The organism is Aurantiacibacter hainanensis, assembly GCF_036321025.1.
Classification (GTDB): Bacteria; Pseudomonadota; Alphaproteobacteria; order Sphingomonadales; family Sphingomonadaceae; genus Alteraurantiacibacter; species Alteraurantiacibacter hainanensis.
Genome location: NZ_JAZAPB010000002.1, coordinates 280424 through 334404, shown reverse-complemented (window position 1 = coordinate 334404; position 53981 = coordinate 280424). Strand labels below are relative to the sequence as shown.

The 53981-nt window shown below is 65.6% G+C and carries 60 protein-coding genes and 1 tRNA gene (2 of these 61 running past the window's edge); 26 read left to right on the top strand and 35 right to left on the bottom strand.

Features of this window, described 5'->3' with window-relative positions; all coding sequences use genetic code 11:
- A protein-coding gene (locus AAA989_RS09150) for a TonB-dependent receptor plug domain-containing protein (protein WP_338242845.1) crosses the window boundary here: on the bottom strand, positions 1–1043 show its 5' portion. It extends 940 nt beyond the left edge of the window; the window shows 1043 of its 1983 coding nt (coding positions 1–1043); its start codon is at positions 1041–1043; the stop codon falls past the left edge of the window.
- A 98-nt stretch (positions 1044–1141) separates the two neighbouring features.
- Between AAA989_RS09150 and AAA989_RS09145 the strand changes: the two genes are divergently transcribed.
- The 4 genes from AAA989_RS09145 to AAA989_RS09130 all read left to right on the top strand — a co-directional run bounded on the left by AAA989_RS09145 (position 1142) and on the right by AAA989_RS09130 (position 4951).
- Positions 1142–3325, top strand: a complete 2184-nt coding sequence (locus tag AAA989_RS09145) for an outer membrane protein assembly factor BamB family protein (RefSeq protein WP_338242843.1) — start codon at positions 1142–1144, stop codon at positions 3323–3325.
- 10 nt (positions 3326–3335) lie between these two features.
- Positions 3336–3791: a nuclear transport factor 2 family protein gene (locus AAA989_RS09140; protein WP_338242840.1), complete on the top strand. Its 456-nt coding sequence runs from the start codon at positions 3336–3338 to the stop codon at positions 3789–3791.
- A gap of 361 nt (positions 3792–4152) precedes the next feature.
- Positions 4153–4653: an energy transducer TonB gene (locus AAA989_RS09135; RefSeq protein ID WP_338242838.1), complete on the top strand. Its 501-nt coding sequence runs from the start codon at positions 4153–4155 to the stop codon at positions 4651–4653.
- A 103-nt stretch (positions 4654–4756) separates the two neighbouring features.
- On the top strand, positions 4757–4951 hold the full coding sequence (locus AAA989_RS09130; RefSeq protein WP_338242835.1) for a hypothetical protein: 195 nt from the start codon (positions 4757–4759) through the stop codon (positions 4949–4951).
- A 20-nt stretch (positions 4952–4971) separates the two neighbouring features.
- Here AAA989_RS09130 and AAA989_RS09125 read toward each other — a convergent pair whose 3' ends face one another.
- Genes AAA989_RS09125 through AAA989_RS09115 form a run of 3 tightly spaced genes read right to left on the bottom strand, consistent with a single transcriptional unit; the run spans position 4972 to position 9579 of the window.
- Positions 4972–6441 carry an aldehyde dehydrogenase gene (locus tag AAA989_RS09125; protein WP_338242833.1) on the bottom strand — a complete coding sequence of 490 codons (1470 nt, stop codon included), beginning with the start codon at positions 6439–6441 and terminating at the stop codon, positions 4972–4974.
- A gap of 10 nt (positions 6442–6451) precedes the next feature.
- Positions 6452–8674, bottom strand: coding sequence for a PQQ-dependent dehydrogenase, methanol/ethanol family (locus AAA989_RS09120; RefSeq protein ID WP_338242831.1), 2223 nt, complete (start codon positions 8672–8674; stop codon positions 6452–6454).
- The gene (locus AAA989_RS09115; protein WP_338242829.1) at positions 8671–9579 is read right to left on the bottom strand and encodes an SDR family oxidoreductase; all 909 of its coding nucleotides are present in this window, start codon (positions 9577–9579) and stop codon (positions 8671–8673) included. Before AAA989_RS09115 ends, AAA989_RS09120 begins: the two co-directional genes overlap by 4 nt.
- Before the next feature lie 95 nt (positions 9580–9674).
- On the opposite strand from AAA989_RS09115, the gene AAA989_RS09110 reads away from it, so the two are divergent.
- The gene (locus AAA989_RS09110; protein ID WP_338242827.1) at positions 9675–10169 is read left to right on the top strand and encodes a nuclear transport factor 2 family protein; all 495 of its coding nucleotides are present in this window, start codon (positions 9675–9677) and stop codon (positions 10167–10169) included.
- Here the strand turns inward: AAA989_RS09110 and AAA989_RS09105 are convergent, their stop codons facing one another.
- Genes AAA989_RS09105 through AAA989_RS09095 form a run of 3 tightly spaced genes read right to left on the bottom strand, consistent with a single transcriptional unit; the run spans position 10170 to position 12531 of the window.
- On the bottom strand, positions 10170–10535 hold the full coding sequence (locus tag AAA989_RS09105; RefSeq protein ID WP_338242825.1) for a hypothetical protein: 366 nt from the start codon (positions 10533–10535) through the stop codon (positions 10170–10172).
- Positions 10532–10972 (bottom strand): c-type cytochrome, encoded by a 441-nt coding sequence (locus AAA989_RS09100; protein ID WP_338242823.1) that lies wholly within the window; start codon positions 10970–10972, stop codon positions 10532–10534. The genes AAA989_RS09105 and AAA989_RS09100 overlap by 4 nt, the downstream gene beginning before the upstream one ends.
- Positions 10969–12531 (bottom strand): FAD-binding oxidoreductase, encoded by a 1563-nt coding sequence (locus AAA989_RS09095; protein ID WP_338242821.1) that lies wholly within the window; start codon positions 12529–12531, stop codon positions 10969–10971. The genes AAA989_RS09100 and AAA989_RS09095 overlap by 4 nt, the downstream gene beginning before the upstream one ends.
- 98 nt (positions 12532–12629) lie before the next feature.
- Here AAA989_RS09095 and AAA989_RS09090 point away from each other — a divergent pair, with 98 nt between their 5' ends.
- Together AAA989_RS09090 and AAA989_RS09085 are read left to right on the top strand one after the other, a co-directional pair.
- The gene (locus tag AAA989_RS09090) at positions 12630–13529 is read left to right on the top strand and encodes a DUF8021 domain-containing protein (RefSeq protein WP_338242819.1); all 900 of its coding nucleotides are present in this window, start codon (positions 12630–12632) and stop codon (positions 13527–13529) included.
- 9 nt (positions 13530–13538) lie between these two features.
- A complete protein-coding gene (locus AAA989_RS09085; protein ID WP_338242817.1) occupies positions 13539–14762 on the top strand; it encodes an MFS transporter in 1224 nt (407 codons plus the stop codon).
- Between the two features lie 3 nt (positions 14763–14765).
- Here AAA989_RS09085 and AAA989_RS09080 read toward each other — a convergent pair whose 3' ends face one another.
- Positions 14766–15191, bottom strand: coding sequence for a nuclear transport factor 2 family protein (locus AAA989_RS09080; protein ID WP_338242815.1), 426 nt, complete (start codon positions 15189–15191; stop codon positions 14766–14768).
- Positions 15192–15193: 2 nt separating this feature from the next.
- A complete protein-coding gene (locus tag AAA989_RS09075; RefSeq protein WP_338242814.1) occupies positions 15194–15724 on the bottom strand; it encodes a MarR family winged helix-turn-helix transcriptional regulator in 531 nt (176 codons plus the stop codon).
- Positions 15725–15822: 98 nt separating this feature from the next.
- Here AAA989_RS09075 and nov2 point away from each other — a divergent pair, with 98 nt between their 5' ends.
- Positions 15823–17313, top strand: a complete 1491-nt coding sequence (gene nov2 / locus AAA989_RS09070) for a lignostilbene-alpha,beta-dioxygenase NOV2 (RefSeq protein WP_338242812.1) — start codon at positions 15823–15825, stop codon at positions 17311–17313.
- Between the two features lies 1 nt (position 17314).
- Here the strand turns inward: nov2 and AAA989_RS09065 are convergent, their stop codons facing one another.
- On the bottom strand, positions 17315–19195 hold the full coding sequence (locus AAA989_RS09065) for a hypothetical protein (protein WP_338242810.1): 1881 nt from the start codon (positions 19193–19195) through the stop codon (positions 17315–17317).
- Positions 19196–19425: 230 nt separating this feature from the next.
- On the opposite strand from AAA989_RS09065, the gene AAA989_RS09060 reads away from it, so the two are divergent.
- Both AAA989_RS09060 and AAA989_RS09055 read left to right on the top strand, forming a co-directional pair.
- Positions 19426–20466 carry a hypothetical protein gene (locus AAA989_RS09060; protein ID WP_338242808.1) on the top strand — a complete coding sequence of 347 codons (1041 nt, stop codon included), beginning with the start codon at positions 19426–19428 and terminating at the stop codon, positions 20464–20466.
- Positions 20467–20484: 18 nt separating this feature from the next.
- Positions 20485–21453, top strand: coding sequence for a DUF8021 domain-containing protein (locus AAA989_RS09055; protein WP_338242806.1), 969 nt, complete (start codon positions 20485–20487; stop codon positions 21451–21453).
- Positions 21454–21510: 57 nt separating this feature from the next.
- Here the strand turns inward: AAA989_RS09055 and AAA989_RS09050 are convergent, their stop codons facing one another.
- Positions 21511–22032, bottom strand: a complete 522-nt coding sequence (locus AAA989_RS09050) for a DUF1097 domain-containing protein (RefSeq protein WP_338242803.1) — start codon at positions 22030–22032, stop codon at positions 21511–21513.
- Between the two features lie 157 nt (positions 22033–22189).
- On the opposite strand from AAA989_RS09050, the gene AAA989_RS09045 reads away from it, so the two are divergent.
- Complete coding sequence (locus AAA989_RS09045; RefSeq protein WP_338242802.1) at positions 22190–22786, top strand: nuclear transport factor 2 family protein; 597 nt, start codon at positions 22190–22192, stop codon at positions 22784–22786.
- Positions 22787–22807: 21 nt separating this feature from the next.
- Here AAA989_RS09045 and AAA989_RS09040 read toward each other — a convergent pair whose 3' ends face one another.
- The 4 genes from AAA989_RS09040 to AAA989_RS09025 all read right to left on the bottom strand — a co-directional run bounded on the left by AAA989_RS09040 (position 22808) and on the right by AAA989_RS09025 (position 25646).
- Positions 22808–23821, bottom strand: a complete 1014-nt coding sequence (locus AAA989_RS09040) for a sensor histidine kinase (protein WP_338242799.1) — start codon at positions 23819–23821, stop codon at positions 22808–22810.
- Positions 23822–23967: 146 nt separating this feature from the next.
- Positions 23968–24498 carry a DUF3237 domain-containing protein gene (locus tag AAA989_RS09035; protein ID WP_338242797.1) on the bottom strand — a complete coding sequence of 177 codons (531 nt, stop codon included), beginning with the start codon at positions 24496–24498 and terminating at the stop codon, positions 23968–23970.
- 6 nt (positions 24499–24504) lie between these two features.
- Positions 24505–25254 (bottom strand): SDR family NAD(P)-dependent oxidoreductase, encoded by a 750-nt coding sequence (locus AAA989_RS09030; RefSeq protein WP_338242796.1) that lies wholly within the window; start codon positions 25252–25254, stop codon positions 24505–24507.
- 2 nt (positions 25255–25256) lie between these two features.
- Complete coding sequence (locus AAA989_RS09025; RefSeq protein ID WP_338242794.1) at positions 25257–25646, bottom strand: nuclear transport factor 2 family protein; 390 nt, start codon at positions 25644–25646, stop codon at positions 25257–25259.
- Between the two features lie 139 nt (positions 25647–25785).
- On the opposite strand from AAA989_RS09025, the gene AAA989_RS09020 reads away from it, so the two are divergent.
- Both AAA989_RS09020 and AAA989_RS09015 read left to right on the top strand, forming a co-directional pair.
- Positions 25786–26913 carry a cobalamin-independent methionine synthase II family protein gene (locus AAA989_RS09020; RefSeq protein ID WP_338242792.1) on the top strand — a complete coding sequence of 376 codons (1128 nt, stop codon included), beginning with the start codon at positions 25786–25788 and terminating at the stop codon, positions 26911–26913.
- A gap of 54 nt (positions 26914–26967) precedes the next feature.
- Positions 26968–27759, top strand: a complete 792-nt coding sequence (locus AAA989_RS09015) for an IclR family transcriptional regulator (protein WP_338242790.1) — start codon at positions 26968–26970, stop codon at positions 27757–27759.
- Here AAA989_RS09015 and AAA989_RS09010 read toward each other — a convergent pair.
- The 3 genes from AAA989_RS09010 to AAA989_RS09000 form a co-directional block, all read right to left on the bottom strand.
- Entirely contained in the window at positions 27756–28373 is a 618-nt protein-coding gene (locus AAA989_RS09010) for a hypothetical protein (RefSeq protein WP_338242788.1), read from the bottom strand. The two genes, AAA989_RS09015 and AAA989_RS09010, sit on opposite strands and share 4 nt — an antisense overlap.
- 62 nt (positions 28374–28435) lie before the next feature.
- The gene (gene desA, locus AAA989_RS09005) at positions 28436–29863 is read right to left on the bottom strand and encodes a syringate O-demethylase (RefSeq protein ID WP_338242785.1); all 1428 of its coding nucleotides are present in this window, start codon (positions 29861–29863) and stop codon (positions 28436–28438) included.
- 49 nt (positions 29864–29912) lie between these two features.
- Positions 29913–30614: an alpha/beta fold hydrolase gene (locus AAA989_RS09000; protein WP_338242783.1), complete on the bottom strand. Its 702-nt coding sequence runs from the start codon at positions 30612–30614 to the stop codon at positions 29913–29915.
- 150 nt (positions 30615–30764) lie between these two features.
- On the opposite strand from AAA989_RS09000, the gene AAA989_RS08995 reads away from it, so the two are divergent.
- Genes AAA989_RS08995 through AAA989_RS08975 form a run of 5 tightly spaced genes read left to right on the top strand, consistent with a single transcriptional unit; the run spans position 30765 to position 35745 of the window.
- Positions 30765–31634: a methylenetetrahydrofolate reductase gene (locus tag AAA989_RS08995; protein ID WP_338242781.1), complete on the top strand. Its 870-nt coding sequence runs from the start codon at positions 30765–30767 to the stop codon at positions 31632–31634.
- Between the two features lie 13 nt (positions 31635–31647).
- The gene (gene purU / locus AAA989_RS08990; RefSeq protein WP_338242778.1) at positions 31648–32496 is read left to right on the top strand and encodes a formyltetrahydrofolate deformylase; all 849 of its coding nucleotides are present in this window, start codon (positions 31648–31650) and stop codon (positions 32494–32496) included.
- 22 nt (positions 32497–32518) lie between these two features.
- Positions 32519–33457: a bifunctional methylenetetrahydrofolate dehydrogenase/methenyltetrahydrofolate cyclohydrolase FolD gene (gene folD, locus AAA989_RS08985; RefSeq protein WP_338242775.1), complete on the top strand. Its 939-nt coding sequence runs from the start codon at positions 32519–32521 to the stop codon at positions 33455–33457.
- 12 nt (positions 33458–33469) lie between these two features.
- A complete protein-coding gene (locus AAA989_RS08980) occupies positions 33470–34981 on the top strand; it encodes a flavin-containing monooxygenase (protein ID WP_338242773.1) in 1512 nt (503 codons plus the stop codon).
- Positions 34978–35745 carry a competence/damage-inducible protein A gene (locus tag AAA989_RS08975; protein WP_338242771.1) on the top strand — a complete coding sequence of 256 codons (768 nt, stop codon included), beginning with the start codon at positions 34978–34980 and terminating at the stop codon, positions 35743–35745. Before AAA989_RS08980 ends, AAA989_RS08975 begins: the two co-directional genes overlap by 4 nt.
- Positions 35746–35759: 14 nt before the next feature.
- On the opposite strand, the gene AAA989_RS08970 is transcribed toward AAA989_RS08975, so the two are convergent.
- The 3 genes from AAA989_RS08970 to rplK all read right to left on the bottom strand — a co-directional run bounded on the left by AAA989_RS08970 (position 35760) and on the right by rplK (position 37297).
- Entirely contained in the window at positions 35760–35996 is a 237-nt protein-coding gene (locus AAA989_RS08970) for a hypothetical protein (protein WP_338242769.1), read from the bottom strand.
- Between the two features lie 172 nt (positions 35997–36168).
- Positions 36169–36861 (bottom strand): 50S ribosomal protein L1, encoded by a 693-nt coding sequence (gene rplA, locus AAA989_RS08965; protein WP_338242767.1) that lies wholly within the window; start codon positions 36859–36861, stop codon positions 36169–36171.
- A gap of 4 nt (positions 36862–36865) precedes the next feature.
- Positions 36866–37297 carry a 50S ribosomal protein L11 gene (gene rplK / locus AAA989_RS08960; RefSeq protein ID WP_338242765.1) on the bottom strand — a complete coding sequence of 144 codons (432 nt, stop codon included), beginning with the start codon at positions 37295–37297 and terminating at the stop codon, positions 36866–36868.
- 465 nt (positions 37298–37762) lie between these two features.
- Here rplK and AAA989_RS08955 point away from each other — a divergent pair, with 465 nt between their 5' ends.
- Positions 37763–38581 carry a CPBP family intramembrane glutamic endopeptidase gene (locus AAA989_RS08955; RefSeq protein WP_338242762.1) on the top strand — a complete coding sequence of 273 codons (819 nt, stop codon included), beginning with the start codon at positions 37763–37765 and terminating at the stop codon, positions 38579–38581.
- An 8-nt stretch (positions 38582–38589) separates the two neighbouring features.
- Here the strand turns inward: AAA989_RS08955 and AAA989_RS08950 are convergent, their stop codons facing one another.
- The 3 genes from AAA989_RS08950 to secE all read right to left on the bottom strand — a co-directional run bounded on the left by AAA989_RS08950 (position 38590) and on the right by secE (position 39878).
- Positions 38590–38937, bottom strand: coding sequence for a hypothetical protein (locus AAA989_RS08950; RefSeq protein WP_338242760.1), 348 nt, complete (start codon positions 38935–38937; stop codon positions 38590–38592).
- A gap of 115 nt (positions 38938–39052) precedes the next feature.
- The gene (gene nusG / locus AAA989_RS08945) at positions 39053–39592 is read right to left on the bottom strand and encodes a transcription termination/antitermination protein NusG (RefSeq protein ID WP_338242757.1); all 540 of its coding nucleotides are present in this window, start codon (positions 39590–39592) and stop codon (positions 39053–39055) included.
- A 43-nt stretch (positions 39593–39635) separates the two neighbouring features.
- Positions 39636–39878: a preprotein translocase subunit SecE gene (gene secE, locus AAA989_RS08940; protein WP_338242755.1), complete on the bottom strand. Its 243-nt coding sequence runs from the start codon at positions 39876–39878 to the stop codon at positions 39636–39638.
- A gap of 274 nt (positions 39879–40152) precedes the next feature.
- Between secE and AAA989_RS08935 the strand changes: the two genes are divergently transcribed.
- The gene (locus tag AAA989_RS08935; RefSeq protein WP_338242752.1) at positions 40153–41676 is read left to right on the top strand and encodes an alanine/glycine:cation symporter family protein; all 1524 of its coding nucleotides are present in this window, start codon (positions 40153–40155) and stop codon (positions 41674–41676) included.
- Between the two features lie 74 nt (positions 41677–41750).
- Here the strand turns inward: AAA989_RS08935 and AAA989_RS08930 are convergent, their stop codons facing one another.
- Both AAA989_RS08930 and AAA989_RS08925 read right to left on the bottom strand, forming a co-directional pair.
- A complete protein-coding gene (locus AAA989_RS08930; protein WP_338242751.1) occupies positions 41751–41897 on the bottom strand; it encodes a hypothetical protein in 147 nt (48 codons plus the stop codon).
- A gap of 401 nt (positions 41898–42298) precedes the next feature.
- Positions 42299–42374, bottom strand: a tRNA-Trp gene (locus tag AAA989_RS08925).
- 69 nt (positions 42375–42443) lie between these two features.
- Here AAA989_RS08925 and aat point away from each other — a divergent pair.
- Positions 42444–43172 carry a leucyl/phenylalanyl-tRNA--protein transferase gene (gene aat, locus AAA989_RS08920; RefSeq protein ID WP_338242748.1) on the top strand — a complete coding sequence of 243 codons (729 nt, stop codon included), beginning with the start codon at positions 42444–42446 and terminating at the stop codon, positions 43170–43172.
- Here the strand turns inward: aat and AAA989_RS08915 are convergent.
- From AAA989_RS08915 to AAA989_RS08900, 4 genes are all read right to left on the bottom strand, one after another.
- Positions 43106–43609 (bottom strand): DUF2155 domain-containing protein, encoded by a 504-nt coding sequence (locus AAA989_RS08915; protein WP_338242746.1) that lies wholly within the window; start codon positions 43607–43609, stop codon positions 43106–43108. The genes aat and AAA989_RS08915 overlap by 67 nt on opposite strands.
- A complete protein-coding gene (locus AAA989_RS08910; RefSeq protein ID WP_338242744.1) occupies positions 43606–44004 on the bottom strand; it encodes an NADH:ubiquinone oxidoreductase subunit NDUFA12 in 399 nt (132 codons plus the stop codon). Before AAA989_RS08910 ends, AAA989_RS08915 begins: the two co-directional genes overlap by 4 nt.
- 64 nt (positions 44005–44068) lie before the next feature.
- Entirely contained in the window at positions 44069–44566 is a 498-nt protein-coding gene (locus tag AAA989_RS08905; RefSeq protein ID WP_338242741.1) for a DUF192 domain-containing protein, read from the bottom strand.
- Complete coding sequence (locus AAA989_RS08900) at positions 44563–45144, bottom strand: regulatory protein RecX (RefSeq protein WP_338242738.1); 582 nt, start codon at positions 45142–45144, stop codon at positions 44563–44565. Before AAA989_RS08900 ends, AAA989_RS08905 begins: the two co-directional genes overlap by 4 nt.
- Positions 45145–45273: 129 nt before the next feature.
- On the opposite strand from AAA989_RS08900, the gene AAA989_RS08895 reads away from it, so the two are divergent.
- Together AAA989_RS08895 and AAA989_RS08890 are read left to right on the top strand one after the other, a co-directional pair.
- On the top strand, positions 45274–47019 hold the full coding sequence (locus tag AAA989_RS08895) for a fatty acyl-AMP ligase (protein WP_338242735.1): 1746 nt from the start codon (positions 45274–45276) through the stop codon (positions 47017–47019).
- Between the two features lie 25 nt (positions 47020–47044).
- Positions 47045–48016, top strand: coding sequence for a DUF2268 domain-containing putative Zn-dependent protease (locus tag AAA989_RS08890; RefSeq protein WP_338242732.1), 972 nt, complete (start codon positions 47045–47047; stop codon positions 48014–48016).
- Here AAA989_RS08890 and AAA989_RS08885 read toward each other — a convergent pair.
- Both AAA989_RS08885 and AAA989_RS08880 read right to left on the bottom strand, forming a co-directional pair.
- Positions 48013–48411, bottom strand: a complete 399-nt coding sequence (locus AAA989_RS08885) for an MAPEG family protein (RefSeq protein WP_434781442.1) — start codon at positions 48409–48411, stop codon at positions 48013–48015. The two genes, AAA989_RS08890 and AAA989_RS08885, sit on opposite strands and share 4 nt — an antisense overlap.
- Positions 48408–49997 (bottom strand): TIGR00341 family protein, encoded by a 1590-nt coding sequence (locus AAA989_RS08880; RefSeq protein ID WP_338242729.1) that lies wholly within the window; start codon positions 49995–49997, stop codon positions 48408–48410. The genes AAA989_RS08885 and AAA989_RS08880 overlap by 4 nt, the downstream gene beginning before the upstream one ends.
- Positions 49998–50107: 110 nt before the next feature.
- Here AAA989_RS08880 and AAA989_RS08875 point away from each other — a divergent pair, with 110 nt between their 5' ends.
- Genes AAA989_RS08875 through AAA989_RS08865 form a run of 3 tightly spaced genes read left to right on the top strand, consistent with a single transcriptional unit; the run spans position 50108 to position 52396 of the window.
- Entirely contained in the window at positions 50108–51316 is a 1209-nt protein-coding gene (locus AAA989_RS08875) for a toxic anion resistance protein (RefSeq protein WP_338242727.1), read from the top strand.
- A gap of 7 nt (positions 51317–51323) precedes the next feature.
- Positions 51324–52088, top strand: coding sequence for a hypothetical protein (locus AAA989_RS08870; RefSeq protein ID WP_338242725.1), 765 nt, complete (start codon positions 51324–51326; stop codon positions 52086–52088).
- Positions 52088–52396 carry a polyhydroxyalkanoic acid system family protein gene (locus AAA989_RS08865; RefSeq protein ID WP_338242722.1) on the top strand — a complete coding sequence of 103 codons (309 nt, stop codon included), beginning with the start codon at positions 52088–52090 and terminating at the stop codon, positions 52394–52396. Before AAA989_RS08870 ends, AAA989_RS08865 begins: the two co-directional genes overlap by 1 nt.
- Before the next feature lie 13 nt (positions 52397–52409).
- Here AAA989_RS08865 and AAA989_RS08860 read toward each other — a convergent pair whose 3' ends face one another.
- The 3 genes in view from AAA989_RS08860 to AAA989_RS08850 are tightly spaced (at most 46 nt apart) and all read right to left on the bottom strand, a layout consistent with a single transcriptional unit that may run on beyond the window.
- The gene (locus tag AAA989_RS08860) at positions 52410–52859 is read right to left on the bottom strand and encodes a DUF2721 domain-containing protein (protein WP_338242720.1); all 450 of its coding nucleotides are present in this window, start codon (positions 52857–52859) and stop codon (positions 52410–52412) included.
- 14 nt (positions 52860–52873) lie between these two features.
- Positions 52874–53902, bottom strand: coding sequence for a mannose-1-phosphate guanylyltransferase (locus tag AAA989_RS08855; RefSeq protein WP_338242718.1), 1029 nt, complete (start codon positions 53900–53902; stop codon positions 52874–52876).
- 46 nt (positions 53903–53948) lie between these two features.
- Positions 53949–53981, bottom strand: the final stretch of a protein-coding gene (locus AAA989_RS08850) for an energy transducer TonB (RefSeq protein WP_338242716.1). The gene runs 699 nt beyond the window's last position; only the last 33 of its 732 coding nucleotides appear in the window; its start codon lies off the right edge, out of view — the gene reads right to left on this strand; the stop codon is at positions 53949–53951.

Genomic DNA, 53981 nt, shown 5'->3' with positions numbered 1-53981 from the left:
AGGTCGCCCTCCGAACGGCTGTAGTCGACGCCCAGGCGCAGCGTGTTCGCCTCTCCCACGGGCGGGCGCACCTCGATCTTGCCGCCAAGGCCGGTGGAAGGCGTGTCGCGCTGGTCCAGCACCGGATTGAAGCTGCTCGACGAGATCACGATGTTGGTGAAGTTCCGCCACTGGGCATAGCCCAGCACGTCCACCTGCCACGGCCCGCGGCTGACGAGCCGGGCGGAGAGGTCCTGCCCCTCGTTGGTGCTGTCCTGCCCTTCGAAGCGCAGCGTGCGGGCATCGTCGTAGGCAAGGCCGCGCACCTGCAACTCGAGGTCGTCTCCCACCTGCTGCACCAGCCGCCCGCTGACGGACCAGCTGTCGAACTTCGCCCGCGCCGTCGCGGGAACGCGCTGGTCCTCCGGCGTGGTGAAGAAGCCCTTGCCCCGGTCCCAGCGTCCGCTCAGGACCGCGTAGCCGTCGCCCACTTCGGGCGCGGCGGTGGCGGAAAGCTGCGTCTCTCCCCGGTCGTTCACCAGCGCCTGCGCGTTGAACAGGCCCAGCGTGGCGGCATCGGCGCTGTTGAGCGCGATCGTGCCCGCCAGCGCGCCCGCGCCGAACGGACCCGTCCCGCCGCCGCGCGTCACCTGCACGCTGCCCAGTCTCTCGGGCGCGACGGCGTTGAAGGGAACGTAGCCGAAGAAGGGATCGGTCAGCGGCACGCCGTCCAGCGTGACGAGCGCACGGGTGGTGGCATTGCCCCCCAATGCGCGCAGGGTGACGCCCTGGGTAGTGGGATTGGAACTGCGGCTGTCCGACCGGCGGAACTGCTGGAAGCCCGCGACATTCAGCAGCACGTCGTCCAGCCGGCCCGAGCCGGTGGACACGATCTGCTCGCGGTCGATCTCCACTGTTGAATAGGCCGGCGCGGCGGGCGTATCGGGCAGTCCTTCGCCCAGCACGACAATGACATTGGCATCGTCTTCGGCAGGGTCATCCTGCGCGAAAGCGGGGGTGGCGACAAAGGCAGCGGCGGCGCTGGCAAGCAACAGGTACTTCATGATCGGACATCCAGATTGATTTTGTCCGAAAGCCCTTAGCGATGAAATCTTGCCGCGTCACCCTGCCTTTGGCAGGTAGTGGCAGAGGGGAGACGAGGATGTCCAAGAAGGCTGCACGATTTGCGCTGGGAACCGCGCTCGCCGCGCTGGCGATCACCGCCGCCACGGCGCAGACGGTGCCCGATTTCGATCCGGTCACCGATGCGGAGATTCAGCAGCCCGATCCGGCGGACTGGCTCAGCTGGCGGCGCACGCTGGACAGCTGGGGCTATTCGCCGCTGGACCAGATCGATACCGGCAACGTGCAGAACCTGCGCCTCGTCTGGGCCATGCCGCTCAACCCCGGCCACCAGGAAGGCACGCCGCTGGTGCACGACGGGATCATGTATTTCCCCGGCCCCGCCGACACGATCCACGCCATCGATGCCGCGTCCGGCCAGCTGATCTGGCGCTATTCGCGCGACCTGCCGGAGGACATCGGCGACTACCTGCCAGTCTACGACACCACCCGCAACGTGGCGATCTACGGCAACCTCATCATCGGCAATTCGGCGGACGACTATCTCTACGCGCTCGATGCCCGCACCGGGGAGCTGGCGTGGGAGACACAGATTCTCGACTATCGCCAGGGCGCCAAGCAGAGTTCCGGCCCGATCATCGCCAATGGTCTCGCCATCACCGGGCGCTCCTGCGAGCCCGAAGGCGGTCCGGCAGCCTGCGTGATCGTCGCGCACGATGCGCAGACGGGCGAGGAAGTCTGGCGCACGCCGATCATCGCGCAGGGCGACGATCCCAACGACGCCACCTGGGGCGGCGTGCCGCTGGAGGACCGGCAGCAGGTCGGCGCGTGGATGATCCCCAGCTACGATCCCGAACTGGGCCTGGTCTATGTCGGCACCTCGGTCAGCGCGCCGACGCCCAAGATCAGGCTCGCGGGCAACGAGGAAACCTACCTCTACCACAACTCCACCCTGGCGCTGGACGTGGAGACGGGCGAGATCCGCTGGCACTACCAGCACCTGGTGGACCAGTGGGACATAGATCACCCCTTCCCGCGCATCCTGATAGACCAGCAGGTCGCTCCCGATCCCGAAGACGTGGAATGGATGGCCCCCGACATCGAGGCAGGGCGCACCTACCGCACCCTGTCGGGCGTGCCGGGCAAGACCGGCGTGATCTACACGCTGGACCGCGAGACCGGGAAGTTCCTGTGGGCGCGGCCCACGCTGCGGCAGAACCTTGTCGGCAGCATCGACGGGGCGACCGGGCGCGTCACCGTGAACCCGGAGACGATCCCCACCGAATACGGCACCTCGATCACTATCTGCCCCGCCCCCACCGGCGGCGCGAACTACTACGCGCCCGCGTACAGCCCGCTGACCCGGACCATGTATTTCCCGCTTACGAATACCTGCGCGGAAATGACGGCGCTGGACCCGGCGGAAGGCGACACCGGTATCTACGGCATCGCCACGCGCTCGCACATCGCACCCGACGTGGGCGGCATGCTTGGCGCCATCCACGCGGTGAACGCGGTGACGGGCGAAAGCGAATGGACCTTCCAGCAGCGCGCGGGCACGCAGTCGCTGCTGACGACGGGCGGCGGCCTGCTGTTCGGCGGCGATGCAGAGGGCTTCGTCTTCGCCATGGACCAGCGCGACGGACGGATGCTGTGGAGCATGAACGTGGGCAGTTCCGTCACCGGATATCCCGCTACCTTCGCGGTGGATGGCCAGCAGTACGTGGCTTTCTCCACCGGCTTCTGGCTGAGCGACAACTTCACGCCGGAAATCCTTCACGGGCGGCAGAACACGCTGTTTGTCTTCGCCCTGCCCGAAGCCGGGATCGGCCAGCGCGGACCCGAGCGCGCGCAGGTGAACCCCGCCGGCGCGATGGGATCGGCAGACGCGCCCGCGCCTGGCGGCAATATCGGCGGTTTCAGCCGCGCGGCATCCAGCGGCGTCTATACCATCGCCCAGGCCGAGAACGGCCTTGCCGTCTACCAGCGGAGCTGCGCCGCCTGCCACGGTCCCAACCTCCAGGGCAGCGGCGGCGTGCCCCCGGTGCGCGGCGCGGCCTTCATGCAGCACTGGCGCGGACGCAGCGTCGCGGAGCTGTTCGCCTATACCCGCGATTCCATGCCGCCGGGCGCTGGCGGCTTGCTGTCCGATGCGGACTATCTGGTTTCGGTCGCATACCTGCTCGAGCAGAACGGCTACCCGGCGGGCGACCAGCCGCTCGACGAGGACGAGGCGCTGCTGGCGGCCATCGGGATCGACTAGGGAGACAACGATGCGAAACTGGCTATCCGCCACCGCGCTCGCCTGCCTGCTGGCATCGTGCGCCACTGCCGAGACGGCACCGCGAGCCCCATCGGCTGAGGAAGTCGATCTGGCGGCCATAGAGCGCGAGCGCCTGCGCGCCTTCGTGGATGGCGACTGGGACACGCTCTACGCCCTGCACTCCGACGATTTCGAGCTGGTCAATCCGCGCGGCCAGACGTGGACGAAGTCGCAGTATCTCGATCCGCAGCGAGAGGGCAGCTTTCGCTATCTGGTGTTCGAACCTGTGGGAGAAGTGCGCGCAAGCGTCGTCGGCGATGCTGGTGCAGTGCGCTATGAATCCGACCTCTCCGTGCGGGTGGGCGACAACGTGCTGTCGACGGCCCGTCATCGTCATACGGACTATTACGAACGGCGCGACGGGCGCTGGCAGGTCGTGTTCTCGCAGGCCACCGCGGTGGAATAGCAGGGCAACGACATCCTGCCTGCCGACGCAGACGATCGGCGGGCAGAACCCGGTCTTTCCGAGTCGAAAAACGTACGAACCGACGTTCGCATCAATGTGGTTGTCGCGCGACCCGAGGCAGTTCCGCAAGGAGCAGTTCGTTACGTCGAAAGGGTCGCGAGGCCCTGTTTCAGGACGTATTGTGTCATTTTGAAACACTGCCCCAAATCTGCCTCAATTGAGCGAGAAACCGATGCAGCCGGAAGCGAACCGCAGCGCTCGCCGACGTGATCGACCTTTGGTCTGACACGCCCCAAATTCGGGTTGCGCAGGGCGCGCTCTAAACTGTGGCCGGTCATCTTTTGGAGGAAAGGATGATCTCATGAAGAAGCTCGTTTCAATTGCAATCGTCAGCGCGGTTCTTGCCGCGCCGCTCGCCGCCCAGGATCCTGGGCGCGGGCAACCCATCATCGTGCAAACCGACCCATCGACTTTCGTCTCCAGCCTTTCCCACGAACTCGACCGGCAGCTCCGACGCGTATCCTACCCCGGCGGCTTCCAGCAGAGCGGGGTGGTGAAGGTGCGGTTCGTGGCGAATGGCCACGGACGCGCGGAGCAAGTCACTCTTTTCGAGGAGTCGGGAAGCCATAGCATGGACCGCGCGGCTCTCAGGGCCGTTCACCGTCTCGATCGACTGGGATCCAACGCCCGCACGCAAATGGGCGGCCAGGACGTCTTGCTGAGCATCGTCTTCGCAACCAGCGAAAGGGAAGCGGAGCGTCTGGCGCGGCGAACGTCGGAAGAGAACGCTGCACTGATCGCTTCTGGGAAGCTGGAGCCGCAGGTGCTGGCGGTCACCATGGTACCATCGGCGCGCGGATGACGTGATACCGAACTTGCGAACTTCGGCGTCACATCGCGCGGCACTGCGGGCTGCTGATGATGACGCCGGAGCTTTTTTACGAATCCAGGGAGAGGATTGAACAATGAATTTCGAGGTTCCGCTTTCGATGAGAGAGGCTCGCCGGGAAATGCTTCTTGCGCTGGCCTCTTCCCGCGAGGTGAATGCAACGCACCATTGCAGACGCGCGGCGAACTTGTTGAACGACGCGGTCAGCTCGATCCAGGCTCATCCGGCGGCAGACTACGACTGGTCTCTGCTGCGCGCCGAGCATCGCTGAGCGCGAGCAGCGAGCAGGCGTCAGACTTCGACCGGCGCGTCCGTCAGGATCGTCTTCGTCTCGACGTAGGCGTGGATGCCCTCGTCACCGCCCTCGCGGCCGATACCCGACTGCTTGAACCCTCCGAAAGGCGCGGTCCATTCCATCCGCATGCCGTTCTGCCCTACCACGCCCGTGCGCACGCGACGGGCGATGTCGTAAGCGGCCTGCGCGTCGTTGGTGAACACGGAGCCGTTGAGGCCATAGTCGCTTTCGTTGGCGATGCGGATGGCGTCTTCCTCGTCCTCCGCCGGGATCAGGCACAGGACAGGACCGAAGATCTCTTCCTGCGCGATCTTCGATTTGTTGTCGACGTTCGCGAACAGTGTGGGCTCGATGTAGTAGCCCTTGTTCATGTGGCTGGGGCGATGCCCGCCGGTGACGAGGTCCGCCCCCGATGCCTTGCCCGCTTCGATATACATCTCGATGCGCTCCAGCTGGCGGCGCATGGCGACGGGACCGAGCTGGGTATCCTCGTCCTCGGGATGGCCGATCCTGATGCCCTTCATCACCCCGGCAATGGCCTCGGCGAGTTCGTCGTGACGGGCCTTCGGCACGATGGCGCGGCTGAGCATGGCGCAGACCTGCCCGCTCATCACGGTGATGGTGTTGCCGAGAATACCCGCAGCCTGGTCGATGGGAAAATCGTCTCGCACGATCGCGGCGCTCTTGCCGCCCAGCTCGAAAGTGGCACGCACCATGTTGCCGCCCGCCACGCTGGCGATGTGGCGGCCTGCCGCGCTGGAGCCGGTGAAAGTGATCTTGTCGATGTGCTTCGAATGGATCAGGTGATCCGCCGCCTCGCGGTCCGAAGGGACGAGGTTGACCGTGCCTTTCGGCATGCCCACCGCCTCTGCCGCCTCGGCGATGATATAGGCTTCCAGCGGGGTTTCGGGCGAAGGCTTCATCACCACGGTGCAGCCCGCGATCAGGGCATAGAACACCTTGTTCGCCATGATCGCGAACGGGCCGTTCCACGGCGCGATTGCGACAACGACGCCCACCGGCTCGCGCACTACGGTGACGGTATCGACCGCCATGCCGGGGCGCTGCTCGGTCCAGGCGAAGCGCTCTCCCAGCGATGCGATGCCGCGAAGACCCGCGACGCCGCCCGCGTGCATCGGCCCTGCCGCGCTGGCGAGGCCGCCGATCTGGGCCGTCCAGGCGGCGGCAAGTTCGGGCACGCGCGGCTCCAGCACGTCGACCAGTTCCATCAGCTTAGCCATCCGCTCCTTCGGCGAAGTGCGGGGCCAGGGGCCGTTGTCGAACGCCTCGCGCGCGGCGGCAACGGCGGCGTCCATGTCGCGGTTGCCGGCATGGGCGACGCGGGCCACCACTTCCTCGCTGGCGGGATTCACCACCTCGATGCTGTCGTTGGACGTGGGGGCGACCCACTCTCCGCCGATGAACAGCTTGTCGGGGTGCTTGATGGTCACGCCTTCGGGGGTCATGGCACGGCTCCTAGTAGTTGGAGAGGATGGTGAGCGACTGGGTGTCGAGCGGCAAGCCTTCCTCTTGCAGTTGCAGCTCGCGTTCGCGAAGCGGGCCCTGCACGCTGATCAGCCAGGCCTGGATGGCGCGCACGTCCTCCGCGCTCAGCCTGTCGTCGAAGCGCGGCATCCCGCGGCTGACAAACAGTCCGTCCAGCACGATCTGCTGGAAACCCGCGTGCACGCCGCGGTTCATGCGGCGAAGGTCGGGCAGGGGCGCGCGCGGCTGGTTGGAATGGCAGATGCTGCAGTTCCCGGTGAACAGCGCGTTGCCGCGGGCCAGCAGCTCGGGGGTGACGCCAGCGAACTGCTCGGGCGGTTCGGGGGCGGGTTGCAGCGGCGGCAGGTCTTCAGGGATCGCCACCTGGCCGCCATCCAGCCGGAAGACGAGGATGCGGTTGGCATTGCCCTTGCCGTAAGCGGCGGCATAGCGCGGCACGAAGCCCCATCCGCCCCCGCCCCAGCCGGTCTGCACGGCGACATACTGCACGCCGTCGACCATGTAGGTCATCGGCGCGGCCATGATGGTGGAGCCGGTTTCCACGCTCCACAATTCCTCGCCGGTATCGGCGTCGCGCGCGAACAGCGTGCCACCCACGTTGCCGTGGAAGACGAGGCCGCTTTGCGTCGCCAGCACGCCGTGGCGATCCTGCCAGCCGAGGCTTTCCGCCGCCCACCTGGTTTCGCCGGTCAGAGGATCGATGGCCCGCAACTGGCTTTCGAAGGGCTTGCTCGTCACCCATTCCCACGCCGCCTGTGCCTGCACGGCCGCGCGCAGCGGCGGCGGCAGCGTTTCGGCGGCGGCCTGAAGGTCGGAGGTGAAGATGATCGCAGCGCCCGCGTTGAGGAATTTCTCTTGGTATTCGACGTTGTCGATGGGACCGGGAAGGAACAGCAGGTTGCCCATGTCCAGCACGTGGGCGAAATAGGTATCGCGCGTGGGATCGTAGGCGGCGGGATACCAGTTCCGCGCGCCGGGCGAGCCGGGGTAGACGATCTTCGGCCCCTGCGAATAGTCAGATTCCTCCAGCGTGATGCTGTGCCGCTGGGTCTGGGTATCGAAGCCGTCGGACCAGTTCATGCGCACCAGCGGATTGGCCGCGTGGGCATGGCCGGTCTCGCGATCGACCACGTAGAAATTGCCGTTCTTGGGCGTGTGGAGGATGACCGGACGCTGCTCTCCATCGATATCCAGCGAGGCAAGGATCATCGGCTGCGTCGCCGTCAGGTCCCAGTTGTCCTGCGGCGTTTCCTGGAAATACCAGTTCATCCGGCCGGTCTCGCGATCCAGCGCCACCAGCGAATTGAGGTAGAGGTTATCGCCGCCCCCCGGCGAACGGATCGCCTGCGGATAGGGCCCGCCGTTGCCGGTGCCGACGATCACCTGGTCGAACTGCGGATCGTAGACGATGGCATCCCACGCCGTGCCGCCGCCGCCGATGTCCCAGCGCGTGTCCTCGCTCCAGGTCGCAAGCGCGGGTTCGAGTTCGGGGTTTTCCTGCGGACCCGAAGCGGGATCGCGAGGAATGGTGTAGAAGCGCCATGCCTGCGAACCGTCCGCGATGCGATAGGCGGTGACATAGCCGCGCGCATCGTATTCCGCCCCGGCATTGCCGATGATGACGAGATCGCCCGCCACTTCGGGCGCGCCGGTGGATGTGTAGCCGCGCGAGTGATCGACGATGGTGTCGACGCTCCACACCGGTTCGCCGGTGGTCATGTCCAGCGCCCACAGCTTGCCGTCTAGCGCGCCCACCATCACCTTGCCGTCGGCCACGGCCACGCCGCGGTTGGCCTGGTCGCAGCAGGCGGACCGGTTTACCTGCATGTCCAGCTCGGGGGTGAAGGTCCACAGTTCCTCGCCCGTGGCAGCGTTCAGCGCGTAGACCCGGCCAAGGTTGCCCGAGGTGTACATCACCCCGTCGATCACGACCGGCGTTGCTTCCTGCACGCGGGCGGTGCCCATGTCGTATTCCCAGGCCAGGCCCATGCGCGACACGTTGGCGCGGTCGATCGTCTGCAACCGCGAGAAATGGCTTTCGCCCCAGTCGCCGCCGGGATTGTCCCAGTTCTCGCCCGCTCCCAGCGGGAGGTCCTGCGCGGCCAGCGGAGTGGCCATTTCCGGCTCCGGGACGGCGGCGGCCGTGCAGGCGGACAGGCCCACGACGGCGGCAATGGCGAAAAGGCGGCTCATTGCGGCCATGCCCCCTGGTGCTGTTCGAAGACCGAGCGCAGCGTGCGCGGCTTGCGTCCGGTGATGCGCTCCACGTCGTCGGTGATGACGTCGAAATAGCCTTCGCGGATGGCCTGGCCGAACGTCACCATGCCTTCGCTCGCCCACGGGATCGGCGTGTCGGGCGTCAGATCCTCCGCCTTGCGCACCGCGCCGATGGAATCGAAATACTGGTACATTCCCTCGTCGTCGACGTGGATCACCTCGATGGGCTTGCCTGCCATCCCGGCGGCCATGTCCATCGCCTCGGGAACGGTCAGCAGTTCAGGGCCGGTCACGGTGTAGGCCTTGTTCTCGTGCCCGTCCTGCGTCAGCACGCCGACCGCCGTCGCCACGCAGTCATCGCGGCTGACGAAGGCGATCTTGCCGGTGCCGCAGTTGTCGGGCTTCGATCCGGCGATCAGTGCTGGCACGACCATGGCCGTGGCGATCGCCTCGGAATACTGGCTGTTGTAAAGGATCGTCCAGGCCAGGCCGGACTGTTTCAGAAGCTGCTCGGTGGCGTAGTGATCGTGCTGCTCGACCGCCGGATGGTCAGGATTTCCGCCGTCGATGATGGATGTGTAGACAATGTGCTTCACCCCGGCGCCCTTGGCCGCATCGATGGCGTTGCCATGCTGGCGCGGGCGCTGGCCCACCATGGTCGTAGAAATCAGCAGCAGCTTGTCGCCGCCCGCCATCGCCTCTTCCAGTCCGTCCGGACTGTCGAAGTCCGCCTCGCGCACGTCGGCGCCGCGCTCCGCCAGGTCGCCCAGCTTGTCGACGTTGCGCGACAGGGCGATCACGTCCTCGCCCAAGTCCAGCAATTGCGATGCGGCGGCATGGCCGAACTGGCCGGACGCGCCGGATACGATGATTTTCGCCAAGTCTTCTCTCCCATCGCGGCAAGTTCGTGAGCCTTCACCGCTTGCCAACATCATAACGACTGTTACGATTGGCGCAACACGGAGGGGAGGAGCACATGACGCTCTCGATAGAGGACCGGCTTGGCCTGCAGGACCTGATTGCCGCCTACAGCTGGGCACTGGATACCGGCGATGCCGATGGCCTGGTGGAATGCTTTACCGAAGACTGCGAGATGCGCGAGGAGGTGTTCGAGGACCCGGACATCTGGCACGGGCACGAAGGTATTCGCGGCCTGATGGCGCACTACGCGGGCGCGCCCGGCTTTCCCGGTCGACAGCATCACGTCACCCAGGTGCAGTATTTCCCGCAGGACGACGGCAGCGTCAGGATGCGCGGCTTCGCCTTCGTCACCGAATGTCACGGTGAACCGCCCTACGAATTGCGCTTCTGCGGCTGGTATGACGATCACGCGGTGAAGGGTGCGAACGGCAAGTGGCGCTTCCGCACGCGCCTGGTGCGACTGTGGGATGGGCAGGTGCTCGAGCGCTTCCCCGGCCACGGGGACTGGAAACCGCGCAAGCGGCCCGAGTCGCTCAAGATCCGAAAGTAATCAGGTGCGGCGGACGAGCATCCACGTAATTGCCGCGCCTTCCACCCTCACGCCTTCGCGGCGATAGCCCGCCTCGGCGGCCACTTCCTCGATCAGCAGGGCGTCGGCCTGCCTGCTCCATCCGTGAATGATGGCGGGACCCGATGCCACGACCTCACGCGCGAAGCGGATGCAGTCGCCTTCGATCGCCCTCGCCTGCTGCCCCGCCTCGACAGCGGCGGTGCGACGAGAGGTGGCCTCGGGAAGGCTCGCGTCGAACAGGAACACCGAGCCTGCGATCGGAGTGGCTGCGGAAAGGCGGTCCAGCCCCAGCACGGCGGGAATGGCCGCCACACCTGCCAGCAAGGTGCGCCGGGTCAGCTTCATGGCGCGATCTCGTGCGGTCCGGCGGCAAGGTACTCGGCGATTGCCTGCAAGTCCGCGTCGGACAGTTCGCCGCGCGGCACCGGCGGCATGTTGCCGATCCCGTTGCGAGCGGCGACGACCACGAAGGCCGCGGCAAGATCGCCGCGCTCTTCCAGCAAGGCATCATCGCGGCGGCGGGCCAGAAGCCCCGTGCCCATGCCGTTGGCGTTGTGGCACATCGCGCAGTATTCGACATACAGCGCCTCCCCGCCGGTCGCGCCGGGGCGCTTCGCCAGGGTGACAGGCTGCGGCATGGGCGGCGGTCCGGCTTGCGTTTCGACGGCTTCCTCCGCCTCGTCCGAAACGCCCGCGCCGCTCTGGGCATAGGCGACGGAACCCGCGGCCAGCAGCACCGAGGCCAGCAGAATTCTCATGCCGTGCTGACGATGAAAATTCATGCCGCACCTCCATTGCGCCGGTTGTTGCCCCAGATACCGCTCTTGCCCGGCGCGATGATGCCGTTGGGGTCGAGCGCGTCCTTCACCGCCTCGTTCATGCGGTGCAGCGAGCCGCCGCCCCAGTCATAGGTGTTCGCGACAAGGTCCATGTAATCGAGATGCGTGCGATACTCGCCATAGCCCTGCTCCTTGGCGTCGGCCACCAGCGTGCGGAAGAACGGGTCGACCTTGGCCATCATGGCGGGATCGTCCTTGTTGAAGATCATCGCGTTGACGTTGGTCAGGTGCCGTTCCCCGAAGGCAAAGCTGCCCTGGTAGTCCATTCCGTATTCCTGGTAGCGGGCATAGGTGCGGCGGAACTGCGCCAGCGCGGCGTCGCCATCCTGCGGGATGATGGGCGAGAAACCGATATGTCCGCCCCGCCCGCCGTACCAGTTCACGTTCTGCATCGGGAACGTCATCGGCGTGCCGGTCCAGCCGGTATATTCCAGCGGCTCTCCCTTGCGCCAGCTCGTGGGGCGGATCGACATGGGGCCGGCGTTGCCCATGGCCTCTTCCAGCACCTTGTAGGCCGCCTTGTTCACGTCTTCCCGGCCATAGAGGCGCAAGGACACGCCCCACCAGCCGATGTTGAACTGGCGGCGGATCGCGTCGATCACGGAATCGGACAGCGCGCCGGGTTCGTCGGTCCACTGGTCGCGCGTGGTCAGCACCGCGGCGGCGCGCATCCAGTTGCCGATGCTGGGCGACTGGGTCAGCAGCCGTTCGCGGCGCAGCGGCGCGATGGTATCCACCATCACCTTCAGATCTTCGGGCCGGTCGAATTCGACATCCATGCCCATCAGGCTTTCCGGCTCCGGCATCATCCACATGCCCATCTTGGTGACGATGCCGAAGTTCGACTGCACGAACATCTGGTCCCAGCCGGGGCCGAAACCGAAGGGATAGGCCTGCCAGGTCGGCGCGCCGCTGAACGCGCCCATGCCGGTGCGCACCACCTCGCCATTGGCCAGCACGACTTCCAGCCCGCAGATGTTCTTGGTGTGCTCGCCATAGGGGGTGTAGCCCACGCCGCGATCCAGCGCGTTGCCCATCACCGACCCCCAGCTGTTGCCGGGGGTCGAAAGCCAGTAGGGCAGGTTGTTGCGCTGCACGTAGTCGTAAAGGTCGTAGAAGCCGACGCCGGGCTCCAGCAGCACGGTGCCCAGTTCCTCGTCGAACTCGATCTTCTTCATGCGCGACAGGTCGAGCACCACGCTGCCAGCCAGCACCGGCGCGCTGCCGCCGTATCCCAGGTTCTTGCCGCGCGCGATGGGGAATAGCGGCAGTCGGTATTCGTTGGCCACGCGCACCACCGCCTGGATTTCCTCCACGGTATCCGGCGCGACAGCCCCTGCCGGGTGATGCGCCGCATCGTCCACGGCGAACTTGTCCTGGTAGGACGTGCGATCCAGCGGCTCGAAAAAGCACTTGTCCGCGCCGATGGCGGCTTCCAGCGCGCGGCGCGCCTCGTCCAGGCGCGCGGCCGACATTCCCGGTGCAAGCGGTGCATCCGCCATCAATTTCGTCCCTCTCCCCACGCGCATTTCGCAGCGTGACTTTAACGCCCGTTACTTTTCAGCTAGCACGGCTACGAGTCAAGCGAAGGGAGAGGGTCTTGGCGTCACGCGAGGAATTGTACGGCGTTCTGGATGCCTACCTGGCAGCGCTGGCAGCGCGCGATCCCTCCGCCGCGCCCATCGCGGCAGGGGCCTTCAATACCGAGAACAACGTGGTGCTGGCCGTGGGCGACGGCGTGTGGAACACCATCACCGCCCGCCACGAATACGACCTGCGCTTCGCCGAACCCGCGCGGGGGCAGGTGGCCGTGTTCACCGCCGTGGAGGAAACCGACGCGCTCAACCCCGCCTGCATCCGGCTGGAAGTGTCAGGCGGCCAGATCATCGGCATCGAGACCGTCGTGGCGCGCAACAAGGACGAGGGCTTTCCCTTCGGCCCGCAGCATTTCGAGCGCAAGCCGGTGATGGAAGCGCTGGTGGCGGACGATGCCCGCTCCACCCGCGAGGAACTGGTGCGCGTCGCCAACGGCTATTTCGAGACGATCGAGCGCAACGACGGCACGATAGCCACGAAGTTCTGGCCGCACTGCAACCGCGTTGAAAACGGGGTGCAGACCACCAACAATGCCGACTTCCCCCTGCCCGTTGCCCGCATGGGCTGCGAGGAGCAGTTCGCATTGGGCTGGTATCGCTACGACGACGACCTGCGCGCCCGCCGCTTTCCGCTGGTGGATACCGAGCGCGGGATCGTGCTGGCCTATGGCTTCATCGATCATTCGGGCGGGGTGGGCGAATACACTCTGACCAACGGCGAGACCGCGACGAGCCCGGTGCGCCGCCCGCACAGCTACTACCTCGCCGAGGCCTTCCGCATCCGCGAGGGCGCGATCGAGCAGGTGGAAGCCAATTTCCTGACCGTGCCCTATCGCATGCCCAGCCCGTGGGACACGCGCGATGCCAGTCTTGTCGGCGAGGGAGGCCTCCACCGTGTTGCCTGAGGTACTCCGTTGACCAACCGCACCATCGCCTCGCTCGTCCTGCTGGCCGGGATCTTCGTGATGGAGGGCTACGACATTGCCGCCATGGGCCTTGCCGTGGCGCGCCTGGACGAGGCGCTGGGGCTGGAGCCGGCCAGCTTCGGCTGGGTCTTCACCGCGCTGCTGGTGGGCATCGGCGTGGGCGGCGCGCTGCTGGCGCCGTTTGGCGACCGCTTCGGCCGGCGCGCGCTGATCGTGGCAGGCGCGCTGGCGACAGGCGTGTTCACTCTCGGCACCACCACCGCCACCACCGTGACGGAATTCCTGATCTGGCGCGGCCTTACCGGCGTGGCGCTGGGCGCGGCGCTGCCCAATGTCAGCGCCCTTTCCGCGGAGCTCGCACCCGACAGGCTGCGCGCCACGGTCATGGCGGTCGTCTCCGCCGGCATCCCGCTGGGCATTGCCATTGCCGGTGTGCTCTCGCCCAACGTGGTGGGCGCTTTCGGCTGGCGAGGCCTGTTCTTCGTACCCGGCGTGATGGCTATCGCCCTTGCCGCGGCGCTGTGGCTGATGCTGGATGGCGGCGTGCCGGAATCGGGCGATGGCCAGCAGAAGGCCTCCGCGCCGCAGGTGCTGCTGCTGCGCCAGCCCTGGGTCATCCCCTTCGCCGTCTTCGCCGCCATGCTCGCGTTCAATGCCATGAACCTCTACCTGCTCAACAGCTGGCTGCCCACGATCCTGCCGCAGGCCGGGTTCGAGCAGGACCTGGCAGACCGCGTTTCGGGCGTGGTGCAGTTCGCCGGTATCGGCATCGGCGTTGCCGCCAGTTTCGGCATCGACCGCTGGAACAAGACCCTTACCCTGGTGCTGATGTTCGCGGCGATGGCGCTGTGCTTTGCCGCCGTCGGCCTTTCTCCGCCCGACCGCACGCTGTGGACCCTGCTGCTGTGCGTCGGCGTGGGCGGCGCGAGCGCGGGCGGCATGGTTCTGCCGGGGCTGTGCGTCTATTTGTTCGCGCCGCGCCTGCTCTCGACCGCGATCGGCATGGGCGTGATGGTGGGGCGCCTGGGCGCCTTTGCCGGACCGCTGATCGGACAGGCCGTGCTGGATGCCGAGGCGGGTCCGCAAACCTTTTTCCTCATCGCCGCGATACCCGCCGCGATCTGCGCGCTGGTGGCGCTGCTGGTGCCGCTGGGCCTGCGAGTGAAGGAGAGGGATGCCGGGCGCGAGGTCGGCGCGCCCGCGACGGCGTAAACCCTACGGCCTGAAATCCAGCCCGCCGGTCCGTTCAGCAAAGCGCCAGCCGTCTTCGGTCTTCACCACCCTGTCCTCGAAAGTGCCGATCAGCGGAGACTTCGGATCCTGCACCGGCAGGCCATCCTCGGCGGCGTCGCCCATGTAGAGCACGATCACGCTCTTCACCCTGGCTTCGCTCTCGCTCACCACCTCGACCAGGGTGTTCGCCATCACGTGCCGCTGCGCGCGCGGCGGACGGGCGGTGAAGCTGGCAAGGATTGCCTCGCGCCCCACCACCGGATCGCCCCCGCTGGGGCGGCGGAACACGGCATCCTCGGTGTAGAGCGCGGCGCAGGCCTGCCAGTCCTGCGCATCGTTCGCCCACACGTATTCGTGGATCAGACGCGTCACGTCGGCCTCTATCGCGCGGCGAGTCTCGTCGTGCATGTCTACTCCTGCGGCTTGGTGCGTTCGAGGAACAGCGAATTGCCCTGCTCATCGCTGGCGTCCAGCCGTTCGATCAGCCTTTCCACGATGCTGGCAAACCCCGCCACCTCTGCGCTGTCGAGCTCGGAAAACAGGTAGTGTGCCACCGTCTCCGTCTGCGGGCGCATGATCTCGTAAAGGCGGCGGCCCTCGTCCGAGAGGCTCAGCCACTTGCGCCGCCTGTTGCCCTCGTCGGTTTCCACCACCACCCGGTCGTGCTTCTGCAGCGCGCTGACCGCGCGGCTCACGCTCATGGCGTTGACGCCTGTCAGTTCGGCAACCTCGTGGCTGGCCGTGCGCCCCAGCGCGCCGATGGTCATCAGCAGGCGGAACTCGTTCACGCTGATCCGGTAGCGATGGGAAAGATGGGTGGAAAACGGCGCCATCAACCGGTTGGTCAGCTTCAGCAGGCGGTGCAGCAGCACCACGTCGCTGGTCTCGTTCAGGTGGACGCTGGCTCCACTATCGCGTGCAGCGCCGCTTTCGCCGGTCATCCTCCGCCTCCCTTTGACCGCAATCAATGTTGCGGGTTGCACCGATTGTAACAAGCGTTAGCGTTAAAACAAAGAATCAAGAGGAGAGGAAACAGGCCATGGGCGCTTTTCCGCAATCAATTCATTTCATTGGCACCAACACGCCGCGCCAGCAGGAATATAAGCTGGAAGGGCTGGATGTGGAGGGCGAAATTCCCGCCGCGATCGATGGCACCTTCTTCCGCGCCGTACCCGACAATGCCCATGTGCCGATGTTCGAGGATGACATCGCGCTGAACCACGACGGCATGATCTCGTCGTTCGCGATCCGCGACGGCAAGGTGGATTTCGGCATCAGGTATGTCGAGACGGAACGCTACCTCGCCGAAAAGGAAGCGGGGCGCGCGCTGTTCGGTCGCTATCGCAACCCCTTCACCGACGATCCCAGCGTGAAGGGCAAGGATCGCACCGTCGCCAACACCACCCCCGTGTGGCACGGCGGCCGCCTGTTCATGACCAAGGAGGACGGCCGCGGCTACGAGGTGAACCCGCACACGCTGGCGACGGAGGGCAAGTGGGATTACGAAGGCAAGCTGAGGAGCGAGACCTTCACCGCCCACCCCCGCATTGATCCCGAAACCGGCGAGATGTTCTTCTTCGGCTACGAGGCGGGCGGGCTCTGCACGCTGGACGTGGCCTATTGCATCGCCGACAAGGACGGAAATCTCGTCAAGGAGCAGTGGTTCGACCAGCCCTATTGCTCCACCATCCACGACTTCGTGATCACCGAGAAATACGCGATCTTCCCGATCTTCCCGACCCTGGCCGATCTCGACCGGATCAAGGAAGGCGGCCCGCACTGGGCGCATCACCAGGACCTGCCGAGCTATGTCGGCATCATGCCGCGCTACGGCGACGTGTCCGAAATGATCTGGATCGAGGGGCCGAAGGGCGTCTCCTGCTTCCACGAAGTCAATGCCTACGACGATGGCGACAAGGTCCATATCGACCTCTGCCTGACCGAGACCAATGCCTTCTCCTTCATGCGCGAGGCGGGCGGCATCGATATCGCGCAGCAGGACATCAAGGGCGCGCTCACCCGCTGGACCATCGACATGTCGGCGCAGGAGCCCGCGATCGAGGCCAGCGAAATCGGCCCGACCGGCGACCTGTGCCGGGTGGAGGACGCGGTGCAGGGTCGCCCCTATCACCGCGCGTGGTATCTCAGCATGAACCCGCAGGCGAAAGGCCCGCCGATGCTGGGCGGGCCCGTGGGCGCGAATTTCAATTGCCTGCTGCGGATCGAGCCGGAAAACGATCGTGTGTCGATGATGGAATTGCCGCCGGGCGCGGCGATCAGCGAGCCGGCGCATGTCGTGTCGCCGGAAGACGGCCACGGCGGCTGGCTGCTGAGCGTTATCGACATCCCCAACGGCCCTCCCGGCGCGGGCGACCCGTCGGACTATTCCAGCGAGCTATGGGTGATCGAGGCAGATGCTGTCGAGAAAGGCCCCATTGCCCGGGTCAGCACCGGCAAGGCGCTGCGCAGCCAGGTCCACGGAACCTGGGTGTCCCGCGCGAAGCTGGACGCCAGCGTGCGCAAGGGCTGACCTAGTCGTTCCCACGGCCGCGACCGTTGCCGCGTTCGCGCGGCCGGTCACGATTGCTCTCCGCGCGCTGACGCCTTTCGTTCTGCCGGGCCTGTTGCTGCCTGCGATCACGCTGCGCTGACTCGCGCTGCTGGCGCTGGCGATCGGCCTGCTGACGCTCCTGCCGTTCGCGCTGGGCCCGCTCGCGCTGTTGCTGCTGCTGGCGTTCGGCCTGCTGCCGCTCCCGCCGTTCGCGCTGAGCCCGCTCGCGCTGTTGCTGCTGGCGTTCGGCCTGCTGGCGTTCGCGGCGCTCTTGCTGCGCCCGTTCGTTCTGGCGGCGTTCGGCCTGAGCCCGCTCCTGCTGGCGGCGTTCGTTCTGCGCACGTTCGCGATCGCGATCAGCGCGCTGGCGGTCTCGCTGGGCCTGCTGACGCTCTTCGCGCTGCTGCTGCGCCCGTTCACGCTGACGGCTCTCGCGCTGCGCCGCCTGGCGTTCCTGGCGGTCGCGATCGGCGCGTTCGTCGCGCTGCCTGTTCTGGCGTTGAGCCTGCTCGCGCTGGGCACGTTCCTGCCTCACCGTCTCGCGACGCTGGTTGTCGCGGCGACTCTCTTCACGGTCGCGGCGCACGCGCTCGGCATCGCGGCGGCGTTCGACATTACGCGTGCGCTCCACGCGCTCCGTCTCGGCGCGGGCGAAACCGGTATCGCGTTCGGCGCGGGGTCCGCCGCGCCGAGCCTCGCGGCGCTCCTCGCGGCGCTGGTCGACCCGTTCGGAGCGCTCGCGGACGCGTTCGATATCGCGACGCTGTTCCCGACGTTCGGCGCGGGCTTCGTTGCGGACCAGCGCAGCGCGTTCGATGCGCGGCCGGTTCTCGGTCCTGTCGCGGTAGAAGCGCGGCGCTTCCTCGCGATAGCCGGCATCCTGCCAGCGATCGAAGCGGTCGGCGGCGCTGCGCCGTGCGCGGCGCTCGCGGGTCCAGCGGCGTTCGGCAGCCTCCTCGTGCGCGGCATCCCATTCGCGCCATTCCTGCCGCCGCTCGCGGGCGCGGTCCCAGCGACGCTGTTCCGCGACGATTTCGCGACGGCGCTGGTTCCACAGCGGAGCCGAGACGCCGAAACGGTCGCCCCTGTTCGCGGCGTCGTAAAGACGCTCGCCCCGGTCGAAATAAGCGGAGGCCACACGGCGGCGATCGCGCGCACGGTCGTGCCGCAGGATCCGGCCGTCGCGGTCGTAGACCACCACCAGCCGATCGTCGCGATAGCCGTAGCTGTAGAGCGGATCGCGAACCAGGAACGGACGCGCGGATCGCGGTTCGTAGTAGTAATAGCGATAGCCGCCGCGCACCGGCTCGGCATAGCGGTAATACCCGTCATGCGTGCGCCAGGCCCACGGCTGCGCGCCGTCGTAGTAATAGCCATAGTCGGGCGGGGAATCCGCCAGCAGTCCGCCGATCAGCGCGGCCAGTGCCAGCCAGGCATACTGGTCCGTTCCGACGGTATCGTCGTAATAGTATTCGTCGCCATAGCTGTCGTAGTAGTCGTCGGCATAGCCGGCGTCGTAGTAGCCGTAGTCTTCCTGGCCCCACTCGCCGGCATAGCCGTCGTCGTAATAGCCGCCCTGATCGTAGTTCCACGAAGGCGCAGGGGCGTAGCTGCCGGGATAGTCGGCCTGCATCGGCCAGGCTTCGGGCAGGTAGTCGCCTTCCCCGCCAGCCCAGTACTGGGTTCCCGGACCGCCCTGGTCCCAGGCACTCTCGTCGAGCGAGTAGTTGTACGGGCCAAGCGCACTGGTCAGCGCCAGCTGGTCCGTGCTCGCCATGTCCTCCGGCCCGCAGGCGGCCAGCGCCAGGGCCAGCGCAGATACGGCGCCAAGGCGAAGCGGAAATCTCTTGCGGTCTGTCATGCGAGCCTCCTTCAGCTCGGTGCTGGCGTCGGGGCATGCCCCTGGCGCGTCACGGGTCATTTGATCGCCAATGTCGCATGATCGCGCTGAACGGGCCGTGGGAAGGCGGTTCATCATCCCGCAGGCTTGCGGCGACGGGCAGTTGCCTGCGCGCGACGGGACGAATTTCCCGAGCCGACTTGCCCACCGAGGCGCGAAGGCATAGGCTTTTGCAGAGAGGGGAGAAGAGCATGAGAAAACTCGTGCTGGCACTGGCCACGGGCGCGCTGGCGATCACGCCGGTGGGCGCACAGGATCCATCGTTCGAGGAACAGATGGCGGCGCGGTTCGAAACGCCGCCGCCCGGCTGGGAAATGCCGCGCACGCAGTGGGGCGATCCCGACCTGCGCGGCAAATGGCCGGTCGACTATCTCGGCCGCACGCCGCGCGAACGCAGCCCGGCGCTGGGCACGCGCGCATTCCTGACAGAGGAGGAATACGAACGCGCTTTCGCCCGTGCGGAGGGCGAACTGGAGAGATACGAGGAAGAGGACAAGGCCAACCTGATGGCCATGGGCCACTGGGCCGAATTCGGCCACCCGCTGCGCCAGTCCAGCATGATCGTTGAGCCTGCCAACGGTCGCTATCCGCCACTCACCGAACTGGGGCAGGAACTGCGCGCCAACGAACGCACCAGCTGGAACACCGACGTGTTCGAGGACATGGACGATTTCGGCATCTTCGACCGCTGCCTGACGCGCGGCATGCCCGGCTCCATGCTGCCGGGCGCCTACAACGGCGGGATCGAGATATTCCAGGCTCCGGGTCAGGTGGTCATCAGCCTCGAGATGATCCACGAAACGCGCATCGTCTACCTCGACGGACGCGATCCGCCTCCCGCCGACGTGCAGTACGACCTGGGCTATTCCGTCGGCCACTGGGATGGCGACACCCTGGTGATCGAGACGACCAACTTCCGCCCCGGCATGTCTATGGGCCCCGCCCCCAATTCAGACCAGCTGCATGTCACCGAACACCTCACGCTGATGAACCCGAACCAGATTCACTACGAGGCATGGGTGCGCGATCCGCTGGTGATGGAAGGCCACTACAAGCTCGACCTGCCGTGGCTGCGGGAAGACGACTACGGCATGTACGAATACGCCTGCCACGAGGGCAACGTGCAGATCCGCGGCTATATCACCGCGACTTCACCGAGGTTCGCCGAAGAACGCGCGGCAGCCTGGGCAGCGCAGGGGCGGGAGAACCACGAAGGCGAGCCGGTTCGCTGACGAAGGGGGAATGACAAGATGAGAATACTGCTGAGCGGACTGCTGGCCACGACGGCCGCGCTGGCCGCCCCTGCCGCGGCGCAGGACTGCGACCGCGATTGCCTGATCGCGCTGGCCGATGCCTATGCCACGGGCGTGGTGGAAGGCGATCCGGGTGCCGTGCGCTGGACCGGCGATGCGGTCGTCGTCGAGAACCTGGAAAGCATCGCCCCGGGTGAAGGGATATTCCAGACGGTCACCTCCGGGCCTGCCACCGATTACGCCGTGCACGTGGCGGACCCTGTCAGCGGGCAGGTGGGGCTCCTCACCATGATGCGCGAGGGCGAGACGCCGGTGTTCGTCGGCATTCGCCTGCAACTGGGCGAGGACGGTGCCGTCGCCGAAGCCGAGCATCTCGTCGCGCGCGACCTGACGCCCGTCCAGCTCGCCAACCTGCAGGACGAGCGGCCGCGCCTGATGCAGCCGGTGCCCGAAGCCTACCGCGACAGCCGCGAGCGGATCATCTGGCTGGGCGAGAGCTACTACGACGCGCTGGACAACAACAATTCGGCCCATTCCAACATGGCCGACGACTGCGAGCGGCGCGAGAACGGCTTCCAGACGGCGCGCAATCCGATGGTGCGCGACAATCCGAACGGCAACGGTCAGAATGACGCGATCTTCGCCTATCTCGGCGGACTTGGCTGCGCGGCGCAGATGGACACCAACATGTGGGAATACATCACCCGCATCGAGAACCGCCGGGTGGAGATTGCCGACACCGAAACCGGTCTGGTGTGGGGCGTCAGCCATCTCGAGCACGATTTCGACGAGGACATTTTCCCGCTGGTGGGAGTCCCCTGGGCGGACAGCCGCGACCTGTCGCAGTTCGGCCCCTTCGACATGCCCGCGATCCACGTTTCCAAGGTCTGGGGCGGTGCGATCCACGAGATCGAGGCGCTCGGCATCGTCATGCCCTATCAGAGCCCCCGCGTTTTCGAGGACTGAAAGCAAAGGGGCGAGGAGGCTCTTCGCCGCCCCGCCCCCTTGCTCGGATGCCGCGTTCTACTCCGCCGGTTCGGCAGCGGCCGCGGTCGCGTCCTTCTTCGTCAGCGCATTGGCCAGGTATTCGGACACGATGCCGAACAGCGCGCCGATGACGATGGATACAATCGTCGGCACGATGGCCTCCGTCGGGGTCATGCCCGCCAGCAGGATCGGCCCCGCAACGGATGCAAAGCCGTAGACGCTGGCCGGAATCGTGGCCAGGAACGGCACCGCACTGGCGAGGCAGATGACGAAGGCGCCAAGGCCCACGGCCACCGGTGCGGCAAGGTCTCCCAGGCCGGCAAGCGCGCCGCCTGCCAGGATCACGGCCACCATGCCCACGAGGGCGCCGAAGCTCATGCCCACGATGGCGGTGGTCATGCCCTTCACGCCGCCCCCCGAATGGAAATGGCAGCCCCAGGCAATGAAGCTGATCCAGACGAGGCCGGGCAGGAAGTCCGCCAGCGGCACGCCGAACAGCCAGGTATCGAGAATGGCGAGCAGTCCCACTGAAAAAGCGAGCGCAATATAAGCGGTCATTGTTCTTTCCCTCTCCTTGACGCGGCTTCTTGGTGAGCCGCTGGCGCGAAAGACTAAGTCAAATTGCGGCAGAGTCCATAGGACGGGAATTTCCCTGTGGACTTGTCTCCTGCTTCGGACAGGCGCAATCTCGCCCGCAAAAGCGAAGGGAGAAACCATGACACGACAGGCATTCAGGCCAGCCACCTCGTTCGCCGCCCTGGCGGCTCTTGCGCTTGGGGCGTGCAGCGGGGCCGACGCGCAGACCGCGCCCGACCCTGCCGTGCAGCAGGCGCTGGACCGCATCGCCATCGAGGACATGGTGGTGGAATACTACGCTCACCTGGGCGGAGAGGATGCCGGCGCGTTCGACGACTATTTCACCGAGGACGCGGTGTTCGACGTGAACGGCATCGTCGCCAACGGCCGCGAGGAGATCGAGGCGCTCTATGCCGGGATGCGGGAGGAAGGCGAGGACGGCGAGACCGCGACCCAGAGCGACGACGGCGGCACTTTCCGCATGCTCCTGTCCAATCCCGTGATCGAGGTGGAGGGCAACAGCGCCCGCGCCAGTTTCATCTGGACCGGCATTCGCAACACCGACATCGGCGAACCGCCGGTGCTGGTGGAACAGGGCCGCGAGTTCGACCGGCTGGAGAAAGTGGAAGGGGAATGGAAGTTCGCCCACCGCGTGGTGATCGCCGACAGCGGCCTGCCAGAAGGCCAGTACGAGACGTGGACGCCGCGCGCGGATTTCGGGCTGGACGATCTCTAGGATCGTCCGCAACGATGCGGGCTAGTTGAGAGCCTTGCTGGCCAGATGCAGCGCGCGCCCGTCGGGGCCGGCCTGCACCCGGTATTCGGCCTGCGCCTGCTGGGCGAAGGCGGCAAACAGCCGCTCACCGATACCGGAAGAGCGTTCGTCCCCGTCTGCCGTGCCGACACCGTTGTCCACGATCGCCAGGCTCCAGTCCTCGCCGGAGCCGGAGAATTTCACCTTCACCTGACCCTGGCGTCCGTCGGGGAAAGCGTACTTGGCGGAATTGGTCAGCGCTTCGTTCGTGAACAGGCCGATGGCCACAGCCACCTCGCGCGGCATGATGACCTCGGGCTCTCCGGCGTCGATCTCCACCCGCACGTTGTCGAGGAAGGCACCGCGGGTGACGCGGTCCACCACGTCGACCAGGTAATCCTGCATGGCCACCATCGCGCCCTCGCCCTGCTGCAGGGCAAGGTTGGAATAGGCGGAGGAGAAAGAGTGGATGCGGGCGATGGCCTGTTCCAGCGCGGCAATCACCTCCGGCAACTGCTCGCGTCGCTTCTGCATTTCCAGCAGACTGGCGGCCAGCGCAAAGTTGTTCTTGGTGCGGTGTTCCAGTTCCTGCTGCAGCACCTTCGCGCGCTCGATTTCGGCATCGCGCTGCGAGAGGGCCGTATCGACCGCGCGGCGGAAACTCTCGGCAAAAATCAGCATCACCATCACGGCGGCGGCATTGATGGCCACGCGCGGTGCATCGGTGGCGAGTTCGAAGCCGAACCCGTAGGCGGGAGGAAGGACGAAATACCAGGCCCACAGGAAGCTGGTGACATAGGCGACAAGCCCGGCCTGCCAGTGGCCGTAAAGCGTGGCGATCAGCACCGCGACGTAGACGAGTGCGAACGGCCCGGCGGTCGCCGCCCAAACGTCCAGCACGCTGCGCAGGCCCACCATCGCCAGAGCGCAGCCCAGGCCGAAGAGGCACTGCGCAACAAACCGTGTACGCGGCGCAGAAAAGCGCCGGGGCACGTCGAAACCAGCAAGTCTGTACATTGCGCAACCTATCCACGCCCCGAAAAGGGAGCGCCAAGGCACCCCTACAGACTAAAGGCTGTATTTCCTAACGGATTCAGCCAAACCGCACAGAATAGGGGGCAGGCAACCGGGCTGAATTTCCAAGCTTCTGCTTTTGCGTGATTTTATGTCAGCGCGTAATATCGCAGGCGATTACCATCGGCCCGGCGCTCTCCCACACCGATGAACACGTGCTTCGTCAGCCAGTCGTGACGACCCTTGGGACATTCGAAACTGGTCTGGCTGCGCAGGTAATAGTCCTCGTGCGGCACCGGCTCGCCGCCTTCGAAAGCCCAGGCGCGCAGGCGCGCCATGGTGTCCGGCTTGCGGCCCCACAGGAACCCGCGGTTCTGCAGCATGATGATGGTGCCGTCGTCTTCCTCCAGCAGATAACGCGCATCGAGGCAGGCGACCTCGTCGTCGCGCCACCAGGCGTAGTCGCCGCCCGATCCGGGCACCGCGCGCCCCTTCAGCAGCGGGCCTTCGAACGTCCCCTCCTTCACCAGCACGGCCGTGCGCATCCCGCCGCCGGGCATGGGCATCATGGAGTAGGCCTCGGGAAACTGCAGCTGCACCGTCATCACCGGCTCCAGCCGCGGATTGTCGAAGGCGGAGAACGGTGCCGAGAACGGCGTGGTGTCGGAAAATTCGGTCATGGTCCGTTATCCCAGTTCGATCAGTCCGCCATCGACGAACAGGTTGGCGCCGGTGATGAAGCTTGCATCGTCGCTGGCCAGGAACAGCACTGCCTTCGCCACGTCCTCGCTCTCGCCCATGCGCTTCATGGGGATGTTCGCGATCATCATTTCCTTCAGGCCTTCCACCTGTTCGTCGGTCATGCCGGGGTTGCGATGGAGCAGCGGGGTGTCGATCGGTCCGGGGCTGACGACGTTGACGCGGATGCCCTCGGCGACCAGTTCCTTGGCAAACACCTTCATCGCCATGAACAGACCGGCCTTGGCGGCGGCATAGGTGCCGTTGCCTTCCAGCGCGCCGTGCGCGCCGATGCTGCCGGTCACCACCACGCTGCCGCCCTTACCCATGATGCGGATCGCCTTCTGCAAGGCAAAGACACAGCCGCGCAGGTTGATCGAGTGGGTGTGGTCCCACGCTTCCTCGGTAATGTCGCGAAGTGGCGCGAAGCCGCCGACGCCCGCGTTGATGTAGAGCACGTCGATCCGGCCGTCCGCCTCTTCGATGGATGCGACGACGCGCTGCGTCGCTGCGGGATCGGCAATGTCCGACTGGTAGCCGGTGGCGCCCGGGATACTTTCGACGGCTGCATCGATGGTCTTCCGGTCTCGGCCTGTGAGGTGGACCTTGCCCCCTTCCGCCGCGAACATCCGCGCCGCTTCCAGCCCCATGCCCGAGTTCCCGCCCAGGACCAGGACGATCTTGTCCCTGAACCGCATGGTCAGAACACCGACAGCGGATTCAGCCGCTCGGGATCGATATCCTGCATCACGTCCCAGTGCTCGGCGATCTTGCCGTTCTCCACGCGGAAGATGTCCATCACGGCAAAGCCCGGATCGCCCTCGTGGCGGATAACGTGGTAGTGCAGCATCACGTGATCGCCGTCGACGAAGGACCGGTGGAGAACCTGCTCCGCCTCGCCCGGCTGGCTTCGCGCCCAGTCCAGGAAGCCTTTCAGCGCTTCCCGCCCCGGCTCCACGTGCTGGTGATGCTGAACGTAATTCTCGGCGATGTACTCGTCCACGCGCGCACTATCGAGCGGCACGAGCACGTTCTCGAACATCTCCGTCACGAGGCGCAGATTGGCCTCTTCCTCCGCTGTGCGGCTCATTGTCCTCTCCCCGGTATTTCGTGCCGTGTTGCCGCGATGCTAACGCGCGTTACGATGGTCGGCAACTGAAAGGGCAGGAGCCGAACCGCGATGCACCTTCACCCTTGCGAAAAGTTCGGGTGCATGAAATGACGCGGGAATGATCAAGACCAGCCATGTCGGTAGCCTTCCCCGCGGGGAACAGCTCGTTCCCCTCCTACTCGCGCGCGACAAGGGCGAGGACTACGACGAGGCCGAGTTCGACCGCGTGGTGCAGGCAGCCGTGACCGAGGCGGTGCGCCAGCAGGTGGCGGCGGGCGTCTCGGTCGTCAGCGACGGCGAACTGGGGAAGGTCGGCTATTCCACCTACATCATCGAGCGGCTTTCCGGTTTCGGCGGACACACTCCGCGCAAACCCGCAAAGGACCTGGCCGAAGTTCCGGAGCTGGCGAAGAAGCTCTCGCACATCATGGGCAAGCAGGAATTCACTCGCGCCAGCGCCATCGACAAGGTCGAACTGGTCAACCTGCAGCCGCTGCACGACGATATCAGGCGGTTCAAGACCGCTCTGGACGAGGCAGGACAAGGTGCGGAGGCGTTCCTCAATTCCGCCTCCCCCGGCCTGATCACGGCGTTCCAGCCCAACCAGTACTATCCCAGCCACGAGGCTTACCTGGCCGACCTGGCGGCGGCCATGCGACCCGAATACGAGGCGATCGTGGAGGCCGGTCTGCAGGTGCAACTCGACTGTCCCGACCTGGCGATGAGCCGGCACACGGGCTATCAGGACATGAGCGAGAGCGAATTCCTCGCCGCGATCCGCGCCAACGTGGATGCCCTCAACGAAGCCACGCAGAACATCGCGCCCGACAGGATGCGCATGCACGTGTGCTGGGGCAATTACGAAGGTCCGCACACGCACGACATCCCGCTCGAGGCGATCCTCGATGTCGTGCTCTCGGCGCGTCCCGCAACGATCCTCTTCGAGGCGGCCAATCCGCGCCACGAGCACGAGTGGGCCGTGTGGGCCAAGGCTGACCTGCCGTCCGAGAAGGTGCTGGCCCCCGGCCTGGTGGATACATGCTCCAACTATGTCGAGACCGCGGAACTGGTGGCGCAGCGGATCGAGCGCTTTGCCGGGATCGTGGGCAAGGACCGCGTGATTGCCAGCACGGATTGCGGCTTCGGCACCTTCGCGGGCTATGGAAAGATCGATCCGAAAGTGGCCTGGGCCAAACTGCGCACCTTGCGCGAGGGAGCCGATCTGGCGGATTCTCGACTTGACTGATTCCGGCGCATTTTCACTCTTGCGTAATTTTCGTATATATGAAATAGCTTCGGCATGGCGGAAGCTTCACCCAAGACCCCTGCGGCCAAGGCGCCTGCCAGCGCAGCGGCACCCAACAGCCAGGTAAAATCGGCCACGCGCACCCTCGATATCATCGAGTATGTGGTGGCCTACGATCGGCCGCTGGTCGCGCAGGAAATCGCTACCGCCCTCGCCATCCCGGTGTCGAGCCTGTCCTACCTGCTTTCCACCCTGGTGGAGCGGCAGTACCTGGAGCGGCAGGGCCGCCGCTATTCGGCCGGACCGGGCCTGGCGCGCCTGCAGGCCACCAGCGGAAACTACACCCTGCGCGACAGGGCGGCGCCACTGGTGCGCACGCTGCGCATGCAGCTGGACGAGACGACCAGCTTCTTCATCCGCGAGGGGTGGGAGATCGAGGCGATCGTGACCGAGAGCAGCGAACAGGCGCTGCGCTATTCGGTGCCCACGGGCCAGCGCCTGCCGATGCATGCGCTGGCTGCGGGCAAGGTCCTGCTGGCGGCACTCTCGGACGAGGATCTGGACCGCTACTTCGCCGAGACGGAGCGGCAGAGCTTCACGCCCTCGACCGTCACCGGAGAAGCGGAACTGCGCGCGCAGATCGAGCAATCGCGCGAGAGCGGCTTTGCCAGGACCGACGAGGAATTCTCACGCGGGATCGAAGGGATCGCGCGGGTGGTGCGGATCGACGGCAACCCGGTCGGGTCCATTTCCGTAGCCATGCCGAAAGTGCGGGTGGACGAGGCCACCGAACAGCGCGTGCGCGACTTGCTGAGCAAGAGCGCAGCCCTGCTTGAAGGCGCCTAGAGCCCGTCGAGGAAATCCGCATCGATGCGAGGCAGTTCTTCGTCCTCGTCTTCGTCACCTTCCACAGCCTGCTCCGCCAGTTCCGCCTCCAGGGCGATCGCGGCCAGTTCTTCCAGGTCGGCTTCGGTCACCGCATTGTCGCGATCATAGATCTGCGTCTCCTCGAACGGGCCGATCGGCGTATCGGGCCCCACGCGGATCAGCGGATAGGGAGGCCCCGCGATTCCGACATATTCCAGCTCCGCCCGGTTTTCGGAAAGCAGGGCAAAGCGCAGCACGTCGTTGCGTCCGCTGCCTTCAGGCCCGGCGAAGGTAAGCTGCACTCTTTCGCCGCGCTGACGCGCCTGGGTGGGCGTGACGACCTCGCTTCCGCGCATGTCGCGAAACACCATGCCATTGCTTTCGATCGACGCGGGACGGGTCCAGGTGCCCTGCCATTCGTCATCCTCCGCCTGCTCGAGCGAGAAGACGAAGATCGTCGCGTCCCCGATGCGAAAGGCCCAATGCCCGTTCAAATCCTGGGCGAACGCCTGACCGGGCAGGAGAAGCAGTACGAGAGCAAGGAGAATGCGCGACACCATGCCGGTCACCATGGCGCAGCAGCAGTCCCTCATGCAAGAAAAAGGGCGACCCGCTTGCGCAGGCCGCCCCTCTTGCATCGCTTGAATCACGAACGTCAGGCGTTGGCGCCAACGCCCTTCGCGCGCCAGCTGTCGGCATAGCCGGTGCGGGCGACGTTGGAGTAGGGAACCGGCGAGATGACCGCCTTGATCTCGGTCTGCTCGTGAGGTTCGACGGTCGGCTTGGAGGTGCCGCCGTTGGGCTCGCCCCACACCAGCGTCACTTCCTTGCCCATTTCGACCTCGTCGGGATCGATCATCGCAAGCGAGAGCATCTTGCCCTCGTTCGAGGAGTAGCCGATCCAGGTCGACACGCCGATTTCCTTGCCGTCGGCGTTCTTGACCGTGTCGAAGGGGTGCATTGCGTAGACGGCGCTGGGGAATTCGAACCACTTCGCGCGGCCGCCTTCGGCGAACATCGAGGACATGGTGCGGGTGACTTCCTCGTCGTCCAGCGCCAGCGTGACCTTCTGCTTGTGCTTCTGGTCCTTCATCTTCTCCAGCGCCTCGCGACCGACGAAGTCGTGGTCGAACTTGACGATGTGGCCATAGCCGATGTCCCACGGCGTGAGGTAATAGCCCTCGACGCTGTCGGGAACGTAGCTGCCGCCGATCGAGCACATGCCGGCATAGCTCTTGCCCGATGACCAGGCGCGGAAGTCCTTCATCATCTGGCTGTCGCCGGTGTAGAACGCGGGCAGCGGCGAAGGCAGCCAGCCGGATTCCAGCGTGTTCGACGAATAGGCGCGGCCGCCGACCAGTTCGAGGCCGAAGTCCTTGCCGGCCTCGACGAGGGCGGAGTGGACGGCGTCGTAGTCTTCCCACGGTCCGAACAGTTCGTAGCCCGGCTGGCCGGCCATGCCGTGGCGCAGCGCGATGACGTCCTTACCGTTGATGTCGATATGCGCCATGTTGAAGAACTTCAGGTCCGGCGGAGTCTGACCCATGGCCTTTTCCAGCGTCTTCATGGCGTTGGGGCCCTGCAACTGGAAGCGGTAGTTCTTGCGCTTGCCGTCCGAACGCATGGCGGTGCGCTCGTCGCGCTCCACCGTCACGTCCCACTTGCCGCCGTCCGGCTTGGGATACTGGGCGTGGAACTCGACCCACTCGATGGCCGGGGCACGGCCCACCAGGCTGAATTCGTTCTCGTCCAGGTAGAACAGAATCACGTCGCCGATGACGTAGCCGTCCGGGGTGACCGGCACGTACTGCTTGGCCTTGTTGACGGCGAAGTTCTTGAAGGAGTTGATGGCGGTGTATTCCAGCAGCGCCATGGCATCGGGGCCGCGCACGTAGAGTTCCACCATGTGGTAGCTCTGGTTGAAGAGCACGCAGGTGTCGGCCCATCCCTTCTGTTCCTTGCGCCAGTTCGAATACTCGGCGGGCACGCCGGGATAGACGTTGGGGCCGACCTGCTGATTGCGCAGGAAATCGACGACGTCGGCTTGCGCATCCAGCTTCTGTTGCAGGTTTTGGTCACTCATTTTCAGGTCCTCTCCTTCGGGAAGGTTGCTCTCGTACAGGGGTCTTGGATCAGTCTTGGGCGGGCATGGCCAGCCAGTCGGCGATGGCCGCGTTCACGGCATCGGGCGCTTCGAGCTGGATCATGTGGCCTGCACCCGGCACGATCACCAGCTTCGCATTGGCGACCTTGGAAGCGATCGCCTCGTGCTGCGAAGGGGGTGCCCAGGCGTCATGCTCGCCGGTCATCACCAGGGTCGGGCAACGCAGGCCGGCCAGCAGGTCGTCGAACGGCGCGCGGCCGAGCAGCGCCTTGATCTGGGCATCGAACACGGCCTGTCCCTTGGAGAGGCACATTTCGCGCATGGCTGCATATTCGGGAGTGTCGCGGTTGTGGTCGGCCACCATCGGCGGCAGCCAGGTATCAACCAGCGCCTCGAAACCGTTGTCGTAGCCGACCTTCTGCAATTCGGCGCGCTTGGCCGGCTCGTTCTCGCCTACCGGGTGGATGCCCGTTGAAACCAGTGCCAGCCGCCGCACGCGATGGGGCGCAAGGCGCACCACTTCCATGGCCACGCGTCCGCCCATCGAATGGCCGAACACGTCGAGCTTTTCCGCGCCATGCTCATCCGCTTTCGCGAGAGCGAGTCGCGCCATTTCCGCCAGCGAATCCGCCATGCCGTAGCCATCGACGACCAAGCCTTCGGGAAAGGCGGCCTGCTGGGGGGCATAGATACGCGAATCGCAGATCAGTCCTGGCAAAAACAACAGCATTGGGGCGGGTTTCTCTCGCTTTCTTCGCGCTCTTGAAAATTTCATCTATACGAATTTCCATCCATGCGCTAGGGGGTTTGTGAAACAACATGCACAGCCTAAACCGGCTCAAGCGCGAAGCGTGCCGGTGGCGAGAGAGGAGAGCAGTTCATGTCCTACGCAGCGATTCATCCCAACTGGGAAAAGCCGATGGACAACATGGTCGACGGCTATTCGCTGGAAATGACCGCCAAGGAAATCGACGGCCTGAAGGAAGCCGCCCCGCTGATCCGCAAGGATACGCAGGTGGCCGTGACCTTCCTGCCCGGCGAGGAACTGGAACAGCGCGTGGAAGCCGCCGTGCTGGTGCGCGAACTGGGTTTCGAGCCGATCGTCCACCTGTCAGCCCGCCGCATCGAATCCGAGGAACAGCTCGACTGGTACCTGGGCGAGATCACCAAGAAGGCCGGCGTGAAGCGCGTCTTCATCATCGCCGGCGACCCGCCCGAGCCCGAAGGCCCGTTCGAGGACAGCCTGCAGATCATCGAGACCGGCCTGCTGGAAAAGCACGGGATCGAGATCGTCGGCATCGGCGGCCATCCCGAAGGCCACCCCAACGTCTCTCGCGATGACCTGTGGGTGTGGATGCAGAAGAAGATCGACGCCGTGCGCGCCCACGGCATGACGCCGCTGGTGGTGACGCAGTTCGCCTTCGACGACGATGCCATCGTGCAGTGGCTTGCCGACATGCGCGAGCGCGGCATCGACGTTCCGGTGCGCCTCGGCGTGCCCGGCCCCGCCGGTATCAAGCGTCTGCTGGGGTTTGCCAAGCGCTGCGGCGTGGGCGCATCTGCGTCCGTGATGAAGAAGTACGGCGTCTCGCTCACCAATCTCGTCGGCAAGGCCGGCCCTGACAAGCTGGTCGGCAACCTCGAACAGAAGCTGACCGAGCGCCATGGCCGCGTGCGGCTGCACTTCTACCCCTTCGGCGCGCTGACCGCGTCCGCCGAATGGATCAACGACTACGACGCCCGCCACTGATCCGGAGATTCCCATGAGTACCGCGACACTGCGCCTGTCCTGCCCGATCCGCACCGGAATCTCCGCGCGCGTGACGGGCTTCACCGCGGATCGCGACTGCATCATCGAGGAGGCGCAGCAATTCTCGGACCGGCGCACCGGCCGTTTCTTCATGCGGCTGGTTTTCGATCCGCAGGACAACGACATCGCGTCGGTGCGCGAGTCCTTTTCCTCCATCGCCGAGAATTTCGAGATGGAGTGGGACCTGCGCGAGCCGGGCTGGGTGCCCAAGGTGGTGCTGATGGTGAGCGCCTTCGATCACTGCCTGGGCGACCTGCTCTACCGCATGCGGATCGGCGAGATCGAAATGGACGTTCCCGCCATCATCTCCAACCACCCGCGCGAGAAGCTGACCACCTCGCTGATCGGCGACATTCCCTATCACCACCTGCCGATCACCAAGGACACCAAGCCCCAGCAGGAGGCCGAGGTTCGCCGCATCGTGAAGGAGACCGGCGCGGACCTGGTCGTGCTGGCGCGCTACATGCAGATCTTCTCGGACGAGATGGCGAAGCACCTTTCGGGTCGCTGCATCAACATCCACCACTCCTTCCTGCCCGGCTTCAAGGGCGCGAAGCCCTATCACCAGGCCTACAAGCGCGGCGTGAAGATGATCGGGGCGACCAGCCACTACGTCACCGACGACCTCGACGAGGGGCCGATCATCGCGCAGGACGTGGAGAATATCGGCCACGCCGAAAGCCCGGACGACCTGGTGGCCAAGGGCCGCGACGTGGAACGGCGCGTACTGGCCAAGGCCGTGCGCGCGCATCTGGAAGACAGGGTTTTCCTCAACGGCGACCGTACGGTCGTATTCGAATAAAGACACGACGGGAGTTCGCCGAATGGCAGACATTATCGATGGCCGCGCACTCGCGCGCCAGCTGGACGCAAAAACCAAGGCAGAGGTCGATGCGCTGGTCACGGCCGGCCACCCTGCCCCCGGCCTGACCGTTATCCTCGTCGGAGAAGACCCCGCGAGCGAGGTCTATGTCCGGCGCAAGATCAAGGCCTGCGAGAAGGTGGGGATCAGGTCGAGCGAGCATCGCCTGCCCGCCGATACCTCGCAGGACGACCTGCTGGCTCTGATCGAGAAGCTCAACAAGGACTCCGAGGTGCACGGTATCCTGTGCCAGGTTCCGCTGCCCGACCACATCGACACGCGGCTGGTGCTGCGCTCGATCGCGCCCGAGAAGGACGTGGACGGCTTCCACCCCGTGAACGTGGGCCGGCTTTCCACCGGCACCGGCGGCATCGTGCCCTGCACACCGCTTGGCGTGATGATGCTGCTGCACTCGGTCATCCCCGACCTGACGGGCAAGGACGTGGTGGTGATCGGCAAGTCCAACATCGTCGGCAAGCCGGTGGCCAACCTGCTGCTGGATGCCGAGGCCACCGTCACCGTCACTCATATCTACACGCATGGCCTGCCCGAAATCTGCCGCAAGGCCGATGTCATCGTGGCCGCCGCCGGTGCGCCCGAACTTGTGAAGGGTCACTGGGTGAAGGACGGGGCCGTGCTGATCGACGTCGGCATCACCCGGATCGAGGGAGAGGACGGCAAGACGAAGCTCGTCGGCGACATCGCTTTCGACGAAGTGCAGCATGCCCGCGCCGTGACCCCGGTGCCGGGCGGCGTCGGCCCGATGACCATCGCCTGCCTGCTTGCCAACACCGTGCAGGCGGCGCGCGCCCTGATGGTGGGAAACGGCAGCGGCGACAGTGACTATGCCGATGTGCCTTCACGCTCTATGTTCACCGGTTCAGGATCGAATACGAACTAGAGAGTGAGCCCCATGACCCGACCCGATACCGACGTCCTCATCATAGGCGCAGGCATTTCGGGCATCTCGATGGCTGCGCACATGGGCATGATCTGCCCCGATCGCAGCTACACCATCCTCGAGAGGCGTGAGCAGATCGGCGGCACGTGGGACCTGTTCCGCTATCCCGGCGTGCGCTCCGATTCCGACATGCACACGCTGGGCTTCGCGTTCGAGCCTTGGAGGCACGAGGACGCGATCGCCGACGGGCCAAACATCCTCGACTACCTCAATCGCATCGCCGACGAACGCGGCATTCGCGAGAACATCCGCTTCGGCCACGAAGTCCTGAGCGCCGACTGGGATTCGATGACCGCGCAGTGGACCGTCACCTCGCGGCTGGCGGACGGCAGCCAGTCGATGACGACGGCCCGCTGGCTCTATTTCGCCAGCGGCTACTACGATTACGACAACCCGCACGATGCGCAGATTCCGGGCATCGACCAATTCGGCGGAGAGGTGATTCACCCGCAGTTCTGGCCGCAGGATTTCGTCTATGCCGGCAAGAACGTCGTCGTGATCGGCTCGGGCGCGACGGCCGTCACGCTGGTTCCCGCGATGACCGACAAGGCCGAGAGCGTCACCATGCTCCAGCGCACGCCCACCTGGATGGGCGCGGGTCCGCGGCAGGACAAGTGGAACAGGCGTTTCCTGCGCTGGTTTCCGGAAAAGTTCGCCTATCGGCTCACGCGGTGGAAGAACATCGCCCTGCGCAGCTACTTCTTCAATCTCTCGCGCCGCAAGCCGCAGAAGCTGGCCGACATGCTGCGCGGTATGCTGAAGGACCAGTTGGGCGAGAACTACGATCCGAAGCATTTCGAGCCGCCCTACAATCCCTGGCAGCAGCGCCTCTGCCTGGTGCCCGACGGCGACCTGTTCAACGCGATCAACGCGGGGAAGGCCAAGGTCGCGACCGATCACATCGCGGGTTTCGACGAGGGCGGCATCAAGCTGCAATCGGGCGACTACCTGCCCGCCGACGTGGTGGTGACGGCCACCGGCCTTCGCCTGGTGCTGGCGGGCAAGGTGCAGGTGTCGAAGGACGGCGCGCCCGTCGACTGGACCGATCACTATTTCTATCGTGGAACGATGTTCTCCAACCTGCCCAACCTGTCCTTCGTGTTCGGCTACCTCAACGCCAGCTGGACGCTGCGCGCCGACTGCAACGCCCGCTACGCGTGCGAGGTGCTGAAGGAAATGGGCGAGCGCGGCGTGGAGGTCGCCGTTCCCGAACTCGCGCCGGAGAACGAGCCTGAAGCGGTGGATCCCTGGGACTACACCTCGGGCTACCTCAACCGCGCAAAGGGGCTGATGCCCAAGGTCGGGCCGGAGAGGCCGTGGACGCTGGCACACAACTACCTCGAGGATCGCCGCGATTTCCGCCAGCGCCCCGTCGCCGACGGCGTGCTGCGCTTTCACCATGTGCCTGACGCTTCGCAGGAGCAGGACGAGTTCGCCGAGCCGGAGGCTATCGCCGCGGAATGAGCGACCCTGCCGCGAAAGTCTGGACCGCCGGGATGGTGGTGATCGGCGACGAGATCCTCTCGGGTCGCACCGCCGACAAGAACATCGCGCAGGTGGCCTCCTGGCTGCAGGTGCAAGGCATCAGGCTGACCGAGGTGCGCGTCGTGGCCGATGACATGGGGGCCATCGCCGAGGCGGTGAACGCGCTTCGCGGGGCCTACGACTATGTCTTTACCACGGGCGGCATCGGGCCGACCCATGACGACATCACCGTGGATGCCGTCGCCGCCGCACTAGGCCTGCCGGTGGTCGTCCACCCCGAGGCGAAGGCCATCCTGCAGGACTATTACAAGGACAAGGCCGGCGGCCTGACGGAGGCCCGGCTGCGGATGGCGCGGGTGCCCGAAGGGGCAGACCTCATTCCCAACCGCATGTCCGGCGCACCGGGGATCCGGCACGGCAATGTCTTCCTGATGGCGGGCGTTCCCACGATAACCGCGCAGATGCTGGACGGGCTGACCGGCCAGCTAGAGGGCGGCGCGCCGCTGATCACCGAGACCGTCGGCTGCTGGACCGCTGAAAGCGAAGTGGCGGACATCCTGCGCGAGGTCGAGAAGGCCCACGCCGACTGCCAGATCGGCAGCTATCCGTTCTTCCGCGAAGGGCGCAACGGCGCCAACTTCGTCGTCCGCTCGACGAGCAGGGACAGCCTCGCCAGTGCGGTGGATACGCTGTGCGAGGCACTGGCGGAGGCGGGGTACGATTTCACGCCCGGCGGTATCTAGTCGCGGTTAGCGGATCAGCGCGTACCGCGCTGTTCCTCGTCCCGCACGATTTCCTCGTGCAGTTCGCGCGCACCGCGTTCCGACCGGGCTTCCTGCGCCGGCGTCGTCCGCTTGGCGCGGAACGTGTTGAAGATGATTCCGCCGATCAGCAGCAGTGCACCTGCGCCGGCGGCAATTCGATTGTCGACGAACACCGCCAGGGCGAAGACCACTGCGACGGCGATCAGGATGGCTATTAGGCTTCCACGCATGGGTTGTTCCTTTCATCGGACCAACGAGACACGCCGCGCATGTTTCCGAATTCCTCGAGGCACTTGCCGGCCTTGGACGGCAAAAGGGCCGGAGGATTGCTCCCCCGGCCCCTTGCGTTTCGTGATCGCGCAGGAAAGCGGCCTGGGCCGCAGCGCCGACCGCGACTATGGATCAGGCGCCCTCGACCTCCGAGAGGTCGATCTTGAGGCCCGGGCCCATGGTGCTGGTGACGGACACCTTGCGCACGTACTTGCCCTTCGCGCCCGACGGCTTCGCCTTCACGATAGCCTGGGTCAGCGCCTCGAAGTTGGCCTTCAGGTCCTCGTCCTTGAACGACAGCTTGCCGATCCCGGAGTGGATGATGCCCATCTTCTCGACGCGGAATTCGACCTGGCCGCCCTTGGCGTCTTTCACGGCCTGTTCCACGTTGGGGGTGACGGTGCCCAGCTTGGGGTTCGGCATCAGGCCCTTGGGGCCCAGCACCTTGCCCAGGCGACCGACGACGCCCATCATGTCCGGCGTGGCGATCACGCGGTCATAGTCGAGGTTGCCGTTCTGCATGTCTTCCATCAGGTCCTCGGCACCCACCTTGTCGGCACCGGCGGCCTGCGCCTTCTCGGCATTCTCGCCGCGTGCGAACACGGCGACCTTCACGTCCTTGCCCGTGCCGCCCGGCAGCGACACCATGCCGCGCACCATCTGGTCGGCGTGACGCGGGTCGACGCCAAGGTTCATGGCGACTTCCACGGTCTCGTCGAAATTCGCCTTGTGCTCGCGCAGCGTGGCGATGGCTTCGTCGACGGTGTAGAGCTTCTCGTTGTCGAGCTCGGCCACCTTCTTCTGCTTCTTGGTCAGCGTTGCCATGGTCTTAGCCCTCCACCACTTCGATGCCCATCGAACGGGCGGAACCGGCGATGATCTTCACTGCCTGATCGACGTCGTTGGCGTTCAGGTCGGCCATCTTTTGCTCGGCGATCTCGGCCAGCTGGCTCTTCTTGATCGAGCCGATGATGTCCTTGCCCGGCTCCTTCGAACCCGACTTGATCTTCATGGCCTTCTTGATGAGGAAGCTGGCGGGCGGGCTCTTGGTGACGAAGGTGAACGAACGGTCGGCATAGACCGTGATCTTCGTCGGGATCGGAGCGCCCTTTTCCAGGTCCTGCGTGGCCGCGTTGAAGGCCTTGCAGAATTCCATGATGTTCACGCCGCGCTGGCCCAGCGCGGGGCCGATCGGGGGGGACGGGTTGGCGGTGCCGGCGGGCACCTGAAGGTTGATGTAACCTTCGATCTTCTTGGCCATGATGGCCTCCTTTTCTCACTGTTGCCGCCGACGACTTGCCCGAGCATGTCGAAGGTGGCTCATGTTAAGCGGTCCAGCGCCGATCCGAGGACCGGCTCCCGCACGGATTTCCAGGCTGTAAGCTGGAAGGCGCGCTCATAACGGTTTGCGCCGTAAATGCAAGGTTCTTCGCGCCATGCCCAGGGCGCAACGTGGAACGCGTACCGCACCGTTTCCGAAATATCTCCCTCCCCGAAAAACGTCGTCATTTCGGGCGTTTGCCCGACGGATCGTGGCCTGCCGGTGTAACCTTCCGTAAACCGGGAGGGTGCAAGGGTCAAAATGGCGCGGAAGACCGGAGTTCGGCATGACCGCCCGATGCGGTTTCGTCGTTGATGTAGGAAAGTCGCCGGCCGGGCTTGCGCGGAACCGCGCGCCGCCTCACAAATCGCGGCACAACGTGGGGGCCACCAGAAAGGGATCGCCTTGGATAATCCGGCACCAGTCTTCGCCGACGAACCTGCTGCGCCCCGCACGGCGCCCAAGCAGCCCATCGGCTGGCCGATCTTCCTGGTGCAGTTCGTCACGGTGGTCACGGCCTACCTGGTGGCGAGCATACTTCCCGCCCTGCCCGCGCTGATCGATGCCGTGATGACTGCGGTGGAGGACCCTGCAAGCGCGGGTGCCGAAACGCAGCTGGGATCGGCGCTGGTCGCCTCCACCGTGGTGTGCAGCGCGCTTGCGGCCATGTTCATCGCGTGGCTGTGGCTGCGGCGGGAGGGGCGCGTGTGGGACGCCATCCGCCTGCAGGCTCCCGCAAATTGGCGCTCCACCCTCGGCTGGGCGGCAGTGGGCACGGGCGGGACCATCGTGATCTTTGCCGTCGGTGCACAGCTGACAGAGGCGCTGGGCCTGGGAACGCCGGACCCGTCCTTCGTGCTGGCGCTCGTCACCGAAAGCCCGGCCATGTTCGCACTGTGGATCGTGGCCGTCGCCTGGTTCGCCGCCGGTTTCGGCGAGGAAGTGCTCTATCGCGGTTTCCTGATGGACCGGCTGGAACGGCTGGCGGGCCTGCGCGGTCGGCCCTGGGCGGTGCTGGTGATCCAGGCGCTGCTGTTCGGCCTGCCGCACGCCTACCAGGGCATGGGCGGCATGGTGGTAACGGCCATGGTCGGCCTGCTGCTGGGCTGGATCCGCAATCGCTGCGGCGGCAACCTGTGGGCCGTGATCCTGGCCCACGCCGCGGTCGACACGATCATGATGAGCCTGGCCTTCGCCGACAGCCTGGGCTGGTACGGTTCCTGACGGATGGCTCAGCCGGGCTGGCTGGTTAGGGACATTGCGGCGGGTTGCATCATGCGGCGCGCCGCCGGATTCGGAAGCCGGGTTTCCAGCCACTCCGAAGTCAGTTCTGCCAGTTGTGCGCGGAAGGCTTCCTCGCCGTGGCTCGCATCCCTGCGGCGCGAGCGTTCCCAGCGCAGCATGGCGACCGAGATCCTTCCGGCGATGGAGACATCCTGCGAAGGCGCGGACGCGGCTCTCAGCGCATCGACAGCTGCGAACATCCGGCCCAGCGAACCGACCGGCAGGCAGTCGGCAAAGCGCAGCTCGTCCAGCAACTGGTAGATCTCGCCATAAGCTTTCTCGGCATCCAGCGCCATGATCCGTCCTCAGCTATGAAGGCATTCGTTGCGCCTTCGAGCGAGGATTGATAAACGAGATTGGTTAACGGAATCCCACCGGGCCCGCAGTCTCGGATGCCGCGTGGTTCGCGGTCTACTTGACCAGTTCGACCTGCTCGAAGTCCAGTTCCACCGGGGTCGCACGGCCGAAGATCGACACGCTGACCTTGACCTTGGCCTTGTCGAAATCGAGCTCTTCCACCACGCCGTTGAAGCTGGCGAAGGGGCCTTCCAGCACCTTCACCTGGTCGCCGATCTCGTAATCGACGCTGATGTCCTTCTTGGGCGCGGCCTTGGCTTCTTCCACGCCGCCGAAGTAGCGCGCGGCTTCCTTTTCGGAAATCGCCTGCGGCTTGTTGTTGGTGCCGAGGAAGCCCGTCACCTTCGGGGTGTTCTTGACGAGGTGATAGACATCGTCGGTCATGTTCAGCTTGGCCAGCACGTAGCCGGGCATGAACTTGCGCTCCACCTGCACCTTCTTGCCGCGCTTGATCTCGGTGACGGTCTCGGTGGGCACTTCCACCTCTTCCACGCCTTCGGACAGACCGAGACGTTCCGCCTCCGACAGGATGGAGTCGCGCACCTTGTTCTCGAAACCGGAATAGGCGTGAATGATGTACCAGCGGGCAGCCATTGATCTCTCTTCTTGTCCTGAACCTTAAAGCAAGCGGCGCGCGTCAGAGCAGCGCCAGCAACCAGCGCACCACGGCGCCGAACAGCGAATCGACGCCGAGGAAGAACAGCGACAGGATCACCACCAGGATGAACACGAAGATCGCAGTGCGCACCGTCTCCTCGCGGGTGGGCCATACCACCTTCGAGGTTTCCGAGCGCACCTGGCGGATGAATTCGCCGGGCGTCGTCTTCGTCTTCGGCGTTGCGGCCTTCTGGGGAACGTCCTTGGGATTGTTGTCGGCCATGGGGTCCGTCGCTAGATTACTGGGTCTTGTCGTCTCGTCTCTTCCGGGTAGGGCTCCTCGCCGCCCCGGCCTGTATGTCCGGGAGGGGCTGCGAAGTTTCCATGTGTCGGAAGACGGCAGGCTATTTAGGCCCGGTGCCAGCGCTTGGCAAGGCTTGTGGGGCACGCAGGCCTTCCAATCGGTTACAAATGCAACGTGGGGGCTAGGCAGCGAGCCATGCCGCCGATAGCACTGTGCCCTTCATCACGGGACGCATGAGGGTTTAGGGACATACATGGCAGCTGAAACCGAACTTTCGTTGGGCGATCGACTGGTCGCGCCGGTCACCAACATTTCCGACCTGTTGTGGGGAGGAACCTGGGAAGGCGCGGAGATCATACCCTTCCCGCCGCTGGCGCTGTTCCTGCTGGGCGCGGGCGTCTGGTTCATGATCGGGCTGCGGTTCTATCCCATCGTCAAGCTGGGCAGCGCCATGAAAGGCCTGTTCGCCGGGCGCAAGGGCGAGGGAAGCGGCGAGATTTCGCCGTTCGCCGCGCTTTCCACCGCGCTTTCGGGCCAGGTCGGCACCGGTAACCTGGCAGGTGTGGCCACGGCCATCGCGCTGGGCGGACCGGGCGCGATCTTCTGGATGTGGATCACCGCGCTGTTCGGCATGGCGCTGGCCTTCGCCGAAGGTTCGCTGGCCATCCGCTACCGCGAGAAGACCAGCGACGGCGTCTACCGCGGCGGCCCGATGAGCTACATCATGATGGGCCTCGGCCCGAAATTCACCTGGCTGGCGGTGATCTTCTGCCTCGGCACGCTGTTCTCGGCCCTGGTGACGGGCAACTCGATCCAGGCCAACGCCGTGGCCGACGGCCTGCAGGAACTGTTCGGGCTGGAGGAATGGCTGGGCGGCCTGATCGTCGCCATCCTGGTGTTCATCGTCATCATCGGCGGCATCAAGTCGATCGGCCGCGTGGCCGAGAGCGTGGTGCCGTTCATGGCGCTTGCCTACATCATCATGGCGGTGATCGCCCTCATCCTCAATTTCGAGGACCTGGGCGAGACATTCGCGCTGATCTTCAACGGCGCGTTCAACCCGCAGAGCGCCGTGGGCGGCTTCACCGGCGCGGCCATCATCATGGCGATCCGCGCGGGCGTGGCACGCGGCCTGTTCTCGAACGAGGCGGGCCAGGGTTCCACCCCCATCGCCCACGCCGTGGCGCAGACCAACGATCCCGAGCAGCAGGGTCGCATGGCCATGCTCGGCACCTTCATCGATACCATCGTCATCTGCACCATGACGGCGCTGGTGATCCTGACCGTGCGGGGCGATTTCACCGCCGGGGGCGAGGCCGTGCTGCACGCCTGGCAGTCCGACCGCGTGGGCTTCGAGATGACCAGCGGCGCCTTTGCCGCGGCCTTCCCGGCGCTGATCGGGTCGGTCCCCATCGGCACGCTGGTGGCATCGGTGGTGCTGATCCTGTTCGTGTTCACCACCCTGCTCACCTGGAGTTACTACGGCGAACGCGCGATCACCTTCCTCTACGACCGGGTGAAGGGCTCCAACCGTGCGGGCGAGAGGAAGCTGCACATGGCCTGGCGCGTGCTGTGGTGCGTGGTGATCTTTATCGGTGCGGCGCAGCCCAGCGAGCTGGTGTGGCGTCTGGGTGACATTTCCAACGCGGCCATGCTGCTGCCCAACATCTTCGCGCTGATCCTGCTCAGCGGCGTGGTCTTCAAGCTGGCCAAGGGCATGAGGGATGCCGGGCCGACGCACACGGCGGAGACGCCGGAAGAACCCGAAGAGTACTGAGAAGTCTCAAGAAAGAAGGGGCCGGGAAGCAGATCGCTTCCCGGCCCCTTTTTCTTGCTGGCTAACCGTTGTTTCTACTGGCGACCGAAAAGGCGCGCGAGAAAACCGGGTTCTTCCATCGGCAGGATCTTGCCATGCGACATCGCGCGAAAGCTTGCATCCGAATGAAATCGCGGATTGCTCCAGCTGTCAGGCCGGCTGCTCCGGAATATTCTGGCCATGTCCGACTCCTTTAAACACTGCATTGGGGGAAGAATTCCCGAACCCTCCCATCGGTTCCCCGCATGCGAGGCACCACTGGGCGGGGAACCATGGCAGGAATGCAACACACGTGCGTGTCGGAATAACACCCCTGTTAGCCCCACGATGCCACCATGAGCAGGTCTCGCGATTCGGACGAAGTTCCGCGCGGCAGGAAACTGTGGATTGGGCCGCAGACCCCGACGTGACGATCGCCTGCCCGCCTCTTGCGAGGATGGCGACAGACCGCGAAATGGACGGAGTTCACTTCGGCACCTGCGAAGCTAGGCCAAGCGCCTTCCTGCTGGATTAATCCGCATAGACACGGGCAGCGGGCCGGGCCGCGATCCGCCCGGGCAACATCGAAATTGCGTATGGGAAATGGCAGGGGTGACAGGATTCGAACCCGTGGCCCTCGGTTTTGGAGACCGATGCTCTACCAGCTGAGCTACACCCCTGCAGATGCGGAAAGCGCCTCTATAGCCAAGCGCAGATGAACGCAAGCGACCTGATGGATTGGCTCTGCTATGGCGAACGCCATGCACGCCCCGTCGCCTCGAATCATCCCGCCCGACGTGCTGCTGCTGGCCTATCGCAGCGGCGTTTTCCCGATGGCCGATTCGCGCGATGACGACGAGGTGTTCTGGGTGGAGCCGCGCCGTCGCGCGATCCTGCCGCTGGACGGGTTTCACTGCTCGCGCTCGCTGGCCAAGGTCATAAGGCAGGATCGTTTCCGCGTGACCGTGGACGCGGATTTCGGCGCGGTGGTGGATGCCTGCGCCCAGCCAAGGCCGGAGCCCGGCGCGGAAAGCGGGCAGAGCGGCACCTGGATCAGCCACACCATCGCCGCCAGCTATCGCAACCTGCATCGCCACGGCCATGCCCATTCGGTGGAATGCTGGCAGGACGACCGGCTGGTGGGCGGGCTTTACGGCGTGGCATTCGAACGGGTATTCTGCGGCGAAAGCATGTTCAGCCGTGCCGACAATGCAAGCAAGGTGGCGCTCGCCTGGCTGGTGGCGCTGATGCGCCGGGCTGGCTTCATGCTGCTGGATTGCCAGTTCATGACCGGGCACCTCGCTTCGCTGGGCGCGACGGAAATCGACCGGGAGCGGTACCTGGAATTGCTGGCGAAGGCCTGCGACCGGCCGCCGCTATGCAGCCTGCCGGAAGCGCGCCGGGCGCTGGATCAGGCCTCGGCCTCTTCCTCTTCTCCAGGGAAGCTCATCGCGCAGTCCTTGACCCAGACGTCGTAGATCGGGTGCTCCACCACGTTCAGGCTGGGCGAGTTCTTGAACAGCCAGCCGGAAAAGATGCGCAGGAAACTCGGGTCGGAATCGGGATCGCGCTCTTCGTTCACGAACACCTGCACGAATGCCCCGGTCTCGGCCGGGCTTTCCCACGGCGCGGTGCGCTCGCAGGCGGACAGGCGCACGACGACATCGTCCACGCGGCGCGATTCGCCCGGCGACATCTCGATATCGCGCGACAGGTTGTTGCGCTTGTTGATGATGCCGATGGTGGCCACGCGCTCTTCCATCGGTGTGCCGATCCCCTCGAAATCACCCAGCTGGGGCATGGGCTCGCTCACCAGCTCCTCGGGGACCTCGGTGTTTTCTTCCTCGACCTCGGGCGCTCCGCTGTCGCAGGCGGCCAGCAGCAGGGCTGCCACGGCGACCCCGGCAAGTCTCACGCGTCCGGAGTCCAGGCTTCGTAGTCGCCGGTGGCGGAGGCGCGCTTGCCGCCCCGCTCCAGCGCGCCGGAGGGCAGGTAGCGCTTATCGCTGCCCGTCGCGTTGGGCGTATAGTCGACTTCCCAGATGCGCGGCGGGGGAAGATGGCTTTCAGGCAGTTCGTCGTAGGAACCGTGCAGCCACCCGTGCCATTCGCTGGGCACCCGGCTGGCGTCGTTGGCGCCCTCGTAGATCACCCAGCGCCGTTCGCGCTGGCCGTTCTTCACGTTCTTCGAGCGGTAGTACTTGTTGCCCTGCCCATCGGTGCCGACATGCTCGCCATTACGCGCGGACCACAGCGAAGTGCCGATCGTGGCCCCGTCCCACCAGGTGAAGATCTTGCCGAGAAAGCTCATGTGCGCGCCATTAGCGGGTCTGGGCTGGAACGCCAATAGGTTTGGGCCGGGAACGCGAGCTGCATCACCACTCCACCAGATCGCCCGGTCCGATGCCCAGTTCGGCTGCCCGGCCGCGGTTCAGCTCCAGCACGGCGACGGCATCGCCCTCCGAATAGACGCTGGTCTCGTTGTAGGGCACGCCGTCGGCCACGTTGAGGATGCGGCGATCGGGCCCGATGAAGATGATATCCAGCGGCAGCACGGTGTTGCGCATCCAGAACCCCAGCACCTGCGGCGTGTCGTAGGGGAAGATCATGCCCTCGTTCGCACCCATCTCGGTCCGGAACATCAGGCCGCGGCGCTGTGCCTCCACCGTGTCCGCCACTTCGGACATGAAGGTGTGCGTGCCCGCGTCGGTGGTGACGGTCACCGGGATGACTTCCAGCCCCGATTCGGGATGGGTGGACGGGGCTGCGCTGGTGGGCTCGGGCACCTGCTCCGCCGCCTGCGGGGAGCATGCGGCCAGCATGCCGGCCATCAGGGTGGAAACGGCCGTAAGCCAGGTGGATTTCGAATTCATGCGTCCCAGTCTCCGCTTTCCTCGCGCGCCTCGTCGACCCACTCCTGCGCGGCATCCTCGTCCGCCGCGTCCAGTATGCCGAGCACGTGGTCGAAGCTGTGGCCTGCCCGCAGCATGGCCGCAATCTGTTTCTCGCGGCGTTCACGGTCGGGAGGGGTAGCGGCGAACGGACCGAACCCCCGCTTGCGCGCCAGGTGGAGCGCGGCGCCGCGCGCGGCGTGATCGTCCGGCGCGACCGCATCGGCCACGCCTTCGCCTATGCCGGCCTGTCCCAGCGCCTGCCTCACCCGCCGCCCGCCGTAGCCGCGCCGCACGAGGTCGTTCGCCCTGGCCCGTGCATAGACCGTGTCGTCGACATACCCGCGCTCGACATAGCGGTTCACCATCGCGGCGATGTCGGGTTCGTCCTCGCCCTCCCAGCCGCGTTCGCGCAATTTCCTGTGCAGATAGCGCTCCAGCTTGGCCGCGCTGGTGGCGAAACGGGCGACATAGGCGAGCGCCATTTCCTCCAGGCTTGCGGGCTCCAGCGGCTTTTTACGCCGTTCGCGACGTTTAGGCTCTTGTAGATTGCGCTCCATTGGCCTTATTCGTGCCACACTTCCTGTCAAATGGGAAAGTTTCACGCGGTGTCGATGGGATTGTCGGCGCCGCGAATGTTATTCGGGAGGCGCAGCAAGCGCGCGCGATAAGGGGAAACCCAAGCACTTATGACCGAACTCTCACCCACGCCCAACGATTGTCCGCTGCCCCGCCGCAGGTCGGATTTCGCCACGTTCAACGAAGCGATCGACTATGCTGCCCGCAGCGAAAAGGGCATGAATTTCCACGACATGCGCGGCACGCTGTCGTGCGCCTACCCCTACGCCAGGATGCGCGAGGATGCGATCGCCGATGCCTACCGGCTGGTGGCGTTGGGCATTGGCAAGAACGACCGCGTGGCGCTGGTGGCGGAAACCGGACCGGAATTCGCATCGCTGTTCTGCGCCTGCGTCTACGCCGGGGCCTGGCCCGTGCCCTTGCCGCTGCCCACCACATTCGGCGGCAAGGAAAGCTATATCGAACAGCTTTCGGTACAGCTGCAAAGCTCCGACCCCAAGATCCTGCTCTACCCGCCCGAGATTTCCGAAATGGCCGCCGCCGCGGCACAGCGACAGGGTTGCGAGGGGATCGACTGGGCAACCTTCAGGCAGCGCGAGGCGCCCCAGGTCGACCTGCCCGAGGCCAAGCCCGAGGACATCTGCTATCTGCAGTATTCCAGCGGCTCCACCCGTTTCCCGACCGGCGTGGCGGTGACGCACGAGGCACTGCTGCACAACCTGTTCGGCCACGCCGATTCCATGAATATCGGCTACAACGACCGGGTGGTCAGCTGGCTGCCGTGGTATCACGACATGGGCCTTGTCGGCTGCTTCCTGTCGCTGATTTCCAACCAGGTGAGCGTCGACTACATCAAGACGGAGCATTTCGCCCGCCGCCCGCTGGCCTGGCTCGACCTGATCAGCCGCAACAAGGGCACGACGCTCAGCTATTCGCCCACCTTCGGCTACGACATCTGCGCCCGCCGCATTTCCAGCCAGAGCAGTGTCGGCGACCGGTTCGACCTGTCGCGCTGGCGCATCGCCGGCAACGGCGCGGACATGATCCGGCCCGACGTGATGCAGAACTTCGTCAATGCCTTTGCCGATGCCGGGTTCAAGGCGAGCGCCTTCACCCCCAGCTACGGCCTTGCCGAAGCGACCCTGGCCGTCACCGTGATGCCGCCGGGCGAAGGCATCCGCGTGGAACTGGTGGAGGAGGAGCGCCTTTCGGGCAGCCGCCGCGACCTCTCGCGCCCCGCCCGCTACCGCGCCATCGTGAACTGCGGCAAGCCGCTGCAGGACATGGAAGTGGAAATCCGCGGCGAGAACGGCGAGGTCAAGGGCGACCACCAGATCGGCAAGGTCTGGTGCCGCGGACCCAGCGTGATGCATTCCTATTTCCGCAACCAGGAAGCGACCGAGGAATGCCTCGTCCCCGCCGACGACGGCAAGGGCTCGTGGCTGGACACCGGCGACATGGGTTACATGGGCAACGGCTACCTGTTCATCGTCGGCCGGGCGAAGGACATGATCATCATCAACGGCAAGAACCACTGGCCGCAGGATATCGAATGGGCGGTGGAGCAGCTGCCCGGCTTCAACCACGGCGACATCGCCGCCTTCGCGGTGGAGACCGAGAACGGCGAGGAAGCGCCCGCCGTGCTGGTGCATTGCCGCGTGTCCGACCCGGAAGAGCGGGTAAAGCTGCGCGACCAGATCGCCGACAAGGTGCGGTCGGTCACCGGGATGAACTGCGTGGTGGAACTGGTTCCCCCGCGCACCCTGCCGCGCACGTCTTCGGGCAAGCTCAGCCGCGCGAAGGCGAAGAAGCTGTACCTGTCGGGCGAGATCGAACCGTTCCGGCTGGCGGCCTGATCGTTGCCGGGATAATACGAGCGGCATGAAACCGTTCTTCACGCGCACGCTGTGCTGCGCGCTGGCCCTCGCCGTATCGTGCCCTGCACTTGCGCAGCAAGGCGACGCGCTGACCGCAACCATCGAGACCGACGATGCCGACCGCTTCATCGCCCTGTGGCGGGAAAGCGGCGGCAATCCGACGGCGGAACAGTTGCAGCGGCGCTACGTCGATGCCGGCAGCCGGGCAGTGGAGATCTTCACGCCGGGACGCATCGAGAGCGGTGCGAACCTTGCCGCCACCATCGCTGGCCAGCCGCAACTCTACGCCGATGCGATCGATCGCTGCTATCCGTGGGTGAAAGCAGCGAACGGCGAACTGCGCGCGACCTACCTGGCGCTGTCCGGGCTGCTGCCCGACAAGCCCTTGCCGCGCATCGCCGTGCTGTTCGGGGCGGATAACAGCGGCGGCACCGCGGCCCCAGGGATGCAGGTGCTGGGGCTGGAAGTGCTGTGCCGCCTGGCACCGGACGAGGCTGCCTTCCGGGACCGGCTGCGGTCCTTCTTTGCCCACGAGACCGTGCACACCCTGCAGGACATTCCGGACGAGGCGGGGCAGGACGATCCGCTCCTGGCCTGGGCCCTGGCGGAGGGCGGCGCGGATTACGTCGCCTCGCTGGTGACCGGCCGCACGATCAATCCGGAACGCGACGCCTGGGCGCGAGCCAACGAGGGCATGGTCTGGCGTGAATTTGCGGCGGACCGCGCCATCCTGCGCGATCCCGAGGCGGACGTGGAGGAACGACAGGCTGCCTTCGCCCGCTGGTTCGCCAATGCGGGCAGCCCGCCCGAGGGCTGGCCTTCGGAACTGGGTTACTGGGTCGGCATGCGTATCGCGGAAAGCCACGTCGACCGGGCGCAAGACCGGCGAGCCGCGATCCGTCAGCTGCTGGCCTTTGACGATGCCGGTGCCGTCCTTGCCGCCAGCGACCTCGCCGGGCGACTGGCGGCGAACTAGCCCAGCAGCAGCACGCCCAGCACGTAGAGCAGTGCCAGCAGGCTGAGGGCCCACACATAGGTGCGCACCTTCGGCACGCCCGCCCAGTACAGCGGCAGGTAGACGAGGCGCGCGCCCAGCCAGACCCAGGCGGCGATTGCGGTAAGATCGGTCGCCTTGCCTGCCACCACGACACCGCCCAGCGCGATGATCGCCAGCGGCAGCGTTTCCAGGAAATTGCCGCGCGCCCTGTCCAGCCGGCCGGCGATGTCGTTCAGCGGCTCTGTATCCTCGTCGCGGGCGCCCATGTTCCAGTCGAGGCCGTACTGCTTCGTCTTGTAATGGGTGGCTGAAAATACGTGCACCAGCAGCAGCAGGCCCGCCAGCGCGAGAACGGTGATTTCGCTTGTCATCATTCGCCTTCTCCCGAGGCCCAGGTTACATTGACCGGGCCATAGCCGCTGCCACGTTCCTCCGCCGCGATCGCGAGATTGTAGAAGGTGAAGGCGTTGCGCGCGGCGGCCACGGCGTCGCTTGGACCGCTGATCGTTATGGGTATGCCCACACGGCTCTGCGCCCAGGCGGCCAGTTCCACGGCGTTGCGGCCCTGCGCGCTCAGTTCCCAGGTAGCGGGCGCGTCACCCTCGCCCTCGACCTGCTCGAAGGTGATCGGAGGCAAGGCTCGCAAGGGCGGCGTCAGGCGAATGTCCCATTCGGGCTTGGTGGCGTCGATGCGCCGTTCCAGTTCGGCGTAGGCCGCCATCGTGGCCCCATCCAGCGGCCTTGCCGTGACGAGGGCGCGGCGTCGCTCGCGGTCCACCGTCACCTCTTCTATCGGCACGCCGGCCAGCAGGGAAAGCTCTTCGGCGATGTTCTGCGCCTGCGCGGCGGCCTCGGCTTCCTGCCTGCGCGCCGCGGCCAGTTGTGCCTCCTCCCGCGCCTGCGCGCTGGTGCCGACGCGTAGCTGGGTGATCGATACATCTACAGGGCGGCCCAGTCGGCGCGTCAGCAGGTTGGCGGCACGCGTCTCGGCATCGCCGATGATTTCCGGAGTGAGCACCGTGGCCGCCACCTGCATGGTCTCGGCTTCGAAGCTGGGTTCGAGCTGCGACACCGTCGCGCGCCCGTTGAACACATCTTCTACCACGCTGTTGGCCTGCCGCGTCGCCTGCGATTCCCACACGATCTGGCGCAGCGAGAGGAACAGCGGGATGGCCAGGGCCACGAAGGCGGCGAAAATCAGAATTGCCTGCCACTGCGTCTGCTTTTCGGAAAGGCTGGTGGAGAAGCCGTAGATGCGCGCCATCGCCGTCGCGGTCAGCGCGATGGCGGTAAGGTTGGTGACGAACAGGAACAGCGAACCCCAGAACACCGTGCCGTTCAGCGTGGCGAGGCCGAAGCCCACGACCGCCAGCGGCGGCATCAAGGCGGTGGCGATGGCCACGCCCACGATGGTGCCCTCGCGCCCGCGGATCATCGCGTAGGCGCCCGCGACGGCGGAGAAGAACGCCACGGCAAGGTCGAACAGGTTGGGCCGCGTGCGCGCGGCGATCTCGCTGGTGACGGTCTGCAACGGAGAGAACATCACGATCAGCGCGCAGAAGACGATGGCGAACAGGGTGCCTATGGCCAGCGACTTGGCCGACTGGCGCAGCCACTTGAAATCGCCCGTGGCCAGCGCGAAGCCCACGCCCATGATCGGGTCCATCAGCGGGGAAAGCAGCATGGCGCCGATGACGACGGCCGGAGAGGACAGCAGCAGGCCGAGGATGGCTATGCCCGCCGACATCGAGACCATCAGCAGGTAGCGCGCGGAAAGCTGGCATTCCGAACGCCGCTTCTCGATCACCGCGATCTGGTCCACCGTGCCGGTGACGTCGTGCCCCCACCACTCGCGAAAACTGCGCAGGACACGGCGAAAGCCGGTTTCCGGTTGCGGGGAAGCTATGGCGCCGCCAGCCGCGCTGGCCGGCCTATCGGGCGAAGTGGGTTCCGATTGCATTGCGGTTCAATATCGCGGAAACTCGCAAGGGCAAAACTTGAAACGTGTGTCTTGTATACCTAATACAGTAGGCACGTGCCAAGGACAGGCAAAGAGGGAATCGAAGGCGCATGGCCACCAGTAAAGAGACGACCACCGCAACCGCTACCGATCTGGACCTTACCCCGCCGGATCCGGTGCCCAGCGTCGCGCCCGAAAGAGCCGCCGGCCTCGTGCCCATCAGCGAGGAGAAGAAGACCAAGCTGCAGGAAAAGGTCGACGGGTTCGTCAACGAGCTGGTGGCGCTGGATTCCAAGTCGCCCGATTTCGGCAAGAAGGTGGACCAGATCACCAACATGGGTCGCAAGGAAATCATGGCCGCCAGCCAGATGTCCAACCGCTTCCTAGATCGCCCGGTGCGCGCGATGGATGCCGACAGCGGCGTGGGCGCGGACCTGACCGAGCTTCGCCGCACGGTGGAGGAACTCGATCCCGGTCGCCGCGGCAAGATGACCGGGCGCAAGTTCCTGGGCATCATTCCCTTCGGCAACAAGCTGAAGAACTACTTCGACAGCTACACCAGCGCCCAGGGACACATCCAGTCGATCCTGGCCCGCCTTTCCAGCGGCAAGGACGAGCTGCTGATGGACAATGCCGCCATCGACGTTGAGCGGCAGAAGCTGTGGGAAGCCATGGGCAACCTCGAGCAGATGATCCATATCGCCAAGGCGCTGGACGCAGAGCTTGAGGAAAAGGCCGCGGAACTCGATTCCACCGATCCCGAGAAGGCCAAGGCCATTCGCGAGACGGCGCTGTTCTACGTCCGCCAGCGCACGCAGGACCTGCTGACGCAGATGGCGGTTTCGGTGCAGGGCTACCTGGCGCTGGACCTCGTCAAGAAGAACAACGTCGAGCTGGTGAAGGGCGTCGACCGCGCCAGCACCACCACCGTGGGCGCGCTGCGCACCGCGGTGACCGTGGCGCAGGCGATGACCAACCAGAAACTGGTGCTGGGCCAGATCACCGCACTGAACCAGACGACCGCCGGCATCATCGATTCCACCGGCCAGATGCTGCGCGACAACACCGCACAGATCCACGAACAGGCGGCCAGCAGCACCATTCCCATGGAAACGCTGCAGCGCGCCTTCCAGAACATCTACGACACCATGGACGAGGTGGATTCGTTCAAGCTGCGCGCGCTCGATTCGATGAAGCAGACCGTGGAGACGCTTTCCACCGAGGTGGAGAAGTCGCGCGGCTACATCGCCCGTGCCGAGGGGCAGGCCCAGGCCGCCTCGCAGGTGCGGGACAGTGGCCTTCTGAGCCTGGAGGGCTGACCGGCTGATGGCCGACACTACACGCGAATCCGATGCCATCATGAAGGCTGCGGGCGACAGCCTGCGGGTGAACCGGTACGAGGGCGGCTTCCACCGCGGTCGCGGCTCGATCGGTCGCGGCTCGAAGCAGGTCAAGCGCAAGAACCTGCTGAAGCGGGCGGGCTACTTCGGCGCGGCCGTGCTGGCCATCTTCATGGCCGCCAGCGTCGCCGGGATGATCCTGCAGGGGATCGGCTTCGTCGGCGTGATGGTGGCGATCTTCGCGATCGTGGCGGCGGGATTCATCTTCGCCAACTATCCCAAGGTGCGCATCCCCGACCGTGCGGAGCTTTCGCGCACGCAGGACGCCCGGCGGCTGGTCGCGCGGACCGAGCTGTGGCTGGAAGGCCAGCGGCCCGCCCTGCCCCCGCCCGCGGTGCAGCTGGTGGACGACCTGGGCGTGCAGCTGGATGCGCTGGGCAAGCAGCTGGAGCATGTCGATCCGGCGCACCCCGCGGCGGCCGAAACACGCAAGCTGGTAGGCGAATACCTCCCGGAAACCATTGATTCCTATCGCCGCATCCCCGATCACCTGCGCAAGGAAAAGCGCGCGGGAGAAACGCCCGATGCGCAGCTGGTGAACAGCCTCGGCAAGATCAGCAAGGAAATAGACCACGTCACGCGGCAGCTTGCCGAAGGGTCGCTGGACGACCTGGCAATCAAGAACCGCTACCTCGATTACAAGTATGGCGGCGAGGACACATCGCTCCCCCCGCCCGAAAAGGAGTCCTGATGGACATCGAAATTCCGCACGACCTCGGCCGCGAGGAAGTGCGCCGCCGCCTCAGCCAGAACAGTCACAGGATTGCCGACAACATACCCGGTGGAATGGCCGAGGTGCAGACCAACTGGCCGACCGAGGATCGCATGACCATGTCGATCAACGCCATGGGCCAGGTGCTGCAAGGACATATCGACGTGGAGGACGAAAAGGTCATCTTCCACATGGTGCTGCCGCCCGCGCTGGGCTTCCTGCAGCCGATGATCGATGCCGCCATCCGCGATCAGGGCCAGCGCATGCTGGAAGCGCCGAGGGACTAGCAGCGGGCGGACCCTAGAGTTCGCGGTCCTTTTCCAGGAATTCCTCCGGGATGCGCAGCGCGGCGGTCGCCTCGCGCGTCTCCCTCAGGAACACCAGCAGCGCCCACATCAGCAGCGCGATTGCCAGGATGAAGCTGCCTGCCGCCACGGGGTTCAGCCCTATGTGTGCGAATTCCTCGAGGAACAGCAGCACTACCGTCAGCCCGATGGAGAGCGCGGCCATCACCAGCAGCCGCAACGCCTGCCCGATGAGGGTGATGCGCTGGTCGCTCATGCGGATCTCGCGAACCACCATGTCGTGCTCTATCCCTTCGGTCTCGCCGTGCAGCCGCTGCAGGGTGCGCGCCCGGTCGACCACCCGGCCAAGGCGCTGGGTGAGCGTGGCGATAATGTTGCCGATGGCCACCAGCACGAAAACCGGCGCCAGGGCCAGCTGGATGGTTTGCGCGATCATGGTGTCCATGCCCTGCCCCTTCGCTACTGCTCGCTTGCGCCCGACAGCTTGCCGACCTTCTGCGCGCCTTCCATCGTGGTGACGAGCACCTCGCCGCCATCGACCACGATCGCCACGTTTTCCAGTCCGATGGCGGACACGCGCAGGGAATCGCTTTCGGCCAGCACTCCGCGGCAATCGACCAGTTCGACGGGCCCGCGCGTGCGATTGCCGTCGCCATCGCCGCCGCGCGCATCGCGCAGCGCTTGCCAGTTGCCGATATCGGACCAGCCCATGGTCACCGGGACCATGGCAGCGCGGGGAGTCTCCTCCATCACCGCATAGTCGACCGATTCCGCCTCGATTGCGCCAAAGGCCCGGGCGTCGGGATGGAAGCGCGTGTCCGACAGCTCTCCTCTTTCCACCGCTGTCCGCACCGCCTCCGCCATCGCCGGGCGGTGACGCGCCAGTTCCGTCATGAAGGCGCCTGCCGCAAAGGCGAAGATGCCGCCGTTCCAGCTGTAGTCGCCCGACGCGAGAAACCGCATGGCGCTGTCGAGGTCGGGCTTCTCGACAAATTCGGCAACGGCGAAGCCGCCCTCCACGGCCTCTCCCCTGCGCATGTAGCCAAACCCGGTCTCAGGCGCGGTGGGCGTGATGCCCAGGGCGACCATGTAGCCCTTGCCCGCCAGCGCGGCCGCGGCGCGCACCGCGGAATGGAAGGCCGGAACATCGGCGATGAAGTGGTCGCTGGGACACACCAGCATCACCGCATCCTCGGGAAGGCGCGCGGCGGCCAGGGCAATGGCGGCGGCGGTGTTCTTCGCTTCCGGCTCCACGATGATGGCAGCATCGCCGCGAAGCTGCGCCTCCACCAGCGGCAGGTGTGCGCCACCGGTGACCACGGTGGGAGAGGCGAACAGTGTCGGATCGGCGACGCGCTCCATGGTGGCCTCGAACAGGGTCTGATCGCCCATCAGCGGCAGGAACGGCTTGGGGCGCGACCTGCGGCTGCGCGGCCAGAGGCGCGTGCCGCTTCCCCCGCACAGGATTACCGGATGGATCGGGCTCATGACCTATCCCTCATTCATCACGCGAGAGCTTGCAAGCCCCGCCGGCTTACCGTGCGCGGAAATCCACGCGGTAGCCATA

Bases quoted from the DNA above. Each gene is read 5' to 3' on its own strand.
- AAA989_RS09145 (WP_338242843.1), top strand. From the start codon at position 1,142: ATGTCCAAGAAGGCTGCACGATTTGCGCTGGGAACCGCGCTCGCCGCG.
- AAA989_RS09140 (WP_338242840.1), top strand. From the start codon at position 3,336: ATGCGAAACTGGCTATCCGCCACCGCGCTCGCCTGCCTGCTGGCATCG.
- AAA989_RS09135 (WP_338242838.1), top strand. From the start codon at position 4,153: ATGAAGAAGCTCGTTTCAATTGCAATCGTCAGCGCGGTTCTTGCCGCG.
- AAA989_RS09130 (WP_338242835.1), top strand. From the start codon at position 4,757: ATGAATTTCGAGGTTCCGCTTTCGATGAGAGAGGCTCGCCGGGAAATG.
- AAA989_RS09125 (WP_338242833.1), bottom strand. From the start codon at position 6,441: ATGACCCCCGAAGGCGTGACCATCAAGCACCCCGACAAGCTGTTCATC.
- AAA989_RS09120 (WP_338242831.1), bottom strand. From the start codon at position 8,674: ATGAGCCGCCTTTTCGCCATTGCCGCCGTCGTGGGCCTGTCCGCCTGC.
- AAA989_RS09110 (WP_338242827.1), top strand. From the start codon at position 9,675: ATGACGCTCTCGATAGAGGACCGGCTTGGCCTGCAGGACCTGATTGCC.
- AAA989_RS09105 (WP_338242825.1), bottom strand. From the start codon at position 10,535: ATGAAGCTGACCCGGCGCACCTTGCTGGCAGGTGTGGCGGCCATTCCC.
- AAA989_RS09100 (WP_338242823.1), bottom strand. From the start codon at position 10,972: ATGAATTTTCATCGTCAGCACGGCATGAGAATTCTGCTGGCCTCGGTG.
- AAA989_RS09095 (WP_338242821.1), bottom strand. From the start codon at position 12,531: ATGGCGGATGCACCGCTTGCACCGGGAATGTCGGCCGCGCGCCTGGAC.
- AAA989_RS09080 (WP_338242815.1), bottom strand. From the start codon at position 15,191: ATGCACGACGAGACTCGCCGCGCGATAGAGGCCGACGTGACGCGTCTG.
- AAA989_RS09075 (WP_338242814.1), bottom strand. From the start codon at position 15,724: ATGACCGGCGAAAGCGGCGCTGCACGCGATAGTGGAGCCAGCGTCCAC.
- nov2 (WP_338242812.1), top strand. From the start codon at position 15,823: ATGGGCGCTTTTCCGCAATCAATTCATTTCATTGGCACCAACACGCCG.
- AAA989_RS09065 (WP_338242810.1), bottom strand. From the start codon at position 19,195: ATGACAGACCGCAAGAGATTTCCGCTTCGCCTTGGCGCCGTATCTGCG.
- AAA989_RS09060 (WP_338242808.1), top strand. From the start codon at position 19,426: ATGAGAAAACTCGTGCTGGCACTGGCCACGGGCGCGCTGGCGATCACG.
- AAA989_RS09055 (WP_338242806.1), top strand. From the start codon at position 20,485: ATGAGAATACTGCTGAGCGGACTGCTGGCCACGACGGCCGCGCTGGCC.
- AAA989_RS09050 (WP_338242803.1), bottom strand. From the start codon at position 22,032: ATGACCGCTTATATTGCGCTCGCTTTTTCAGTGGGACTGCTCGCCATT.
- AAA989_RS09045 (WP_338242802.1), top strand. From the start codon at position 22,190: ATGACACGACAGGCATTCAGGCCAGCCACCTCGTTCGCCGCCCTGGCG.
- AAA989_RS09040 (WP_338242799.1), bottom strand. From the start codon at position 23,821: ATGTACAGACTTGCTGGTTTCGACGTGCCCCGGCGCTTTTCTGCGCCG.
- AAA989_RS09035 (WP_338242797.1), bottom strand. From the start codon at position 24,498: ATGACCGAATTTTCCGACACCACGCCGTTCTCGGCACCGTTCTCCGCC.
- AAA989_RS09030 (WP_338242796.1), bottom strand. From the start codon at position 25,254: ATGCGGTTCAGGGACAAGATCGTCCTGGTCCTGGGCGGGAACTCGGGC.
- AAA989_RS09025 (WP_338242794.1), bottom strand. From the start codon at position 25,646: ATGAGCCGCACAGCGGAGGAAGAGGCCAATCTGCGCCTCGTGACGGAG.
- AAA989_RS09020 (WP_338242792.1), top strand. From the start codon at position 25,786: ATGATCAAGACCAGCCATGTCGGTAGCCTTCCCCGCGGGGAACAGCTC.
- AAA989_RS09015 (WP_338242790.1), top strand. From the start codon at position 26,968: ATGGCGGAAGCTTCACCCAAGACCCCTGCGGCCAAGGCGCCTGCCAGC.
- AAA989_RS09010 (WP_338242788.1), bottom strand. From the start codon at position 28,373: ATGAGGGACTGCTGCTGCGCCATGGTGACCGGCATGGTGTCGCGCATT.
- desA (WP_338242785.1), bottom strand. From the start codon at position 29,863: ATGAGTGACCAAAACCTGCAACAGAAGCTGGATGCGCAAGCCGACGTC.
- AAA989_RS09000 (WP_338242783.1), bottom strand. From the start codon at position 30,614: ATGCTGTTGTTTTTGCCAGGACTGATCTGCGATTCGCGTATCTATGCC.
- AAA989_RS08995 (WP_338242781.1), top strand. From the start codon at position 30,765: ATGTCCTACGCAGCGATTCATCCCAACTGGGAAAAGCCGATGGACAAC.
- purU (WP_338242778.1), top strand. From the start codon at position 31,648: ATGAGTACCGCGACACTGCGCCTGTCCTGCCCGATCCGCACCGGAATC.
- folD (WP_338242775.1), top strand. From the start codon at position 32,519: ATGGCAGACATTATCGATGGCCGCGCACTCGCGCGCCAGCTGGACGCA.
- AAA989_RS08980 (WP_338242773.1), top strand. From the start codon at position 33,470: ATGACCCGACCCGATACCGACGTCCTCATCATAGGCGCAGGCATTTCG.
- AAA989_RS08975 (WP_338242771.1), top strand. From the start codon at position 34,978: ATGAGCGACCCTGCCGCGAAAGTCTGGACCGCCGGGATGGTGGTGATC.
- AAA989_RS08970 (WP_338242769.1), bottom strand. From the start codon at position 35,996: ATGCGTGGAAGCCTAATAGCCATCCTGATCGCCGTCGCAGTGGTCTTC.
- rplA (WP_338242767.1), bottom strand. From the start codon at position 36,861: ATGGCAACGCTGACCAAGAAGCAGAAGAAGGTGGCCGAGCTCGACAAC.
- rplK (WP_338242765.1), bottom strand. From the start codon at position 37,297: ATGGCCAAGAAGATCGAAGGTTACATCAACCTTCAGGTGCCCGCCGGC.
- AAA989_RS08950 (WP_338242760.1), bottom strand. From the start codon at position 38,937: ATGGCGCTGGATGCCGAGAAAGCTTATGGCGAGATCTACCAGTTGCTG.
- nusG (WP_338242757.1), bottom strand. From the start codon at position 39,592: ATGGCTGCCCGCTGGTACATCATTCACGCCTATTCCGGTTTCGAGAAC.
- secE (WP_338242755.1), bottom strand. From the start codon at position 39,878: ATGGCCGACAACAATCCCAAGGACGTTCCCCAGAAGGCCGCAACGCCG.
- AAA989_RS08935 (WP_338242752.1), top strand. From the start codon at position 40,153: ATGGCAGCTGAAACCGAACTTTCGTTGGGCGATCGACTGGTCGCGCCG.
- AAA989_RS08930 (WP_338242751.1), bottom strand. From the start codon at position 41,897: ATGGCCAGAATATTCCGGAGCAGCCGGCCTGACAGCTGGAGCAATCCG.
- aat (WP_338242748.1), top strand. From the start codon at position 42,444: ATGGCGAACGCCATGCACGCCCCGTCGCCTCGAATCATCCCGCCCGAC.
- AAA989_RS08910 (WP_338242744.1), bottom strand. From the start codon at position 44,004: ATGAGCTTTCTCGGCAAGATCTTCACCTGGTGGGACGGGGCCACGATC.
- AAA989_RS08905 (WP_338242741.1), bottom strand. From the start codon at position 44,566: ATGAATTCGAAATCCACCTGGCTTACGGCCGTTTCCACCCTGATGGCC.
- AAA989_RS08900 (WP_338242738.1), bottom strand. From the start codon at position 45,144: ATGGAGCGCAATCTACAAGAGCCTAAACGTCGCGAACGGCGTAAAAAG.
- AAA989_RS08895 (WP_338242735.1), top strand. From the start codon at position 45,274: ATGACCGAACTCTCACCCACGCCCAACGATTGTCCGCTGCCCCGCCGC.
- AAA989_RS08890 (WP_338242732.1), top strand. From the start codon at position 47,045: ATGAAACCGTTCTTCACGCGCACGCTGTGCTGCGCGCTGGCCCTCGCC.
- AAA989_RS08885 (WP_434781442.1), bottom strand. From the start codon at position 48,411: ATGATGACAAGCGAAATCACCGTTCTCGCGCTGGCGGGCCTGCTGCTG.
- AAA989_RS08880 (WP_338242729.1), bottom strand. From the start codon at position 49,997: ATGCAATCGGAACCCACTTCGCCCGATAGGCCGGCCAGCGCGGCTGGC.
- AAA989_RS08875 (WP_338242727.1), top strand. From the start codon at position 50,108: ATGGCCACCAGTAAAGAGACGACCACCGCAACCGCTACCGATCTGGAC.
- AAA989_RS08870 (WP_338242725.1), top strand. From the start codon at position 51,324: ATGGCCGACACTACACGCGAATCCGATGCCATCATGAAGGCTGCGGGC.
- AAA989_RS08865 (WP_338242722.1), top strand. From the start codon at position 52,088: ATGGACATCGAAATTCCGCACGACCTCGGCCGCGAGGAAGTGCGCCGC.
- AAA989_RS08860 (WP_338242720.1), bottom strand. From the start codon at position 52,859: ATGGACACCATGATCGCGCAAACCATCCAGCTGGCCCTGGCGCCGGTT.
- AAA989_RS08855 (WP_338242718.1), bottom strand. From the start codon at position 53,902: ATGAGCCCGATCCATCCGGTAATCCTGTGCGGGGGAAGCGGCACGCGC.